This window comes from Microbacterium helvum, assembly GCF_014779795.1.
GTDB lineage: Bacteria > Actinomycetota > Actinomycetes > Actinomycetales > Microbacteriaceae > Microbacterium > Microbacterium helvum.
This window is the reverse complement of sequence record NZ_JACXZS010000011.1, coordinates 1-57671: the sequence shown is the minus strand read 5'-3', so window position 1 is coordinate 57671 and position 57671 is coordinate 1. Positions and strand designations below refer to the sequence as shown.

Below are 57671 nucleotides of genomic sequence, written 5' to 3'. Positions count from 1 at the left end.
ACGACACCTGCAGAGTGCCCGACTTCTGGAACACCTGCGCGATGTCGGTGAGCTCGACGCCGGTGGCCTCCAGCGTGCCCAGCACTTTCGGGACCCACGCGATGGCGAAGTCGACGTCGCCGTCGACGAGGGCGTCCTGCGGCACGATGTCGCCGCCCGAGGGGATGATCTCGACGTCGTCGAAGCCCTCCTCCTTGAAGAACCCCTTCTCCTGCGCGACGTAATAGCCCGCGAACTGCGCCTGCGGCAGCCATTGAAGCTGCAGCTTGATCGACGTGAGCGGCTCGAAGTCGTCGCCGTCACCGGTGTCGGAGGTGTCGGGCGATCCGGCGCACGCGGCGAGTGCGAGGGCCGCGACGGTGAACGTGGATGCTGCCGCCAGACCTCGACGGAGGCCTGGGCGGAGCGGATGCTGCTGTGACATGGCGTTCCTTTCGTTGGTGCTGCTTCCTGTGGTGGGGTTCGACGGGCCGACCGCGATCTGGCCGGTGGATCAGGCGGGCGACCTCCGCGTCGCCAGACGCTCCAGGAGCGAGGTCACGAGGTAGAAGACGAGGCCGATGAGGATGCCGCCCAGCACGTACGCCCAGGCGAGCGCGGCGCGGCCGGACTTGGCGTACGTGGCGATCGCGGTGCCGATGCCGTCGGCCGGGCCGCCGAAGTACTCGGCGACGAGTGCGGCGATGACCGCCAGCGAGCTCGCGATGCGCAGACCCGTCAGCAGGTACGGCAGCGCGGTCGGCAGCGTCAGCAGCCGGAAGGTCTGCCAGCCCGACGCCGCCGACGCGCGCAGCACATCGCGGTGGACGGGGCGTGTCTGCCGGAGCCCACGCAGGACATTGACGAACACGGGGATGAACGCGGCGATGGTGGCGACCGCCTGTCGTCCGAATTGGCTCGACGCCCCGAACATGGTGTTGAGGATCGGCGTGATCGCCACGATCGGGATCACGGCGAGGGCGGCCACGAGCGGTGCCAGCATCCCGTCGATCGGACGTGCGGCAGCCGCGAGCCCGGCGAGGAGCATGGCCAGCAGCGACCCGATCACGAGGCCGATGAGGGCGTTGGTGGCGGTGATCGCCATGTCCTGCGCGATGATCGGCCAGCGCTTGACGAACTCCTCGAGGATCGCGAAAGGACTCGGCAGCATCCGCGGCGCGGTGCCGAGCACGTCCACCCAGAACCACCACACGATCACGATGAGTGCGCCGACGACGACCGGTGCGACCCACCGCAGCCACCCGGGCAGGCGGCGCTCGCCGGAAGCCGCGTCGGCGGAACGCCCGGCGCTGCTCGGGCCGGGCAGTGCGGCGGTGACCGTGTCCGTCATGTCTCGCTCGCCCTCGTGACAGGCGCACCGTGCAGGGCTTCGCGCACCGCGGTGACGCGGTCGAAGAACTCGGGCGACTCGCGCAGTGCCTCGGAGCGGGCACCGCCCAGTTCGATGTCGATCACGTCGGTGATGCGACCGGGCCGCGGACTCATGACGACGACGCGGTCGGAGAGGAACACCGCCTCGGGGATCGAGTGCGTGACGAACACGACGGCCGCAGAGGTCTCAGCGGCGATGCGGGTGAGCTCGGTCTGCAGGCGCTCGCGCGTCATCTCGTCGAGCGCGCCGAACGGCTCGTCCATGAGCAGCAGCTTCGGCCGGGCCGCCAGCGCACGAGCGATCGCGACGCGCTGCTGCATGCCGCCCGACAGCTGGTCGGGGTAGCGGTCGACGAAGTCGGTGAGGCCGACCAGCTCGGCGAGCTCCGCCACCCTCGCGCCGCGCTCGGCCTTGCCGGTGCCGTGCAGCTCGAGCGGCAGCGCCATGTTGGCGCCCACCGTGCGCCAGGGGAGCAGCCCCGCCTGCTGGAAGGCGATGCCGTAGTCCTGATCGGCGCGTGCCCTCTTGGCGGGCTTGCCGAAGATCTCCAGCGTGCCCGCGCTCGCCTGGTCGAGGTCGGCGATGAGCCGCAGCAGCGTCGACTTGCCGCAGCCGGACGGCCCGATGAGCGCCACGAACTCGCCGGCCGCGACCTCCAGGTCGACCTCCGACAGTGCGGCCACGTCGCCGGTCTTCGTCGCGAAGACCTTGCTCACCGCGGTGGCGCGCACCGCCGGGGCGTCCGAGGCGGCAGGGAGGACGGCATCCACTCGCTCGACCTGATGCGGGGTATCGGAGGTCATGCCTCTCCTCTGCGGTAGTTGGCCAGCCCGAGCCCGATGAGGGCGACCGAGCCGGCGGCGATCAGTCCGAGCGCGATCGAGCCGAAGGTCGGGCCCCACGGCGCCGCGGGGTCGCTGGAGGCCTGTCCGGCGAGTTGGATGAGCATGCGGCCGATGCCGCCCCGCATGCCGATCGACACCTCGGCGACCACGGCGCCGAGCACGGCGTTCGCGGCGGCGAGCCGCAGCGCGGGCAGCAGGTGCGGCACCGCGGCGGGCAGCCGCAGCCGCACCAGGGTCGGCCAGTAGCCGGCCGCGTAGCTGCGCATGAGATCGAGATGGATGCGGTCGGGCGAAGCGAGTCCGCGCAGCATGCCGATCGCCACCGGGAAGAAGGCGAGGTACGACGCGATGACCGCCACAGACAGCCATTGCGGCCAGGTCCCGCCTCCGCGGTCGATCTGGTTGCCGATCGCGTTGACGACCGGGGCGAAGGCGATGAGGGGCACGATCTGGCTGACGACGATCCAGGGGAGCAGCCCCCACTCCAGCAGCTGCCACCGCTGCATGACGAGGCCGAGCGCCGCGCCGACGGCGACGCCGATGAGCCACCCGATCGCGGCGATCCCGAGCGTCACCAGCGCGGCGCCGGCCACCGATACCCACAGCGGCGGGGTGTCGCCGCCGCTCGTCGGGGCGAACAGGCGCGACACCATGTCCCAGACGTGCGGCATGGCCCGGTCGTGCGTGCGCGGCAGGATCATGACGCCCGACCCCGCCTGGCCCGGCACGGCGCCGACCACGACGCCCTCGGCCGGCCCGAGGAACTTGTACAGCTCCCACAGCGCGAGCACGGCCAGCACGCCTACCGCGCCCCAGGCCGCCGCGACCCAGCCGCGCAGCTCGCTCTGCCGCTTCGCCGACCAGCCGACCGCCCTCATGCGCGCGCCGCCGTCACCGGGTCAGGCCTTCGCCGTCAGGTGGGTCTGCAGGGCGGGGATCACGGTCTCGCCGTAGACGCGCAGGGTCTCTTCCTTGTTGTCGTGCTGCAGGTACCCGGCGAACTGGGTCACGCCCAGCTCCCGCAGCGCCTCGAGTTTGGCGATGTGATCGGATGCCGTTCCCAGGACGCAGAACCGGTCCACGATGTCGTCGGGCACGAAGTCGACGTGGTCGTTCTCGGCGCGCCCATGCGTGTTGTAGTCGTAGCCGCTGCGGCGCTCGATGTAGTCGGTGAGCGACTCGGGCACGCCCTCGCCGTGGTGCCCGTACTTGGCGACGATGTCGGCCACATGGTTGCCGACCATGCCGCCGAACCAGCGGCACTGGTCGCGCATGTGCTCCCAGTCGTCGCCGATGTACATCGGGGCGGCCACGCAGATCGCGAGCGACTCGGGGTCGCGGCCGGCGGCGGCTGCGGCATCCTTCACCGTCTTGATCATCCACGCGGCGATGTCGAGGTCGGCCAGCTGCAGGATGTAGCCGTCGGCCACCTCGCCGGTGAGCTTCAGCGCCATCGGACCGTAGGCGGCCACCCACACGTCGAGCTCCGACCCGCGGCTCCACGGGAACTGCAGCGTCGCGCCGTGGTAGTCGACCGGCCGCGAGTTGGCGAGCTCGCGGATCACGTGGATCGACTCGCGCAGCTCTGCCATCGTGGTCGGCTTGCCGTTGGTGACCCGCACGGCCGAGTCGCCGCGGCCGATGCCGCAGATCGTGCGGTTGCCGTACATCTCGTTGAGGGTCGCGAACACGGATGCCGTGACCGTCCAGTCGCGCGTCGCCGGGTTCGTCACGAACGGGCCGACGACGACCCGGTTCGTGGCGCCCAGGATCGCCGAGTGGATGACGTACGGCTCCTGCCACAGCAGATGGGAGTCGAAGGTCCACACGTGGCTGAACCCGTGCGCCTCGGCGAGCGTGGCGAGCTGCACGGTGCGCGCCGCGGGTGGGTTGGTCTGCAGGACGACGCCGAAGTCCATGCTCACACCTTCCGGTCGTTGAGCGAGCGAGGAACGAGCGAGACGAAACGCAGCATCGGGATCACACCAGGTACTGCGACAGGCCGCGCTTGAGGAAGCGGCCGTCGCCCTTCGCGCCGAGGTACTGGCCGCCGTCGACCACGACCTTGCCGCGCGAGATCACGGTGTCGACGTGGCCGTCGATCTCGTAGCCCTCCCACGCGGAGTGGTCCATGTTCATGTGATGCGTGCGGCCCTCGCCGATGCCGATCGAGGTGTGGCCGTTCGGGTCGTAGACCACGACGTCGCCGTCGGCGCCGGGCTGGATGACGCCCTTGCGGCCGTAGAGCCCGAACATCCGGGCCGGGGTGGTGCTGGTGAGCTCGACCCAGCGCTCCAGCGTGATCTTGCCCGTCACGACGCCCTGGTACATGAGGTCCATGCGGTGCTCGACCGAGCCGATGCCGTTCGGGATCGCGCGGAAGTCGTCGATGCCGAGGTCCTTCTGGCCCTTCATGCAGAACGGGCAGTGGTCGGTCGACACCATCTGGATGTCGTTGGTGCGCAGCGCCTGCCACATGTGGTGCTGATGGCCCTCCTGTCGCGACCGGAGCGGCGTCGAGCACACCCACTTCGCGCCCTCGAACTGGCCCCATTCCTCGCTGAACCCGCCGAGCTGCTCCTCCAGCGACAGATACAGGTACTGCGGGCAGGTCTCACCGAACACGTTCCAGCCCTGGTCGCGCGCCCACGCCAGCTGGTCCACGGCCTGCTTCGCCGACACGTGCACCACGTACAGCGGTGCCCCGGTGAGGTTGGCCAGCATGATGGCGCGATGCGTGGCCTCTTCCTCCATCTGCCATGACCGGGCGATGCCGTGGTAGTACGGCGCCTTCTTTCCCGCCTCGGCCAGCTGCGCCGCCAGCACGTCGATCGCGGGCCCGTTCTCGGCGTGCATCATCGTGAGCAGGCCGGTCTCGTGCGAGACCTGCATGGCCTTCAGCACCTGCGCGTCGTCGGAGTAGAACACGCCCGGGTAGGCCATGAAGAGCTTGAAGCTCGTGATGCCCTCGTCGACGAGCCCGCGCATCGCCGCGAGCGAGTCCTCGTCGACGCCGCCGATGATCTGGTGGAACCCGTAGTCGATGGCGCAGTTGCCCGCGGCCTTCTCGTGCCAGGCGGCCAGGCCGTCCTGCACGCGCTCGCCGTAGCGCTGCACCGCGAAGTCGATGATCGACGTCGTGCCGCCCCACGCCGCGGCGCGGGTGCCGGTCTCGAACGTGTCGGACGCCTCGGTGCCGCCGAACGGCAGCTGCATGTGGGTGTGCGCGTCGATGCCGCCCGGGATCACGTACTTGCCTGTGGCGTCGATCACGGTGTCGACGGATGCCGCGATGTCGGTCCCGAGCAGCTGCGAGCCGGGAGCCAGCACGGCCGCGATCGTCTCGCCGTCGATGAGCACGTCGGCCTCGCCGCGGCCGGTCGCCGAGACGACGGTGCCGCCGGTGATGAGTGTCGTCGTCATGTCAGCCCCCTCACGGCTTCGCGATCTTCGTGTACGAGTCGGGACGGCGGTCGCGGTAGAACTGCCAGTCGTCGCGCATCTCGCGCACCATGTCGAGGTCGAGGTCGCGCACCAGCAGCTCCTCGTGAGTGCCCGAGCCGCGCTCGCCGACGAAATTGCCGCGCGGGTCGATGACCTGGCTCGTGCCGTAGAAGTCGACGGCGAGGTCGCCGTACTCGTTGTCTTCGCGGCCGACGCGGTTGGGCTGCAGCACGAAGTAGCCGTTGGCGACCGCCGCGGCGGGGCCCTCGATCTCCCAGAGCCGGTTCGACAGCCCCGGCTTGGTGGCGTTCGGGTTGAAGACGATGTGCGCGTCGTTCAGCCCCAGCTCGCGCCATCCCTCGGGGAAGTGACGGTCGTAGCAGATGTACATGCCGACGCGCCCGACGGCGGTGTCGAAGACGGGGTAGCCGAGGTTGCCCGGGCGGAAGTAGAACTTCTCCCAGAACCGGTCGAGGTGCGGCAGGTGGTGCTTGCGATACTTCCCCAGGATCGTGCCGTCGGCGTCGACCAGCACCGCGGTGTTGTAGTACACACCGGTCTCGGCCTCCTCGTAGATCGGCAGCACCATGACAGTGCCGAGCTCTTTCGCGAGCGCGGCGAAGCGCTGCACGATGGGGCCGTCGGCCGGTTCCGCGAAGCGGTAGTACTTCTTGTCCTGAGTGATCCCGAAGTACGGGCCGTAGAAGAGCTCCTGGAAGCACACCACCTGGGCGCCCTTGCTTGCGGCATCCCTCGCGAAGCCTTCGTGCTTGTCGAGCATCGACTGCTTGTCGCCCGTCCAGGTGGTCTGCGAGATCGCAGCGCGTACCGTCGTCATTCGTCTCTCCGTTCCGGGCGAGTCGTGCTCACCCCCGGGTGAAGGACCGACGGTCCGACCGGGAAGCACCCCTGCGTCCCGATCCTGTCGATTCGACGTTTCCCGTCGGTTTCGGCCTGTGACGCGACAGTAAAGCCTCACCGGGTGCGGCGCAATGGTGGGCTCAGCAGACCTTTCCGCGGGGCGTGTCGCCGCGGCGCGTACATCGAGCGAGGGATGCCGCATCCCGGCGATTACAGCGCGCGACGGATGCCGGCCACCCGTTCCTCCCGTACCGTGAGACGGTGTTCCGCCGCCTGAAGACGTATCAGCTCGTCGTCGACGTCGGCATCGCGGTCGTGTTCTTCCTGATCGCGTGGCCGATCGAGTCGGTCCTCGTGGTCGGTGCGTTCGGGGTGGAGTACCACCTCGCCTCGGTCGGCCAGCTGCTCTTCGGCGGCATCATCGCCGCGCTGTTCTCGTTCGCGCTCGCGCTGCGTCGGCTGTCGCCGCCGTTCGCGCTCGGGCTGGCCTGGGTGGGTGCGCTCGTGCAGATGGGACTCGGGCGCCCGCCGAGCTTCAGCGATGTCGCGATCTTCGGCGTGCTGTACGCGACGGCCGCCTACGGCACGCGCGTCGTCTACTGGGCCGGCTTCGCATCAACGCTCATCGGCGCGCTCGTGATCACCGTCTACCTGTTCGCCGGCCCCGCGTTCGCGGGCGGCGGGCTGACGTGGCAGACGCTTCCCCTGGCGCTCATGACACTCATCGCCGCCGCGTTCGCGCTGGGGCTGTCGTGGACGACCGGCGCCCTGGTGCGCACCGCCGTGCGCGCCCGCGAGAACCGCGAGGCGCAGCAGCGCGCCGAGGCCGAGACTGCGGCGGAGCAGGAGCGCGTGCGGATCGCCCGTGACATGCACGACGTCGTGGCGCACTCTCTGGCGGTCGTGATCGCCCAGGCCGATGGCGCCCGCTATGCCGCGTCGTCGGACCCCGCCGTCGCCACCGAGGCGCTCGCGACGATCTCGACCACCGCGCGGTCGGCGCTGGCCGACGTGCGGCTGCTGCTCGGCCAGCTGCGTCACCGACAGGGCGACGGGCCCCAGCCGACCATCGCCGACCTCGAAGAGGTGTACGCCCAGGTGCGTGCGGCGGGCGTCCCGCTGCGCGTCGACGTCGACCCGGCGCCGCCCGGCTCGCCGCCGGCGGCCGTACAGCTCGCGGTCTACCGCATCCTGCAGGAGGCGCTCACCAACGCGCTGCGGCACGGCATACCGGGCGGGGCGGTCGACGTCCGGCTGTCATGGCTCCCCGACCGCGTGGAGCTGTGGGTGCGCAACCCCGCTGCGCCGCCCGCGCCCGGAGCACGACCGGGGCACGGCCTCATCGGCATGCGCGAACGCGCACAGCTCGCCGGCGGGCGCCTGGACACCGGAGCCGAGGACGGCGATTTCGTCGTCCGCGCCGCCATCCCCATCGGAGGACCCGCATGATCGCCCGACTCCACAGAATCGGATCCGCACGAGCGGAGGCGAGCCGCGACACGCCGGGCTGCGGCATCCATCCTCCGGAGTGTCGGCGCGATCGTCCGCATGCGCGGATCCGATTCTGCGACGGTGCCTCGATCGGAGTGCCCGCATGATCCGCGTCGCACTCGTCGACGACCAGGCGCTCTTCCGCGCCGGCATCCGCATGCTCGTCGACTCGCAGCCCGACCTCGAGGTCGTGGGCGAGGCCTCCGACGGGCGAGAGGGCGTCACGATGGTGCGCGCGACGAAGCCTGACGTCGTGCTCATGGACATCCGCATGCCCGTCATGGACGGCCTCGCGGCCACCGCGGAGCTGCTGACGGATCCGGGTCATGACGGGGCGCCGTCGCCGCGCATCGTGATGCTCACGACGTTCGACCTCGACGAGGCGGCGGCGCGCGCGATCCGGCAGGGTGCGAGCGGGTTCCTGCTGAAGGACGCCGACCCCGAGTTCCTGCTCGCGGCGATCCGGACGGTGCACTCCGGCTCTGCGGTGATCGCGGCATCCGCCACTCGCGAGCTGTTCGAGAGGTTCACGGATGCCGTCGCGCGGCCGGTCCCGCCCGCCTATCTCGAGCTGACCGAGCGGGAGCGCGAGATCTTCGCGCTGGCCGCGCGGGGGCTGTCCAATGCCGAGATCGCGGCGCGCGAATTCCTGTCGGAGGCGACCGTCAAGACGCACATCAGCCGCATCCTGACGAAGCTGGGCCTGCGCGACCGCGTGCAGCTGGTGGTCTTCGCGTTCGAGCACGACCTGGCCTAGCCGCGTGTCGGCGGCATGGGCCAGGATCGGCCCATGGAACTTCAGCTGAGCATGGTCGTCCTCGAAGTCGCCGACCTGGAGGCATCCGTCCGCTTCTACCGGCGGCTCGGCCTCGACCTTCCTGACGCGGTGCCCGGCGGGCGGCCCGTCGTCGCGCATCGCATGGGCAGCGGGGTGACTCTGCTGCTCATCACCGGGTTCGCGTCGACGTACGACCCGACATGGTCGCGTCCCGTAGGACGCGGGTACTCGCAGATGCTCGAGTTCTATGTGGGTGAGGATGCTGTCGTCGACAGCCGTTGGAACGAACTGGTCGACGCCGGCTATGTCGGGCGGATGCCGCCCACGCAGACTGTCGGACCATACGCGGCGATCGTCGAGGACCCCGACGGCAACGCCATCCTGCTGACCTCGGACGAGGCGGCCTCGCCGGAGTCATGATCATCCTTGCGATGTAGCGGGATGCCTCTCGGGGCCGACGCGCCGCCGGGTGCGGCATCCATACCGTCGTAGGCATGGAACTCTCATCGACCGACCTGGGCCTCGCCGCCCGGGTGCAGCAGCTCACCAAGACGTACGGCGCAGGCGAGAGCACCGTCCACGCGCTCGACGGGGTGAGCGTCGGCATCCGCCGGGGCGAGTTCACCGCGATCATGGGGCCGTCAGGCTCGGGCAAGTCGACGCTCATGCACATCATGGCGGGACTGGATGCGCCGACATCGGGGCGCGCGTGGATCGGCGACACCGACATCACGGGTCTGTCCGACCTGGAGCTCACGATCCTGCGTCGGCGCCGCGTCGGCTTCGTCTTCCAGGCGTTCAACCTGGTGCCGACGCTGGACGCGCTCGGCAACATCATGCTGCCCTTCGACCTCGACGGCCGTCGACCCACTGCGCTCGAGCGGGCGCGCATCGACGGGCTCGTCGAACGACTCGGCCTCACGACCCGCCTCGGCCACCGCCCGCACCAGCTCTCGGGCGGCCAGCAGCAGCGCGTCGCGATCGCCCGGGCGCTCGCGACGGCGCCCGACCTGGTGTTCGCCGACGAGCCGACCGGCAACCTCGACTCCCGTTCGGGCCGCGAGGTGCTCGCCCTGCTCGCCGCTGCGACGCGCGAGCACGGCCAGTCGATCGCCATGGTCACCCACGATCCGGTCGCCGCCTCGCACGCCGACCGCGTGCTCTTCCTGGGCGACGGCCGCATCGTGGCCGACAAGCCGCGGCAGAGCGCCGAAGAGATCTCGGCCTACATGCTCGCGTCCGAGCTCGGCACGGCCGCGCCCGCAGCGCCGACCACGGCCGTCCCTGTCGGGCAGGTGGCGTCGTGACCGCCGTCGTCGAGACTCGGGCGAACGGGATGCCGCCGGCCGCGGCTGGGCCCACGCGCCCGGAGGCTCCGGGCGACGCGCCAGCGGCGCCTGGAGGGGGCGTGGGGACCGCGCTTCACCAGCGCAGCGCGCGGCTGTCGTGGCTGCGCGAACGGGGCATGGGCGGCAGCATCCTGGTCGCGGGCATCTCGAGCGCGTTCGGCGCGATCCTGCTGAGCGCCACCGGATTCATCGCGGCGATGCTGAAGGCGAATCCGTACATCGGCGACAGCGAGACCCTCGCGGTCGTGCTGGTGATCATGAGCTTCCTGCTGATCGGCGTCGCCGTGTACGTCGCGGCGATCGTGACGGCGAACACGTTCGCGACCGTCATCGCCGGTCGCACCCGCCGCATCGCGCTGCTGCGGCTGATCGGCGCGTCGGCGAGGTCGCAGCGCGAGGAGGTCGCCCGGCAGGGGCTCGTCGTCGGTGTCATCGGTGCGGGGGTCGGGCTCGTGGGCGGCACGCTGCTCTCGTGGGCCGGTGTCGAGCTCGCCTCTGCGGCGCTGGGGCTCGAGGAGGTCGACTACGCCGTGCTGCAGCCGGTGCTGCTGATCCCCGCTGTCGTGGTGGCACTCACCACGTGGGCGGCGGCATGGGCGGGCTCGCGTCGCGTGCTGACCGTCACGCCGCTGCAGGCGCTCGGCGGCTCGGTCGAGGCGACGCACGACGCGTTCGTGCGTCGCGGGGCGCGCAACGGTGTCGCGATCACGCTGTTCGTGATCGGCGCGGCGCTGCTGGCGCTCGGCATCGCGTTCGGCCTGGTGTCGCCGCTCGGCGTGATCGTGGCGTTCTTCGGGGGAGTGTTCTCGTTCACCGGGCTCGCTCTCGGGGCGACGCTCGTGATGCCTCCCGTGCTGCGACTCGTCGGACGACTGTTCGGCGGCTCGGCGACTGCGCGCCTGGCGGCCGAGAACGCGCTGCGCTACCCCGAGCGGTCGAGCCGCATGGCCATCGGCGTGGTCATGGGCGTGACGCTCGTGACGATGTTCGCCGTCGCGCTCGAGACGGTGAAGGCCGTCATGATCGCCTCGGGCGGCGGTGAGGCGCCGGTCGAGATGACGACGCTCGTCGACACCTTCGCCGCCATCATGATGGGCCTCGTCGCGGTGTCGGCGGTGATCGCGGCCGTGGGCCTGGTCAACCTGCTCACGATCGGCGTCGTTCAGCGTCGCCGTGAGCTCGGGCTGCTGCGCGCGCTCGGGGTGTCGACCGGTCAGGTGCGTCGCATGGTGCTGCTGGAGGCCGCGCACATCACGATCGCCGCGACCGCAACGGGTCTGGTGCTCGGCATCGCGTACGGCTGGGCCGGCGCGCAGTCGCTCCTCGGCTCGGTGGCGGTGCCGCCGTCGTGGTCGGCGCCGACGTTCGTCGCCCCCGCCGTGCCGTGGCTGCCCGTCGCGATCATCGTGGTCGCGACCGCCGTGCTGACGCTCGTGGCTGCGGTGGTGCCCACTCGCCTGGCCACCCGTGTCGCTCCGGTCGAGGCGCTCGCCGACTGACGCCGGAGACGGATGCCGCGGCGCAGGCTTCGCGCCGCGGCATCCCTTCCCGTCATCGGTCGCGCGCCCACGCGGCTGCCCTCGCTGAACACGTTCACTTGCGCTGTTCGTACGTGAGAAGGCCGCTACTGCGTACGTTCAGCGCAAGTGAACCGATTCAGGGGGTGACGGGAGGCACGAGGCGGAACGGGCCGCCCGTCGCGACATCGGCCTCGACCTCGAGGTATTCCGCGTCGGCGTGGGCGTCGTCGTCGCTGGAGTACAGCTCTGACACCTGCTTCAGCGCGGTGACCAGGTTATCCTGCGGAACGGCGGTGTCGACGGCCTTTCCGTGCACGCCGCTCCGCGTCGACATCAGCGTCGTGAGCCGGGGCAGCGTCTCGGGGCGGTCCTTCCACAGCGCCCACAGCGTGCGGGGCGTCGCGTTGCGGCTGCCGTGGTGGCCGACCTTGTACAGGTCGACGGCCGCGAGCCTGGCACGCAGCTCGGGCTCCTTCGCGAACCGCTTCAGGGTGTGCTGCCAGTTCTCGATCTGCGCGTCGCCGGGGAAGAGCAGCGACAGTCCGCCGATCTCGAACAGCAGCAGCAGGCTCGTGTTGTTGAGCGCGTCGTCGAGGCCGCGCACCAGCCGCAGCAGCGAGTGCGTGCGCTGTGCCTTGAGGTTGTCGATCAGCCACCGCACCGGGCTCGGCCCCACCGGTATCGTGCCTGCGGATGGATCGCCGCCGGCCTCTGCGGCGGCGACCGTGGTCGACAGCGCCAGCGACGTGCCGAGCGCTGTGAGCCAGTACTCGTCGTCGTCGGCGGCCTGGCGGGTGACGTCCGGCTCCTGGTCGGGGGTCGGCGGGCCGAGCACCGTGGTCGCGAGCCCCGGCACGATGTCGGCGATCCCCGCGTCCGCCCCGGTGTACAGGTACCGCCCGCGATCGCCCGCCGACAGCTCGTCGAGCAGGGCGACGGCCTCGGCGTTCTTCAGCTGCTCTTCGGCGGCCGCCGCGACCTTCGCGTCGAGCGCGGCGAGGCCCGCGAGCGCCCCGGCGTGCTCCTGTGCCGCGCCGAGCAGGCGTGCGTAGCGGAGGGATGCCGGTCCCACGGCGCCGTCCGACGGCGCAGGCGCGGCGGGCGCCGGGCCCGCAGCCAGAGCCGCCGCACCGGCGGCCGGCGCATCGGCCGGGCGGGCGGCATCCGGTCCGAGGCGAGGGTCTTCGGTCCACGACCGCAGCACGATCTTCGGGGCGAGTCGGCGCAGGATCTCGGCGCCCGCATCGACCTCGAAGCCGCGCAGGTGGTCGCGGTGGCGGTGGGTGACGGCGAGCACGTCGAGCACGCCATGGGTGTGCTGGTCGATGAGCGCGGCGACGTCGGCCATGCGCCCCCGCGCGAATCCCTTGCGCGGCGAATGACTGGTGCCGTAGTCGATCAGGATGTGACGCTCGGCGCGCCCGTCGTCGAGCGGGCCGTCGTACTCGACCGAGACGAGCAGGCAGTCGCCGAAGCCGACCTGGTACATGCGCACACGGACGCGGATCGGAGTGCTCACCATGCCTCCCCGGAGCTGAGATCGGTGCTGTGGAGCGCGGCGAAAGCCTGCCCGCGCGAGCGACCCTCTGAGAAGCCGAGCCCGCCCTTGGTGTCACGGCGGCCCGTCTCGTCGAGATAGCTCAGCCGCCGCACCTGGCGACGCCAGTCGTCGATGCGCTTGTAGACGTGCAGCTTGAGGCGGCCGAACTGGTCGAAGACGAGCGTCCCGCCGCCGAAGACCTGCACGGGGGTGTCGTGGTCGATCCCGTCCGGCAGCGGCAGCTCGGACTCGCGGGCGAACTCGCCGGCCGTCATGTCGGCCATCTGCACGTAGGTGGCGACGGACTCGGGCACGATCAGCCCGTCGGGGCCGATGCGCTGCGTCGGCAGCACCGACTCCACGACGGTGTAGAACCGGGTGCTGATGCCCAGCCGCGGCGCGTTCTGCCAGAGGAACCGGAACACCTCGTCGCGGTCGCTGCGCAGGCTCGCGTAGTTGATGCCGAGGTAGCGGGGCATCAGTTCCGCCTCGAGGACGTCGGCGTCGCGTTCGGGACGATGGATGCCGGCGGCCTCGAATCTCGTCGCCAGCAGATCGCGGTACCCCAGGTCGTCGTCGGGCACGACCTCGGCGTCGGCCAGGAGGACGGCATCCAGCAGATCCTCGAACTCGAACTCGACGGGCGGCAGGTAGTCGAGCCCGCGGATGAGCATCGTGAGCAGCTGCGATGCCGCCTTGACCCCCTCTTCGGCGGCGCGGGTGCGGTCGACGGTGACGTCCTTCGCCTTCGACCCCGGCCGCGAGAACAGCGCCTGCAGGCGGGTCCACCAGATGTCGATGAGCACGTCGAGCACGACCGCCACGAGCACCTCGCCGCGGCGATGCGGCTCGTCGTACAGCCGCAGCTCGGTCCAGTCCGCGGGCGGCGGCTTCAGCGCGGATGCGCGCAGCGCGCCGCGGCCCTGAGTGAGCGTCCGGCCGATCTGCTCGGCGACGCCGGTGAGCACGCCGCGGCGCAGGCGGTCGGGCTGGACGCGGTCGCGGTGGATGCGGCCGTCCTTGTCGGCGCGGCCGAGAGCCTGTTCGACGACCGGGCGCATCGAGAACACCGACAGCAGTGCGACGATGTCGGCGAACCCCTCATGGAACGCGGCCTGGTCGGGCAGGCTCGGCTCGAGGAACCGGTGACGCAGCCCGTCGAGCACGGCGTGCGTGGTCTCATGCACGACGACGTCGTGGCTGAGGCAGGTGTACACCGGACGCCGGCCGGGCGTGCTCGCGGGCACGTAGCCGAACAGCAGCGCGTGGTCGTCGTCGGAGTAGAACGCGTTCGCCTCGGCGAAGGCGTGCGGCACCAGATAGAGATGGTGCCCCTCGAATCCCCACGACAGCCGGCGGCCGAGCGCCGACTCGAACGTCGCGAGCGTGCGCGCCGCGGTGGCGTACACGTGCTGGGCGTGGAAGGCCTTGTCGTCGAGCAGCTCGTCGTCGTCGGCATCCGCGAAGACGTCGTCGTCGGCGATCCCGGGGTGCTTCAGATACTCGCCCGTCGCGGTGTCGAAGTCGACCACGTGCAGCCGCGCGCCGCGCGGGCCGTCCTCCATGCGCGACCACGGCACCTTCACCCTCGCGGTCAGGATCCTCTTGTCGTCGCCCTTCACCGCCGGGTCCTGTGCGATGAGGCGCAGCGTGACGTGCGTGCGCGGCTGATCCTGCGGTTCGTACCCGGTGATCTCGGACATCAGCTCTCCCACGTGATGCGGTACGGCTTCGCGGTCGCCGCGGTGGCGTCGACGCGGTGCTGCACCGAAGGATGCAGGCGGTCGGTGCGGGCCGGATGGCGCCGGCGCCAGCCGAGCCCCGCGATCGCCCAGTACCACTGGTGGAAGTGGATGCGCCCCTCGCCGCGCTCGACCGGTACCGCTGCGCCGTCGGTGACGCCGAGCAGCCTGTCGTACACGCGGCCGTCGATCCGCAGGCCGGCGGCGACCGCCTCGGCGGTCATCCACTCCAGCGACAGGTCCGACAGCCCGTGGTCGTCCTCGAACGTGCCGCCGACATCGCTGTGGACGCCCGCGAACCACATCTCCTCGAGGTCGCGGCGCGGGTCGTCCACGACCTTGGCGCCGTCCTTGTCGGTGCCGAAGCGGTACTCCGTGAACGCGCGGCGGTTCTCGTCCAGCGCGAGCGCGAGACGACCTGTCTGCACGCCGTCGACGTTGCGGGTGAACGGCCAGCGCACCTGCTCGAACCGAGCCCGCAGGTTGAACCAGCCGACGGATTTGACGGTGTCCCACACACCGAGGAACGTCACCGGCTTCGCGAACCGCTCGAAGTCGGGATTGCCGAACCCGTTGTCGAACGACGACCGGGTGCTCCAGAAGGCGCGATCGGCGGCATCCCCTCCGCTCTTCTCGTCGGGCTTCTTCTTGCCTTGGGCGAGCGCCATCTTGAGCGCGTACGGGACGAGGTTCTCGGCGCCCGGCCGCAGCAGTCCGACGCTGCGCAGCACACCGGCGAGCGCGACGGCCGTGTAGGCGCCGCGACTGAAGCCGAACAGCATGATGCGATCGCCCGGCCGGTAGTGGTTCATCAGCCAGACGTAGGCGTCGGCGATGTTGTCGCGGATGCCGTACCCGACGATCAGCCCGGCCGTGCGGGTGAGCCACGCGCCGAACGGCGTGACCGCGCCTCGCGCACCCATCGTGCCGACCCCCGGGTCGTAGAACACGAGCTGCGCGTCGTCCTTGACGGCCAGCGCATACAGCCGTGCGACGTTGGTGACACCTGACTCGGGCTCGCTGCCCGTGCCGTCCAGGCACAGCACGAGCGTGCGTGCGGCCGGCTGCTGCGTGGCGGTCTCCATGCAGGGGAGAGGATGCCGGCGGCCCGAGTGATACCGAGCCGCGGCCAGTCGACGGACGGGGGGTGCGCTCGGCGCTCCGCGGGTGCAGGCTGGCCCAATGCAGATCGAGATCGTTGAGCACGAACCGCCCTATCGCGTCGGCGTCATCATCGGCAGCCTGTCGCGCGAGTCCATCAACCGCCGCCTCGCCCTCGCCCTGGAACGGCTGGCGCCGCCCGAGCTCGAGTTCTTCGAGATCTCGTACGCCGACCTTCCGCTGTACAACCGCGATCTCGACGCCGACTACCCGCAGGTCGCGCTCGACTTCAAGGCGGCCGTGCGCTCGGCGGACGCCCTGCTGTTCGTCACGCCCGAGTACAACCGGTCGCTGCCGGGCGCCCTCAAGAACGCGATCGACTGGGGCAGCCGGCCCTGGGGTCAGAACGCGTGGTCCGATAAGCCGGTCGGCGTGATCGGCGCCTCAGCGGGGCAGATCGGCACGGCCGTCGGGCAGCAGTCGCTGCGCAGCACGCTGAGCTTCCTCAACGCGCGTCAGATGACCACGCCCGAGGCGTACATCCACTTCACGCCCGGTCTCATCGAGGCAGATGGCGAGGTGACGGTGCCGGCGACCGAGGAGTTCCTCCGCATGTTCATGGAGAAGTTCCTGGAGTACATCGCCCGCGTGCTGACCGTGATTCCGCAGGCCTGACGGTCGGTGGATGCCGGGCCCCCGGCATCCCGCCCCTCCTCGCGCCGTCCCCCTCCACTGTTCATTCGTCACAGATGTACGCGATAGCGGCGGTTCCGCGTACATCTGTGACGGATGAACTTTGTGGGGTTGGGGTGGAGCGGGGCCGGGCGGTCAGGCGGCGGCGTCGGCGAGGTCGTGCGCCCAGCCGGGGGCGAGCGCCTTGACGCGCGCTTCGCGCCACTGCCAGGCGCTCCACAGCACCGGCCACAGGATCGCGGCGGTCGGGCCGGCGAACACCAGCCGGTCGCGCCACAGCGTCTTGCCGGGTTCGTCGGGCGCGGGCGAGACGGCCATCTGGTGGTCCCAGACGTCGAGGCTCGACAGCGGGCCGGTGAGCGGGATGCCGCTGTCGCGGAAGATGCGCACCTGCCCGCCCGGCTCGTCGACGAACCGCTCGCTCGCGTGGATCAGCTGCCGCCCCATCGGCACGACGCCGAACGCGGCGAGCTGCACCGGCACGTCGTCGCCAGGACTCCAGCTCGATGGCAGCCCGTCCGGCACGAGCGGCTCCAGGTCGAGCAGCGGGCCGTACAGCTCGGCGACGGCCCGCGGCGAGTGCAGCGCCCGCCACGCCGCGTCGGGGTCGCAGTCGATCACGAACTTCAGCAGGATCCGCATGCTCCAGTGTCGCACCGCCGCGCCTACGCTGGACGGATGCCCGAGAGCCCGTTCGACCAGCACCGCTACCAAGTCCGCCACGAATGGGGTGCGGCGGGCCTCGCCAGGCTTGCGCCCGCCGACGTGGTCGTGGTGGTCGATGTGCTGCGGTTCTCGACGACGGTGACGGATGCCGTCGCCCGAGGCGAGTCCGTGCCGTTGGACGCGTCGGCGCACGCGGTGTCGATCAACGGCGCGGCGATCGCGCAGGCCGCCGCGGCGCCGGGCGCGACGGTGCTGCTCGGCTGTCTGCGCAATGCACGGGCCGTCGCGGACGCCGTGCTCGACGTGCAGCACCGTCGAGGCGACCGGACGTCGATCGCGGTCATCGCTGCGGGTGAGCTCTCCGGCCGCGAACCCGGCGCGCCGCTGCGCTTCGCGGTCGAAGACCAGCTCGGCGCCGGTGCCATCGTCGACGCCCTGGGAACCCTCGGCATCGACCACACCTCGCCCGACGCCGCGGCCGCCGCGGAGGCGTTCCACGGGCTGCGCGGGGCGCTGCGCCACCTGCTGACCGCGAGCGGGTCCGGGCAGGAGCTGCTCGCCCGCGACGCCCGCGACGAGGTGCTGAACGCCGCGGCGGTGGATGCGGCATCCGTCGTCCCGGTGCTGCGCGACGGCGTCTTCGTCGCCTACCGGGGTCGGTGAGCGAGTGGGCTCAGGACCGTGGCGTCAGCGCTGCCAGGCGCGCGGCCGGGGTGATCTCGCGGCGGGTCCAGGTGAACAGGTACCGCTCGTCGAACGTGCGCGCGCATTTGGCGCACGACGTGGGCCGCGTCGCCTTGCGGTGGCGGTAGGCGGTGTGGCCGGCCGGGCAGACCCCGATCCACGGGGCGAGCTCGGTCGCGGTCTCGCCGTGGTGGGTGGTGCCGCCGACGTAGCCGAGGTCGCGGGCGATCGCCTTCCACCGCGGGCCGTGGCCCGCGCGCGGGCCCGCAAGCGCGTGCGCGACTTCGTGAAGCAGCGTCTGGTGGTTGGTGTCGTCGTCGTAGCGAGCCGACAGGTAGCGCGACACGCTGATGCGCTTGCGCGTGTAGTCGCACAGGCCGGCGCGGCGCTTGGCGTTGTCGAAGCCGAACGTCCACGACGGGTCGAGGTGGGCGGCGATCAGGGCCTCGGCCCACTGCCGCACGCGATGTGAATCCGACATGTGCGCGAGGCTAGAACATATCTCCGACACTCATAGCCGAGGCATCCCTCAGCTGGCGACCGATGCGGCAGCCCGGCGCCGGTCTGCGGCGTCGATGGCCATCAGCACGGACTCGAGCTGGTCTTCGGTCGCCCCCGACTCCTGGCGCAGGAACAGGGCGCGCTTGAAGTCCTTGCGCGCGGCCTCGAAGTCGGCGTCGTCGTAGTTCACCTTGCCGCGGTGCAGGTAGGCGAAGGCGCCGATGCCGGCCCACCCCTGCCCCTCGGCCTCTTCGGCGCACGTGGTGAGCTCTTGCCAGGCCGCCGGGTACTTGCCGAGCGCCTGCAGCACCGTAGCGTGCAGGATGCGGGCGCGCAGCAGGTCCTTGCGGGTTCCTGCCATGCGTGCGACGCGCACGGACTGCTCCGAGACGCTCAGCGCCTCGTCGGGGCGGTCGAGCACCTTCAGCAGCCACACGCGCTCCAGAAGGGCCGGCAGGCTGCGCTGCTCGCCGATCTCTTCGAGGCGGTCACGGCACTGCGTCGGGCTCACCTTCTCGCGGAGGGTGTCGGGGTCGTACCCGCTGATGTAGCTCACGTGTGACTCCCTTCGCTGCGCCCGATGCGGCTCGTTCCAGTGTGCCCGGTCTGTGCGGCTCGGGCGGACGTGCCACGCCGGATCGCGGCATCCACCATCCGGCAAGCAGGTTCATCCGTCACAGATGTACGCCGTTCGGGGGCTGACGCGTGCATCTGTGACGGATGAACCGGGGGGAGGGGAGAGGAGGGGGCGAACGGCCCCGAACGGCCGAGAGACCGATCAGCGCGTGAAGATCGACGCGGACGGTTTGGGCGACGGGGTCGCGTCGGCGTCGGTGGCGATGCGCGCGCCGCGCACGAAGTCGTCGACCTCGCGGCCCTCGGCGACCTTCGCGGGATGAGGGCCGGCGGCCATGAGGCGCGGCAGCCACTCGGTCGGAAGCGGCTGACGGGATGCCGCGATCACGAGGTTCCCGAAGCGCCGGCCCTTCAGCGTCTGCACCTCGGCGAGCACGATCACGTGCTCGAGCACGGCCTGCACGGTCGCGACCTCGCGGCGGGCGAAGGCCAGCCCGGCGCCGTCGGCGACGTTGACGAGCAGTACGCCGTCGGGCGCGAGGAACCGCGCGGCCTCGGTGAAGAACTCGACCGTCGTGAGGTGGGCGGGCGTCTGTGCGCCGGAGTACACGTCCGACACGACGAGGTCCGCCGCCCCGACGAGCCCGGCGGGCAGCCGCCCGAGCGCCTCGCGGGCATCGCCGATCCGCACCCGGATCTGCGCGCCGCGGGGGAGCGGCAGGTTCTCTCGCACGAGGTCCCACAGCGCCGGCTCCAGCTCGACGACCTGCTGCCGCGATCCCGGGCGCGTGGCCTCGACGTACCGTGGGATGGTCAGGGCCCCCGCACCCAGGTGGATGGCGGTCAGCGGCTGGCGTGGCATCCGCAATCTGTCGATCACCGCGCCCATCCGGGCGACGTACTCGAAGTGCAGGTGGGTGGGGTCGTCGAGGTCGACGTGCGACTGGGGCGTGCCGTCGACGTCGAGCTCCCACCCGCCGCCGAACGGCGAGGGGATGACGCGGGCGATGGTGCCGTCCGCCAGCCTCGCCGAGGGAGCCGGTGCCTCGTCGCGCGAACGTGCCATGGGTCAACGGTAGCCGGACGGGGTGCTGCCTCGTGCGGGATGCGAGAGTGGATGTCAGGATGCCGGCGGCCCGGCAACCTTGACGGTGAGAGCCGCCGCCGGCTCGGGAAGAGAGCCGACATGACCCGCATCCGCCCCCTCACGGTGGCCGCCGTGGCCGCACTGGCGCTGCCGCTCGCGGCCTGCGCCTCGCAGCCCGTCGCGACGCCCGAGCTGCCGGAGCAGGATGTCGCGCACTGGGTGATGCCGCTCGACGAGTTCTGGGCCCCGACGATCGACGCGCTGCCGAACTACACCGAGAACCTGCTCGTCGCCGAGTGCATGGGTGAGGAGGGCATCGACTGGCCGATCCCGTGGCAGCCCACGGACGATGCGAGCTATCTGCCGCCCACCGCGAACATGTCGGGGATGCAGGTGCTCACCCCCGAGGTCGCGCGCGAGTACGGGTATCGCGCTCCCGCCAACACCGGGCGGTCCGACCCCGAGGGCGCCGAGACCATGACAAAGCTCAACGCGATCGCGGCCTCGACGCCGGGCTTCGAGCCGCTGTTCGGGGCGTGCCTCGACGAGGCCCGCGAACAGGTGCCGTCGCTGCGGCTGAACGACTGGCGCAACCGGCTCGCTGGCTGGTACTACGAGTCGATGGAGGCCGCCATGCGGGCTCCCGAGGTCGAGCAGACCGGCGCCGCCTGGCAGCAGTGCCTGCAGGACCGGGGCTACCCCGTGGACCTGGCGGCCCCGCTCACCTTGGACGAGTGGATGCCGAGCGAAGAGCTGCTCGCGAAGACGGGGGTCCCCGCCCGCTGGCAGCCCGGGGACGGCGGGCCGGAGAACCCGCTCTCACAGGCCGAGGTCGACCTGGCCGTCGCCGATGCGGAGTGCCGCGCAAGCTCGGGGTGGATGGACGCTTTCTACCAGGCGATGTGGGACGCGCAGGTCGAGCTCGTCGCGCAGCACGCCGACGAGCTGGTGCGTGCGCGTGACGATTGGATCACGCAGCGCGACGCCATGCTCGCGCTGGTCGCCGAGCACGCACCGGCGCACTGACATGCGGCGCGTCATCTGGATCGCGGGTGCCGCGGTCACCGCGACCGTGCTGGTCGGCGGAGGTTGGCTCGCGGCCGGCGCCTTCACCTCGCCTGAGCAGTGGCAGGCGCAGGCGTCCGCTCCCGAGCCGCAGCCCGTGCTCGCCGAGGTGCTACGTGGCGATCTCGTCGACGAGCGGACGCTCGGCGCGTCGATCGTGCCGAGCTCGCAGCTCGTCGCCGCCGTGCTCCCCGCCGCAGAGGCGCCGCGCAGCATCGTGACCGAGGCTCCGGTCACCCCCGGCGCCCCGGTCGCGACGGGCACCGTGCTGCTGCGCGTCAACGGGCAGCCGGTGTTCGCCTTCGCCTCGGCGTTCCCCTTCTACCGCGACCTGGGCGTCGGGGATTCCGGGCCTGACGTGACCGCTCTGCAGCAGAACCTCGTCGGCCTCGGGCTGCTCGGTGCCGCCGACGGCAACTTCGGCGCGGCGACCGCCAGGGCCGTCGCCGAGCTGTACCGCGAGGCGCGCGCGACAGCGCCGACGCGCCCCGACCCCGTCCCGCCGTCGGCCGCGGAGCCCGCGGCCGGGCGGGACGCCGGACCTGACGCGAAGGGGATGGATGCCGCCACCGCAGCCGACGGGGAAGCAGAGGCGGAAGCATCCCATCCCTACCTTCCGTTGTCGGCGACCGTCGCCGTGCCGGCTCTTCCGGCCGTGCTCGCGGGGGCTCCCGCGGTCGGTGCCGACCTCGCGACGGGCGGTGAGATCGCGTTCGCGGCGCCGGACGCCGTGCTGCGGCTGATGGTGGAGCCGGATCTGGCGGGCACCCTGGTCGTCGGCGCGGATCTCGAATGCCGTGTGGCCGCTGACGAGCCGTTCCCCTGCCGCGTGACGCGGGTGTTCGACGCGACGCCGACGGCGGCGGGAGTGGGCGAGGGCGACGGCGTCATGGCGTGGGCCGATGTCGTGCCGGCGTCGGGGACGATCGAGGCGACCCGGCTCGGCGAACGCGCGACCGTGACCGTGGACGTCGCGACGCTGGCGACCGATGCACTGCTCGTGCCGGCATCCGCGCTCGCGCAGCAGACCGAGACGCGGGGAACGGTGCTGCGGCAGACGGAGGACGGCTCGTTCCGCACCGTCGAGGTCGGCGTCGTCGCGGCGCTGGACGGCACGATCGCGATCACGGGGGACGTGCGCCCGGGAGCGCTGCTGCGAGTCGATCGGTGAGTCTCATCGAACTGCGCGGCGTCTCGCGCTCGTTCGCGGGCGGCGCGGCCGAGGTGCATGCGCTTCGCGGGGTCGACCTGTCCATCGGGCGCGGCGAGTTCGTGGCGATCGTGGGACCGTCGGGCGGAGGCAAGACGACGCTGCTGTCGATCCTCGGCGGCCTCGATGCGCCGACGTCCGGGGCGTATCTGTTCGACGGTGAGCCGGTGCCGACGCGTGAGGGCCCCGAGCTGGCGGCGCTGCGGTCCCGGGTCTTCGGCTTCGTGTTCCAGGGCTTCCACCTGCTCGAACAGCGACCGGCGCTCGACAGCGTGGCGCTGGGCATGCTCTACCAGGGTGTCGCCGCTTCGGAACGGACGACTCGCGCCGGCGACGCCGCGCGGCGCGTCGGCCTCGGCGACCGGCTCGCGCAGCGCACCGCGACGCTGTCGGGCGGGCAGCGGCAGCGCCTGGCCATCGCGCGGGCGATCGCCACCCGCTCGCCGGTGCTGCTGGCCGACGAGCCCACCGGCAACCTGGACTCGGCCACGGGCGAGCAGGTGATGGCCGAGCTGCGCCGGTTGAACGCGGCCGGAGTCACCGTGGTCGTCGTCACCCACTCCCTCGAACTCGCCGCGACCGCCGACCGTGTGGTCCGCATCGTCGACGGACGCGTGGTCGACAGCGCGCCGGCAGGAGCGGGCGCCTCCGCGACGGCGCGAGAGTCCGGACCGGGGCGGGCCGAGCGGGGCGAGGGTGAGGGCGCTGCGACGGCGCGCGGGCGGGCACGGGTTCGCGTGACCGACGTGATACGGGATGCCGCGGCATCCCTTCTCTCACGCTCGAGGCAGACGCTGGCACTGGCCGCGACGGTCGGCGTGGCGATCGCGCTGCTCGTGTCGACGCTGGGGATCACGTTCGCGACGAGCGCTCAGGTGAGCTCCACGTTCGACGCGCACGCGAACCGCGAGGTGGCGGCGACGTGGGAGGCGGCGGGCGACCCCTCGGCGGCCGACGAGCTCCGCGCCGCCGGGGGCCTCGCCGGTGTGGATGCGGCGGCGGTGTTGACGGACTATCCCGATCAGCCCGTCGGGAACCTGCGAGACCAGCCCAGGGCGGTGACGGTGCACGAGGCGACGGGCGCGCTCGCCGACGCCGCGGACGCGGTGATCCGGGGCGCCGGCGACCGGGACCCCGCCGGCTCCGACCGCGCCGCCGGCTCCGACATCACAGGCAGCCTCCGCCCCGGCGCACTCGGCCACGGCGAAGCGATCGTCGGAAGAGCGCTGGCCGGACAGCTGCAGCTCGGACCGCTCGCGGCGGGCCCGGTGATCACCGTCGCGGGGGAGTCGTACCTCGTGCGCGGCATCCTGGAGTCATCCGGCCGCGCGCCGATGCTCTTGGGCGAGGTCGTCGTCGGCGCCGTCCCCGGCGGGCTGGAGCCGGGACGGCGCACGCTGCTCGTGCTGGCGCAGCCGGGCGCGGCGCAGCAGATCGCCGCACAGCTGCCGCCCGCGCTCGACCCGTTCGCCCCCGACCGGTTCTCGGTGCAGGCGCCGACCGACCCGCGAGGGCTGCGGGCCGAGATCGAAGCGGGCGTGCAGACGGCGCTGGTCGCGTTCACGGTCGTGTCAGCGCTGGTCGCGGTGCTGACGCTCATGAACGGTGTCGGGTCGGCCGTCACCGCCCGCCGTGCCGAGCTCGGCCTGCGTCGTGCGCTGGGGGCACGATCCGGCCAGCTCGCGAGCCTCGTCGTCGTCGAGTCCACGATCGTCGGCGCCGTGGGCGGCATCCTCGGACTGTTCGCGGGGATGATCGGCATTCTGGCGTTCACGATCGTCCAGCGCTGGGTGCCGGTGTTCGACGTCCGCCTCGCGCCGCTCGCGATCCTCGGCGGAGTGCTGGTCGGAGCGGCGGCCTCGGCGGTCGGCGCGGTCCGCGCGGCGCGGGTGAGTCCTGTCGACGCGCTGCGACAGTGAGGTCCTGAGAAGATGACGGCATCCCGCGGTCAGGATTCCGGTCGCCGTCCAACCTTGATCACGACGGCGCCGGTGCGGGCGCTGCGCGGAACGAAGGGAGGCGGGTGGACGATCGTCGTGCCGCCTTCGAGGCGCTCTTCACCGAACATCACGCCGCCGTGCTGCGGTATGTCGAGCGACGTGTCGACGATCGCGAACGCGCGCGTGAGCTGACCATGGACTGCTTCGAGATCGCGTGGCGCCGGTTCGATCCGACCGCGCCCTACCGGCGTCCGTGGCTGCTGCAGACGGCACGCAACCTCGTCGGCGACACCTACCGTCGCCGCGACACCGAGCGGACGGGGCTCGCGGCCCTCGCGGCGATCCCCCGCTCCGACGAGTCCTTCGCGCACGTCGAGCTTCGCGTCGCGATGACCGCACTGAAGGACGACGACCGCGAGGTGCTCGAGCTGTTCTACTGGGACGGACTGTCGGCCGACGAGATCGCCGAGGCGATCGGATGCCGCACCGCCGCTGCCTGGAAGCGTCTCAGCCGTGCGCGCGCGGCGCTGCGGGCCCTGCTGGAGGAGCCTGCCGAACCCACAGGCTCGCAGGATCGCGTCCCGCCGGAGGCACGTCCGGCCGGACACGGAGGGGTGGTGTCGTATGCCCTTGACTGACGATGAGTTCGACGCGCTGCTGCGGTCGGCCGACCCCGCGCGCACCCCGCTCGACACGACTCCCGGCCCCGCCGACAGGGCTCGGCTGCACGCCATCATGGCGGCCTCTCCGCAGAGGACGAGCGCCGGCCCCGTCGACCGGCTCCGAGCCGCGTTCGCTGCGGCCCGTCGCACGTCCGCCCGCCCGGCGCTGCGCTGGAGCGGCGCGCTGGCCGTCGTGGCGATCGTCGTCGCCGGCGCGCTGGGGATCGCGTCCCTCACCGCCGCGCCCGCGTATGCGCAGACGCCCCCGCTGCTGGTCGTCGAGCACCTCGATCAGAGCATCGACGACGTGCTGGCGGCATCCATCTCGGTCCTGCGCTCTGCCCCCGAGCGCGTCGCCGGTCGCGACGCCGAAGTGGTGCGGTGGGCGCTGCGCGAGGACGGCTCGGACGATCCGGTCATCGTGCCGGAGTGGCAGCGCTGGGTGTGGAACTCCGACGGCACGGGACAGCTCGAGGCGACCGCGGGCGCCCCGTACTCGGTGACGAGCGACGGGCGGATCGTCGCCCCCGCCGGCGACGCGCCGACCGAGGGGCAGCCGATCGTCGGCCCCCGCTCGGAGGCGGGACGCTACGGGTACTTCCCCGACGAGCCGCCCGCAGACCCCGCTGCACTGCGGGCGTACTTCGCGGAGCGCACCGGGCTCGCGCCGGACGCCGACGCGCTCGCCGTCTGGGGCGCGGTGAGCGCACTGCGCGACGAGTGGAGCCTGTCGCCGGCGCAGCAGGCGGCCGCGCTCGAGCTGCTGAGGGACGCCGGCGGACTCCGCGTCCTCGGTCACGTCACCGACCGCTTCGGGCGCGAGGGGATCGCGCTGCAGGTGGCGTCGACCGACCGGCCGGACTTCTCGGCGACCGTCGTACTCGATGCGGACTCGCGTGAGATCATCGCGGCCGACATCGTCTATCGAGGAGACTCGGGCCGCATCGACGTGCCGAAGGACTCCGTCATCGAATACTCGGTCTGGCTGCGGCGATAGGCGGCGCGGCGTCGGCCCGCCTGATCCGGGCGCCGACTGGGGCGGGCGCGGCCGCAGTACCGTGGAGGCATGGCGTCGATCGACCTCAACGCGGACCTGGGCGAGACCGTCGACGGGGTGCCGACCGCCGACGACGAGGCGATGTTCGCGGTGATCTCGAGTGCGAACGTCGCGTGCGGCGGACACGCGGGGGATGCCGCATCCATGCGCGACGCGGTGGCCCGGGCCGCGCGGTTCGGGGTGGCGGTCGGCGCCCACCCCTCGTACCCCGATCCCGCGAACTTCGGTCGCGTGGCGATGACGATGGACCCTGCCGACCTCGGCGCCGCCGTCGCCGCGCAGCTCGCCTCACTCCTCGCCGCCGGCGCCGACATCCGCTACGTCAAGCCACACGGTGCGCTCTACCACGCGGTGATCTCCGACCGCACCCAGGCGGACGCGGTGGTCTCCGCCGTCGCCGCGCTCGCCGACCGTCTCGGCCGGCCGCTTCCCGTGCTCGGCCTGCCGGGCGAGATCGAGCGGTCGGCGGCATCCACGGGTCTTCCGTTCGTGCGCGAGGCGTTCCTCGATCGCGGCTACCTGCCCGAGGGCGGTCTCGTACCCCGCACCCGGCCGGGGGCGCTGCTCGACGACCCGGAGCTCGTCGCGGCGCGGGCGGTGCGGCTGGCCCTGGACGGCGTGGTCGAGGCCGTCGACGGGGCGGTGGTCGCGGCCGAAGCCGCGTCGCTGTGCGTGCACGGCGACTCGCCGTCGGCGGTGGCCATGGCCCGCGCCGTGCGCACCGCGCTGGACGCCGCCGGCGTGGAGGTGCGGGCGCCGTGGTGACCGCGCGGGCACTGCCGATGGGCGAACGCGCGTTCCTCGTCGAGGTCGACGGGCTCGATGAGGTGCTGGCGGCGCATGCGGCGCTCGACGCCACCCGGCCCGACGGCGTCACCGACCTCGTGCCCGCGGCCCGGACCGTGCTGGTGCGCGTGGATCCTCGGGCGCTGCCGCTGGCCGCCGCGCGCTCGTGGGCGCTGCGCGCCGCCGCAGACGCGAAGCCCGGCACCGCCGCCGCGGGACCGCTCGTCGAGCTCGACATCGACTACGACGGCGCCGACCTGGATGACACCGCACGGCTTCTCGGCGTGACGGCCGATGAGCTCGCGCGTCGTCACGCCGAGGCCGAGTGGCGCGTCGCGTTCACCGGCTTCGCGCCGGGCTTCGGCTACCTGATCAGCGAGGACTGGCCGTACGACGTGCCGCGGCTGGAGTCGCCGCGCACGCGCGTGCCGGCCGGCTCCGTCGGCCTCGCGGGTGTCTTCTCGGGCGCGTACCCGCGTGACACCCCGGGCGGCTGGCGGCTGATCGGCACGACATCGGCCACCCTCTTCGATCCGGCCGCGGCGGGGCCCGCTCTCCTGGCGCCCGGCGCTCGCGTGAGGTTCCGCCCCTCTGCAGATGCTGGGCGCTCGGCACCTCTGCCGTCGCCGAGATCAGGAGATATCGCCGACGCAGGACGTTCTGCGCAGGATCGTCCTGCCTTCGCGAGATCAGGAGATCTCGGCGAGGGGGATGGCGATCACGTGCAGGATGCCGTCACGCCAACGAGCCGGGCGGCCCTGCGCGTCATCGAGCCCGGGCTGCTGTCCACGGTGCAGGACCTGGGGCGGCCGGGCGCCGCCTCGATCGGCGTGGCCGTGTCGGGGGCGCTCGACCGCACCGCGCTGCGCACGGCCAACCGGCTCGTGGGCAACCCCGAGGGCTGGGCCGCGATCGAGGTGACGATGGGCGGACTGCGTGCCGTCGCCGAGGCGGACCTGTGGTTCGCGGTTGCCGGGGCGTGGGGTCCGCTGCGCCTTGACGGGCACGCGGTCGACCCGTACGAGGCGCACGCGTGGCCGGCCGGTGCCGAACTGCACCTCGACTGGTTCGCGCATGGCGCGCGCGCGTACCTCGCGGTGCGCGGCGGCATCGACGCCCCGGACGCGCTGGGCTCGAAGGCGACCGACCTGCTCGCCGGCCTCGGCCCGGCGGCGCTGCGGGCGGGCGATCGCGTCCTCGTGGGCGACGCGCCGCCGACGCCCATCCCGGTCGCACCGCCGCAGTCGTGGGGCGCCCCGCACGACGACGAGCTCGAGCTCGCCCTCGCTCCGGGACCGCGCGCCGACTGGTTCGCCGCGAGCACCGCGCTGTTCGACGCGGTGTGGACGGTCTCGGGGGCCGCCGACCGCGTCGGTGCGCGCCTGGACGGTCCGGAGCTCGCCCGCACGCGCACCGACGAGCTGCCGAGCGAGGGCATGGTGCCCGGCGCCCTCCAGGTGCCGCCGTCCGGCCGCCCGACGATCCTGCTCGCCGACGGTCCGGTGACCGGCGGCTACCCGGTCATCGCGGTGCTGACCGACACCTCGCTCGACCTCGTCGCGCAGGCTCGCCCGGGCACCCGCATCCGCTTCCGCCACGCCTGACCTCGTCATCGTCGGCTCTGCCGCCGCGGATTCCGCCCACCCCGCCAACAGGTCAACCGCGCTTCCGCCGGAAATCCCACGCTGCAGGTCATGTGGAGGCGCGGTTGACCTGTTGAGCGTGCGCCAGGAGCGGCCGCCCGATCGTCCCGAGCCCGCTACCAGGCCTGCAGGATCGCGGCCACGGCATCGTGCTCGTGGTCCGGGAGAGCGAGCCGCACCGCCTCGGCGAGCGACAGTTCGGCACCGGCGGCCTCGCCCGCGGCGACGCTCGCCGGGTCGCGGCCGCGCAGGATCTCGAGGTACGGCGTGTGCACCGTGAAGGCCTCGACGTCGAAGATGCCGATGCGCCGGCGGATCTCGCCCGCCGCCACCGCGAGCGCCGCCGCCCGCCACGCCTCGCCGTGCGCGGCAGCGACCGCGCATACGCCCTCGAGTCCGTAGGCGATGCCCTCGTCGTAGTGCAGGCGCACCGACATCACGAGCGTGCGCACGAACTCGTCCTCGGCGGTCTCGAGGTGCCCGAGCTGAAAATTCAGGCGCGAGCGCAGATTGCCGGCGACCGACGTCGTGAAGAGGTCGCCGTGCTCCTGAGCGACCGCCGTCGCCCGGTCGAAGTGCGTGAGGGCGTCGTCGGTGGCGCCCCGCACCCACGCCAGGCGTCCGAGCGAGACCTCGGTGATCGCCTCGGCCCACGCATTGCCCTGCTCGCGCAGCCGCACCACCGCCTCGCGCAGCTCGGTCTCGGCCTTGTCGGAGTCGAGGTCCGAGAACTGCACGCGCGCCGTCGCGCGTGCCGCCAGCGCCATGGCCGCGGCATCCGGGTCGCCCGACTCCGTGAACAGTCGCACGCACTCGCCCAGGCCCGCCACCACCTGCTCCGATGGGCGCTGCCACATCTCGCCCCACAGTGCGAAGAACCACCCGATGGCCCGCGTGTGCGGCGTGATCGGCACATCGTGCTGCTTCTCCAGGAGCTCCAGCATCCACACCCGCACCTCGGCGAAGAAGCCCGAGATCCACCAGTAGATGAGGAGGCTCCACGCGAAGTCGCCGGCGTCGTCCAGCCGGTCGGTGTGCACCAGGTGCCGCACCGCGGCGCGCAGGTTCGGCAGCTCCAGTCCGAGCCGCGCGACGGCCTCGGCCTGCCCGGGACCGTCGAGATCGGGCGCGATGCGGCGCACCAGCGCGCAGTAGTAGTCGGCGTGGGCACGCCGCACGCGCACGGCCTCGCCGCGCTCCTTGAGGCGGCCGAGCGCGTACTCGCGCACGATCGCCAGCAGCGAGAACACGCGGCGGCCGCCGAGCTCGTACTGCTTGACGAGCGAGCCGTCCACCAGCGCGGCGAGGGCGTCGATCGCCTGACCGTCCCAGGAGCGCCCGTGCCCGAGCGCCTCGACCGCGTCGAGTGTGAACCGCGTCGCGAACACGCCGAGGTCTTCGAGCAGGTCGCGCTGCACCTCGGGCAGCAGGCTCACGCTCCAGTCGATGGTCGCCCGCATCGTCCGATGCCGCTCGGGAAGGTCGCGCACCGCCGCCGTCAGCAGCGGCAGGCTCTGCCCCAGCCGCTCGGCGATGCCGGCCGGACTGAGGATCCGCACCTTCGCGGCGGCGAGCTCGATCGCCAGCGGCAGTCCCTCCAGTGCACGGCAGATCTCGGCGAGGTCGGCGGCGTTGCCGGGGGTCACGTCGAAGCCGGGGTCGATCGCCTTGGCGCGATCCACGAACAGCGCCACCGCGGCGGTCCGCGTCGCGGGGTCGAGGCTCGCGGGCAGGTCGTCGCGCGGTGTCGGCAGCGGCGGCACCTCGTACACGCGCTCGCCGCGGATGCGCAGCACGATCCGGCTCGTCACCAGGAACGTCGCGGCCGGCGCCACCGTGTACAGCCGCACGAGGACGGGTGCGGCATCCACGATCTGCTCGAAGTTGTCGAGCACCAGCAGCACGCGACGATCCTGCAGCGCGTGCGCGATGCGCTCTTCGAGCGCCGCCTCGCCGTTGTCGCGAATGCCCAGGTGGTAGGCGATCGTCGGCAGCAGCAGCCCCGGCTCGAGCACCCCCTCCAGCAGCACGAAGTACACGCCGTCGGGAAAGAGCTCCTCGCATGCCCGCGCGGTCTCGATCGCGAGGCGGCTCTTGCCGATCCCGCCGGGTCCGACCAGGCTCACGACCCGGTCGGCGCCGCGCGCGAGCAGGGTGCGCACGGCGGCGATGTCATGATCGCGGCCGATGGTCGCGGTGTACGGCACCGGTACGCGGCCCGCCAGCGAGCCGGTCGGCTCGTCGGGACCGGCATCCATCCGCGACTCGTCGAACCGCTCCGCGAGCAGCATCGCGAGATCCGACGCCACCTGATCCTCGAGGTCGGCCGCCGAGCGGAAGTGCAGATACGCGGCGGTGTCGTCGGCCTGGATGCGCGCGATGAGCGCACCGAGCCGCTCGTCGCGCCCGTCGCCCTCCTTGACGTAGATGAGCTTCGGCATCCCCGGCGGAGCGAGGTTGTACTCGTCCTCGAGCCCCGACACGTCCTCGCCGGGAGCCACCCAGCCGTAGCTCGCACCGTAGATGCCGACGAACACGTCGCTCTGCGCGAGATACGACCGGTACAGCTCCCTCGGCGGATGGGGACGCGCCCCCAGCTCGAACATCACCGGCGCGAGTCTCAGCCGCTCCACGGCGGCCTTCACCGCCTCACGCTCCTCCGCGAGCTCGCGCAGGGTCGAGCTCACGAACACCCGGATCCGCTGGTCGGGCGTGCGGATCACGGGGGATCGTCCCCCAGTCATGTGCACATCATGGCCCTGCCGGGCCTGTCACGCCACGGGTTTCGGTACACCGATGTATCCCGCCCGGGGCGATGGAGCGGGTGGATGCCGCCGCCCGCGCGGTCGCCGGCACGTGAGGGGTCTTCCGGCCGGGGCCGCACAGGCGTAGCTTGTGCGCCGGGGAGGGGCGCGTGGGGCGCCCCCGTTTCTGGGAAGCAGGGGAAGCATGAAGCGATTGGTCGCGGGCTGTGCACTCGCAGTGGGGCTGGTGTTCGCGGGGGCCGGCGTGGCGAACGCGGGAGAGGTGAACGGCAACGGGGGCGAGGTCCACGCGCCGGACCACGCGTCGTCGGAGTGCGTGTTCTCGGGGCTCGACACGGCGGACAGCATCGAGGGGACCGGCCCGGAGGGCCTGGGCGACGACGTCTTCGCGCAGCGCGGCAACCAGAGCCCCGGAGGCAAGGACCGCTACCACGGCGTGCAGAACTTCGGCATGTTCAAGAGCGACCCCATCGCCAAGCAGTTCGTCGAGGGGTTCAACCCCGGCATGGCGTGCCGCGGCAACATGGGGGAGTAGACCGCACGACTCGTCGGGGCCGTCGCGCGCACCGCGCGGCGGCCCTTTCGCTGTGAGGAGCCTGCGAGAATCGGGCTTATACCGCAGCATCCGAAAGTCGTCAACATTTCGACTGGACACGGCGCGTCGGCCGACGTATAGTAGGTCTTTGCGCTCTTGGATTCCCCCTGCCCTCATATGGTGGTCGGCTGTGCCTGCGCCCCCTCGTTCGTCGCGAGGCGTGGTGCGCGGGCTTTCGGGGAGGAAGAGCACTCCACCTGACGACAAGGAAACGAGCCCCACGGGCCCACGGAGGTAATCCCCTTGGCTGCTGCGAGCAACGCATCCAACCCCACCACCCCCAAGAACGGACGCGGAGCTTCCCGCCTCTCGTTCGCCAAGATCTCCGACACGCTGACGGTCCCCGACCTTCTCGCGCTGCAGACCGAGTCGTTCGACTGGCTCGTCGGCAACGAGGCCTGGAAGGCCCGCGTCGCCGAGGCGAAGGCCGCCGGTCGCACCGACGTGCCCGAGGTCTCCGGCCTCGAGGAGATCTTCGAAGAGATCTCGCCCATCGAGGACCTGAGCGAGACCATGCAGCTCTCGTTCACGAACCCGTACCTCGAGCCCGAGAAGTACTCCATCGAGGAGTGCAAGGAGCGCGGCAAGACCTACGCGGCCCCGCTGTACGTCGAGGCCGAGTTCATGAACCACCAGACCGGTGAGATCAAGACCCAGACGGTCTTCATGGGCGACTTCCCGCTCCAGACCGACAAGGGCACGTTCATCATCAACGGCACCGAGCGCGTCGTCGTGTCGCAGCTCGTCCGTTCGCCCGGCGTCTACTTCGACAAGACCCCCGACAAGACCTCCGACAAGGACATCGTGTCGGCGCGCGTCATCCCCTCGCGCGGTGCGTGGCTCGAGTTCGAGATCGACAAGCGCGACCAGGTCGGCGTGCGCATCGACCGCAAGCGCAAGCAGTCCGTCACCGTCTTCCTGAAGGCGCTCGGCCTCACGTCGGAAGACATCCTCAACGAGTTCGCCGGCTTCGAGTCGATCGAAGAGACGCTGTCGAAGGACACGATCCTCACCAAGGAGGACGCGCTCCGCGACATCTACCGCAAGCTCCGTCCGGGCGAGCAGGTCGCCGCCGAGGCCGCCCGCGCGCTCCTCGACAACTTCTACTTCAACCCGAAGCGCTACGACCTCGCCAAGGTCGGCCGCTACAAGATCAACCACAAGCTCGGTCTCGACAAGCCGCTCACCGACTCGGTGCTGACGGTCGACGACATCGTCGCCACGATCAAGTACCTGGTGCGCCTGCACCGCGGCGACGTCGTCTTCGACGGCGTGCGCGGCGGCAAGCCGGCCGAGATCCGCCTGGACGTCGACGACATCGACAACTTCGGCAACCGCCGCATCCGCGCGGTCGGCGAGCTCATCCAGAACCAGGTCCGCACCGGCCTTTCGCGCATGGAGCGCGTCGTCCGCGAGCGCATGACCACGCAGGACATCGAGGCGATCACGCCGCAGACCCTGATCAACGTCCGTCCCGTCGTGGCGGCGATCAAGGAGTTCTTCGGCACGTCGCAGCTGTCGCAGTTCATGGACCAGAACAACCCGCTCGCGGGTCTGACCCACAAGCGCCGCCTGTCGGCCCTGGGCCCCGGCGGTCTGTCGCGTGAGCGCGCCGGCGTCGAGGTCCGCGACGTCCACCCGTCGCACTACGGCCGCATGTGCCCGATCGAGACGCCGGAAGGCCCGAACATCGGTCTGATCGGCTCGCTCGCCTCGTTCGCCCGCATCAACGCGTTCGGCTTCATCGAGACGCCGTACCGTCGCGTGGTCGAGGGCAAGGTCACCGACCAGATCGACTACCTGACCGCCTCGGAAGAGAGCGACTACATCGTCGCGCAGGCCGGTGTCGAGCTGAAGTCGGACGGCAGCTTCGCCCAGGACCGCGTCCTGGCCCGCCGCGGAAACGGCGGTGAGGTCGACCTCTTCCACTCGGACGAGATCGGCTACATGGACGTCTCGCCGCGCCAGATGGTGTCGGTCGCGACCTCGCTCATCCCGTTCCTCGAGCACGACGACGCCAACCGCGCCCTCATGGGTGCGAACATGCAGCGCCAGGCCGTCCCGCTCCTCCGCTCGGAGTCGCCGGTGGTCGGCACGGGCATGGAGGGCTTCGCGGCCATCGACGCCGGTGACGTGGTCACCGCCCAGAAGCCCGGTGTCGTGGTCGAGGTCTCGGCCGACGTCGTCACCGTGCAGCTGGACGAGGGCGGCACGCAGGACTACTTCCTGCGCAAGTTCGACCGCTCGAACCAGGGCACCTCGTACAACCAGCGCGTGGTCGTCTCGGCCGGCGAGCGTGTCGAGGCCGGCGAGGTCATCGCCGACGGCCCCGCCACCGAGAACGGCGAGCTCGCGCTCGGCAAGAACCTCCTCGTCGCGTTCATGACGTGGGAGGGCCACAACTTCGAGGACGCCATCATCCTGAGCCAGAACCTGGTGAAGGACGACACCCTCTCGTCGATCCACATCGAGGAGTACGAGGTCGACGCGCGCGACACGAAGCTCGGCAAGGAGGAGATCACCCGTGACCTCCCCAACGTCAGCCCCGACCTGCTGAAGGACCTCGACGAGCGCGGCATCATCCGCATCGGCGCCGAGGTGCGTCCCGGCGACATCCTGGTCGGCAAGGTCACGCCCAAGGGCGAGACCGAGCTGTCGGCCGAGGAGCGTCTGCTCCGTGCGATCTTCAACGAGAAGAGCCGCGAGGTCCGCGACACGTCGCTGAAGGTGCCCCACGGTGAGCAGGGCACGATCATCGCCGTCAAGGAGTTCAACGCCGAGGACGGCGACGACGAGCTGGGCTCGGGCGTCAACCGCCGCGTGGTGGTCTACATCGCCCAGAAGCGCAAGATCACCGAGGGCGACAAGCTCGCCGGCCGTCACGGCAACAAGGGCGTCATCGCGAAGATCCTTCCGGTCGAAGACATGCCCTTCCTCGCCGACGGCACGCCGGTCGACGTGATCCTCAACCCGCTCGGCATCCCCGGTCGAATGAACTTCGGCCAGGTGCTCGAGCTGCACCTGGGCTGGATCGCCAAGCAGGGCTGGAAGGTCGAGGGCACCCCGGAGTGGGCCGCGCACCTGCCCGAGCAGGCGTTCGAGGCTCCGGCCGGCACCAAGGTCGCCACGCCGGTGTTCGACGGCGCCTTCGAGGACGAGATCGCGGGTCTGCTCGACTCGACGACCCCGAACCGCGACGGCGTGCGCCTGATCGACTCGACGGGCAAGACGCAGCTGTTCGACGGCCGCTCCGGCGAGCCGTTCCCGGCTCCGATCTCGGTCGGCTACATGTACATCCTGAAGCTGCACCACCTCGTCGACGACAAGATCCACGCGCGCTCGACGGGCCCGTACTCGATGATCACCCAGCAGCCGCTCGGTGGTAAGGCGCAGTTCGGCGGTCAGCGTTTCGGTGAGATGGAGGTGTGGGCCCTCGAGGCCTACGGCGCCGCGTATGCGCTCCAGGAGCTCCTCACGATCAAGTCCGACGACATCCTCGGCCGCGTCAAGGTCTACGAGGCGATCGTCAAGGGCGAGAACATCCAGGAGCCCGGCATCCCCGAGTCGTTCAAGGTGCTCATGAAAGAGATGCAGTCGCTCTGCCTGAACGTCGAGGTGCTCTCGGCCGACGGCACGGCTGTCAACCTGCGTGACACCGACGACGACGCCTTCCGCGCTGCGGAGGAGCTCGGCATCAACATCTCCAGCCGCTTCGAGTCCTCGTCGATCGACGAGATCTAAGCGCGCCAGGTAACGAACGAATTTCCGACACAGGAGAACCAGTGCTCGAATCAACCACTTTCGATCAGCTTCGCATCGGCCTGGCCACCGCTGACGACATCCGTCGTTGGTCCTACGGCGAGGTCAAGAAGCCCGAGACCATCAACTACCGCACCCTGAAGCCCGAGAAGGACGGTCTGTTCGGCGAGCAGATCTTCGGACCCTCGCGCGACTGGGAGTGCGCCTGCGGCAAGTACAAGCGCGTCCGCTTCAAGGGCATCGTCTGCGAGCGCTGCGGCGTCGAGGTCACCAAGTCCTCGGTCCGCCGTGAGCGCATGGGCCACATCGAGCTCGCCGCGCCCGTCACGCACATCTGGTACTTCAAGGGCGTGCCCTCGCGCCTCGGGTACCTGCTCGACATGGCGCCGAAGGACCTCGAGAAGGTCATCTACTTCGCCGCCTACATGGTGATCTCGGTCGACGAGGAGGCGCGTCACCGCGACCTCTCGACGCAGGAGAACAACATCCGTCTCGAGCTGAAGACGCTCGCCGACCGCCGCGACGCGCGTGTCGCCGCCCGCCTCCAGAAGCTGGAGGAGGAGCTCGCCGCGCTCGAGGAGGAGGGTGCCAAGGCCGACCAGAAGAAGAAGGTCAAGGACGCCGCCGAGAAGGAGATGGCCTCGATCCGCAAGAACGCGGACGACCAGGTCACCCGCCTCGAGAAGGTGTGGGAGGACTTCCGCAACCTCGAGGTCGGCCAGCTCAAGGGCGAGGACGAGATCTTCCACGAGCTGCAGGACCGCTTCGGTCAGTACTTCGAGGCCCACATGGGCGCCGAGTCGATCAAGCGTCGCCTGGAGAGCTTCGACCTGGCCGCCGAGGCCGACAGCCTGCACCTGCAGATCTCTGAGGGCAAGGGCCAGCGCAAGATCCGTGCGATCAAGCGTCTGAAGGTCGTCAACTCGTTCCTGTCGACCGGCATGAGCCCGGCCTCGATGGTGCTCGACGTCGTCCCGGTGATCCCGCCGGAGCTGCGCCCGATGGTGCAGCTGGACGGTGGCCGCTTCGCGACCTCGGACCTCAACGACCTGTACCGTCGCGTGATCAACCGCAACAACCGCCTCCGTCGCCTGATCGACCTCGGTGCCCCCGAGATCATCGTCAACAACGAGAAGCGCATGCTGCAGGAGGCCGTCGACGCGCTGTTCGACAACGGCCGCCGCGGTCGCCCCGTCACGGGTACCGGCAACCGCGCCCTGAAGTCCCTGAGCGACATGCTCAAGGGAAAGCAGGGTCGCTTCCGCCAGAACCTGCTCGGCAAGCGCGTGGACTACTCGGGCCGTTCGGTCATCATCGTCGGTCCGCAGCTGAAGCTGCACCAGTGCGGTCTGCCCAAGCAGATGGCGCTCGAGCTCTTCAAGCCGTTCGTCATCAAGCGCCTGATCGACCTCGGTCACTCGCAGAACATCAAGGCCGCCAAGCGCGCCGTCGAGCGCACGCGCCCCGAGGTCTGGGACGTGCTCGAAGAGATCATCCGCGAGCGTCCGGTGCTGCTGAACCGTGCGCCCACGCTGCACCGTCTCGGCATCCAGGCGTTCGAGCCGCAGCTCGTCGAGGGCAAGGCCATCCAGCTCCACCCGCTCGTCTGCGCGGCGTTCAACGCCGACTTCGACGGTGACCAGATGGCCGTGCACCTGCCGCTGTCGGTCGAGGCCCAGGCCGAGGCCCGCATCCTGATGCTGGCGTCGAACAACATCCTGAAGCCGTCGGACGGCCGCCCGGTGACCCTGCCCTCGCAGGACATGATCATCGGCCTGCACCACCTGACCACGGTCAAGGAGGGCGCCGCCGGTGAGGGTCGTGTGTTCGGCTCGGTGGGCGAGGCGATCCTGGCCAAGGACGAGGGCACCCTCGACCTGCAGGCCAAGGTCCGCATCCGCATCCCCGGTCTCGCCTTCCTCGAGGGCGAGGCTCCCGAGGGCTACGAGCGCCACGGTCTCGTGGACGCGTCGCTCGGCCAGGCGATCTTCAACGACACGCTCCCCAAGGGCTACCCGTTCGTGCGCGAGCAGGCCGACAAGGGCAAGCTGTCGCAGATCGTGAACAAGCTCGCCGAGGAGTACCCGAAGGTGGAGGTCGCGGCATCCCTCGACCGCATCAAGGACGCCGGCTTCTACTGGGCCACCCGTTCGGGTGTCACGGTGGCGCTCAGCGACATCCTCACGCCCCCGAACAAGGGCGAGATCGTCGCGGGCTACGAGAAGCAGGCCGCGAAGGTCCAGGCGCAGTTCGAGAAGGGTCTCACCACCGACGCCGAGCGTCGTCAGGAGCTCATCAAGATCTGGACCGAGGCGACCGACGAGGTCCAGAAGGCGATGCGCGACCACTTCCCGGCCGACAACACCATCAACCGCATGGTCTCGTCGGGCGCCCGTGGTAACTGGCTGCAGATCCGCAACATCGCGGGTATGCGAGGCCTGGTGAACAACCCGAAGGGTGAGATCATCCCCCGTCCGATCATCTCCTCGTACCGCGAGGGTCTGTCGGTGGCGGAGTACTTCATCGCGACGCACGGTGCCCGCAAGGGTCTGGCCGACACGGCCCTGCGTACCGCCGACTCGGGCTACCTGACGCGTCGCCTCGTCGACGTCTCGCAGGATGTCATCATCCGCGAAGAGGACTGCGGCACCACCAAGGGCCTGGAGTTCGTCATCGCAGCGCCGAACAGCGAAGGCGTGCTGGTGCGCGACGCGAACGTCGAGAACTCGGTGTTCGCCCGCACGCTCGCGGCCGACGCGGTCTCGCCCTCGGGCGAGGTCGTCGCCTCGGCCGGTGAGGACGTCGGCGACGTGCTCATCGACAAGCTGGTCGAGGCGGGTGTCGAGTCCATCAAGGTGCGCTCGGTGCTCACCTGCGACTCGGCGGTCGGCGTCTGCGCGAAGTGCTACGGCCGTTCGCTCGCGACCGGCAAGATCGTCGACATCGGCGAGGCCGTCGGCATCATCGCGGCCCAGTCGATCGGTGAGCCCGGCACGCAGCTGACGATGCGCACCTTCCACACCGGTGGTTCGGCCTCGGCCGACGACATCACGCAGGGTCTTCCCCGCGTGCAGGAGCTCTTCGAGGCCCGCACCCCCAAGGGCGCGTCGCCGATCGCGGAGGCCGACGGTCGCATCACGATCGACGAGACCGAGAAGTCGAAGAAGGTCATCCTCACGCCCGACAACGGCGACGAGCCGCACGTCTACCCGGTCCTGAAGCGCGCGACGCTCCTGGTCGAGGACGGCCAGCGCGTCACGGTCGGTCAGCCCCTGCAGGTCGGCACGCTCGACCCCAAGGAGGTCATGCGCGTGCAGGGTGCCCGCGAGGTGCAGAAGTACCTCGTCAACGGCGTCCAGGGCGTGTACCGCTCGCAGGGTGTGCCGATCCACGACAAGCACATCGAGGTCATCGTCCGTCAGATGCTGCGCAAGGTCACCGTGGTCGACCACGGCGACACCACGCTGCTGCCGGGTGAGCTGGTCGACTTCAAGCGCTACCAGCAGATCAACCGCGAGGCGGTCGGCGAGGGCAAGCGTCCCGCGTCGGGTCGTCCCGAGCTGATGGGTATCACGAAGGCGTCGCTCGCGACCGAGTCGTGGCTGTCGGCCGCGTCGTTCCAGGAGACCACCCGCGTCCTCACGCAGGCGGCCATGGAGGGCAAGAGCGACCCGCTCGTCGGCCTCAAGGAGAACGTCATCATCGGAAAGCTCATCCCCGCCGGAACCGGACTTGCGAAGTACCGCAACGTCACGGTCGAGGCGACGGAAGAGGCCAAGAGCGAGCGGTACCCCAACCGCATCTTCGCCTCGGACGGCGCGTACACCGACGCCGACCTGAGCTACGTCGACTTCGACAGCTTCTCGACGGACGGCTTCTCGACCGACTACAACTGAGTCCCGCCTCCGGTCCGACCGACCGGAACCTGACGTGACGAGCGAAGGGCCCCGGCAGTTCACACTGCCGGGGCCCTTCGGCGTTCCCGCCCGCCGTTCCCGGCGCCGTCGCCGCCCGCGGGGCCTCGTCCCGCCGGGCCTCGACCGGCCCCTGCCGCCAACCTCCTGCCGTTCATCCGTCACAGATGTACGTGCGAGCCCGCGTTTCGCGTACATCTGTGACGGATGAACAACCAGGGGACGAGGGATGCCGGCGGCCGCGAGCACGGGAACGACCGGGGCCGCCGCGCGCCGTGGTGCGGCATCCACCTCTCCGATCTACCGTGGGGGTGACGGTCGGGGGGACCATGGCACGGATCGGCGGGCGCAACTCGTGGATCGCGGTGCCCGCCGGGATGCTGTGCGCGGGCGTCGTGGCGGCGCTGGTGTGGCTGGCGCTGCCGATGGTCCCGGTGTCGATCGCCTGGATCGGCGACACCCTGCGCAGCGCCACGGCACCGGCTCCGACCCGGACGGCGGCGCCGACTCCCGCTCAGGATGTCGCGGCGGGGGAGCAGGTCGACTGCCGGTCGCTCTATTCGGACGATCTGTGGAACGAGCTGACCTGGCACCCCGGCTCGCTTCTGAACCAGACCCACGCAGAGCCGGCGACGCAGGCGCGGGCCTTCGCCGACGCGGTGAGCGCCGACGTCGTGGTGACGTGCGCGTGGCGGTTCGACACGGGCGGCATCGTGACGACGCTGGCCAGGATCGACGCGGACGCCTCGGCGATCGCCGAGGCGTCCCTCGAAGCGGACGGATTCGCGTGCGCACCCGCCGGTGAGACGCTGGACTGCTCCCGCACGCAGGGCGACGTCGTCGAGGACCACACGCTGCGCGACGGACTGTGGCTCGTCAGCGTCGAGACAGGGTGGCACCCGAAGGCGTTCGGCGCGCGGCTGCAGCGCGAGGTGTTCGGATAGCGGGCCTCAGGGTTCGAGGGCCTCAGGGTTCGAGAGTCTCAGCCGAAGATCGCGTCGACCACGGCCGACGTGTACCCCGTGGGTGCGAGGTTCGAGTACTTGGTGTCGATGAGCACGCCGTCGCGCCAGTACAGGGTCCGACCTGATGTGACGGGGTAGTTCGGGTCCTGCCAGGCCTTCTCGCAGCGGGTGCCGATGTCGGGCGTGTAGCAGGTGAAGCCTTCTTCGTCGGCGAGCTCGTTGAGCTGATCCAGCGCCGGGCCCCGCGACACGTACGTGATCGTGGTGACGAGGCTGGTGGCGTCGGCCGCGGGATCGCCCCACACGCAGATCAGGCTTCCGTCCGGCTGCGTGCCGGAGGCGCCGAACGCGGGGTCGTTGAGCGGGACGCCTTCGAGCTGACCCAGCACGTCGGCGTTCAGGATGGCGCGGCAGTCGGTCGGGATCTCGGCACGTGCGGTCGCCGTCGGGGTGGGCGTCGGCGTCGCCGAGGTGCCCGTCGACGGCGTCGGGGTGAAGGTGAAGCCCCCGTCGGGCTCGCCGTCCGGCGCGCACGCGGTGAGCGCCGTGAGCGCCAGCACCATGGTCCCCACGATCAGTGCAGATCGCGCCGCCGCGGGTCTCGGCGTGCGGGAGTGCGTGGGGCCGGCCGTCGCGGGGCCCAGTCGCGTCGCTGGGGATGCCATCGCCCCAGGCTAGGCGCTCGCCCCGCCGGAGCGCACTGCGCCGCGCGGCGTGAGGCGTCCACGCCGCGCACGGCACGCCTGCGTGGCATGCGCGAGCCCACGGGCTACTGTCGCACTGCGGGGCACCGGCCCCGACGTGAGGAGTGCTGACGATGAGTGACCCCAAGTCGTCCTACGGCGAGCCCGTCGAAGAGCCCGGTGGAGTCGACGACGTCGTCGGCCGCGCGAACGAAGGCCTCGCCGAGGCGGAGGCCGCGGGGCGCGGTGTCGACGCGCCGGCCGCGTCCGGTCCGGACGCCGCGGCCGGTGACGCGACGGCGGACGCCGCCGGCGCGAGCGACGCCGGCGCGGGCGACGCCGACGCCGTCGCGAATGCCGACACCAGCGTCGAGCCCGACTCCGCGGCCGGATCGTCCGCGGAACCCGTCGACGCGTCGGCAGAGGCCCCGGCCGATGCGACGCCCGCAGAGTCCGTCCCGTCCGAGACCGCGGTCGGGACGACGGCGGCGCCTGACGCCGCAGAGCCCGACCCCTGGGATTCGGCGGAGGCGGCATCCCTCGACATCCCCGCAGCGACTCCGGCCGACACCGCCGTGTACGCGTCGCCGGCAGATGATGCGCCGACGGTCGTCGACGCACCCGTCGTCGCGGCACCGGTCGCCGACGCCCCTGTCATCACCCCGAGCGAGCCGGTCGTGGGTGAGGCCGCGGTCGTCGCGGCGGCTCAGCCGATCTTCGTCCAGGCGCCCGAGGCGCCGCGTCCCCGTGGCAACCGCGCCGCGGCCGGAGCGATCGGCCTGCTCGCGGCGCTCGCCTTCGCTGTGCTGTACCTCGCGCTCGGCCTGGGCGTGCGCGCCATCGAGGGTGATGTGACCGGCGACAACATCGGCACCTCGGTCGTCGACGCGCTTCGCACATGGTCGCTGTGGGTGCCGGTCGTGGTGTTCTTCCTCGCGTTCTGGCTGCTCGGGGCGATCATCAACCGCGGCCGCTGGGGAGCCTGGGTGATCTTCGGTCTGCTGGTGGGCGTCGCAGCCTACGGCGGTCACATCCTCGGCGCACTGTTCCAGGCGCCGTTCTGGGAGCTCACCGCCAGCGAAGGCTCCGACCTCGCCGAGAGCGAACTGCTGACCCCGCTCGCGTTCGGCGCCTTCGTGATCGGCCGTGAGCTGACGATCTGGTTCGGCGCCTGGGCTGCGGCGCGCGCGAAGCGCGTGACCGAGCTCAACATCGAGGCGCAGCGCGAGTACGAGCGCACCCTCGAAGCGGGTCCGCAGCTCGTGCGTCCGTAGTCGCTCGGGTCTTGCGCCCGACGAATCCCCGGTCTCGTCGAGACCGGGGATTCGTGTCGAGACGGGGTGCGTCGCCCTCGGGCTCGGCGAGGATCCCCTGTCTCGCGCGCAGACGCCGACGAGTCATGGATGCCGGCGGCCGGCCCCGACCGGCCGGCCCCCGCGCGGGGCGGCCGACGTACCCTGGAAGCATGGCCGCGCAGGGTTCGGCAGGTGCAACAGGAGGGCCGGTGCGCCCGGCGGTCGCCCTCACGTTCGCGACGATCGGCTTCGCTGCGCTCTCGATCTTCGGCCTCGGCATGGTGAGCCTCGCGACCGGTGAGGACGTCATCGCCACCCCGGGTCTCGGCCAGATCCCGGGCGTCGTCGGCATGATCCTCGCGGTGCTCGCGTTCGCAGGCGGCCTGTGGGCCGCGATCGCGAAAGCAGGGGAGAGAGTGGATGCCGCCGGCACGACAGGAGCCGGCGCACGGCAGACCGCCGCGGACTCCGAAGCCGTCGGCGCTTCCACGGGCATCGTGCGTACGTGGCAGCCCTCGTTCTGGGGGGTGGTGTGGACGACGGCCGCCGCCTTCCTCGCCTACATCGGCGGGGTGTTGATCGCCGCGGTCGCCACCGGCACCGACCTGGCGCTCGCGACCGGAGTCGCCGGGCGCCTCGCGACCTCGTGGTTCGGGGCGGTCGTCGCCGGCGCGGCATTCGTGAGCGCGTGGGCCGGGATCGCCCTGGTGCGCACGCGCGCACGTCGGCCGCGGTGGCCGTGGGAGAACCCCGACGAGCCCTGATCCCGGTCGCCCGACCGCTGCTTCCGGCCCCAGCCGCCGGCATCCCTCCCTCCCCCCCCCGCGACCATGCCCCGTCGCACGCGACCATGCCCTCTTGTACGCGACCATGCCCTGTCGCACGCGACCATGCCCTCCTGTGCGCGACCGTGCCCGGCACGGGGCCGGGCATGGTCGGCGGCGGATGGGCATAGTCGGCGACGGAGGGGCATGGTCGGTGGGGATGGGGCGGGGGATTCCGGGGCGGGAAATGGGGGCGGGGGAGGATGCCGCGTACTACCGTTGACCCCGTGGAGCGGTCGCTCGAGACCCAGGTCAGCCAGGCGGTGGACGCCTGGCTCGTGTGGCTGCCGCGCTGGGAGCCGGCCACGCACCGCGGCCGCACGGCCCCCTGCCGACGGTGCTTCGGCTCGCCCGTGCTGTCGGCCGCCGGGCTGGGGGCCGACGTTCCGCACGGCGTGCAGCACGGCCTGTCGACGCGCATGAAGACGATCGTCGACCGCGCCGTCGCCGAGTACACGGCGCTGAACCTTCCCATGCTGCAGGCGGAGCTCGATCAGCAGGCGACCCGCAATCGTGCCCGCAGCTATCGCCCGACCGAGGGGCTCGACCCGGAGTTCGAGGGGCTGCCGCTGGACCCGGACCCGGTACCCGGTGCGCCGTTCCTGTTCACGATCGCCGGCCTCGCCGAAGAGGCCGACGCCGGTGTGCCCGCGCTGCCGCCGCTGAGCGAAGAGGCCAAGGCCGCGCTGCGCCAGGAGGTCGGGCTGGCCGACGACTATGCCAACATGGTCGGCCGCGAGGTCTGCACCATCCTGCTGCACCATCGGCTGCGGATCCAGGCGGCCGTCGCCGAGTACGTCGAGCCGCAGATCGAGGCGATGCTCGCCGATCTGACGCGGTCGCTGGACGCTCCCTTCGACCCGCATGAGCCCGAAGAGTTGGACTGAGTCCAGCAATCTGCGGGTGAGCGTGCGCGCCCACGAGGTACCCGGGTACCCCGTGGCGAGTTCTCAGAGTCGATTTTGTTAGGCTAGCCAGGTTTGTTGCCGCGCCTGGGGCGCGCACGAAGACACAGTCGTTCGGAACGGGAGGTGCGGTGGCCACACGGCTTCCTTCGGCGCCCCCGATCCTTCCCGGTCTCGCCTACATCCGCCCGCTCGGATCCGGGGGTTTCGCCGATGTCTACCTCTACGAGCAGGACATGCCCCGCCGCAACGTCGCGGTCAAGGTCATGCCGAGCGACGTGCGCGATCCCGAGCTGCGGCGCATGTTCAACGCCGAGGCCGATGTGCTCGCGCACCTATCGGCGCACCCCTCGATCGTCACGGTGTACCAGGCCAGCATCTCGGCCGACGGACGGCCCTACATCGTCATGGAGTTCTGCCCCGGCTCGCTGTCGCAGCGGTACCGCGTGGAGCGGATGCCGGTCGACGAGGTGCTGGCGATCGGCGTGCGCATGGCCAGCGCGCTGGAGTCCGCGCACCGTGCCGGTCTGATCCACCGCGACGTCAAGCCGAGCAACATCCTGGTCACGACCTTCGGCACCCCGGTGCTCGCCGACTTCGGCATCTCTGCATCGCTGCAGCGCCGCAGCGGCGGCGAGGTGCTGGCGATGTCGATCCCGTGGAGCGCGCCCGAGGTCGTCGCCGAGCAGACCAGCGGCACCGTGGCGAGCGAGGTCTGGAGCCTCGGGGCCACCGTGTACTCGCTGCTGGCGGGACACAGCCCGTTCGAGCGGCGCGAGCGCGGCCAGAACACCAAAGACCTGCTGCGGCGCCGCATCGCACGCGCCGCGTACGTCGAGATCCCGCGGCACGACGTGCCTGTCTCGCTGCAGTCGGTGCTCGCGACCGCGATGAACCGCGATCCCGCCCAGCGCTACGACTCCGCCCGCGCATTCGGCGAGGCGCTGCGATCGGTGCAGGCCGAGCTCGGGCTGTCGCCCACGCCGCTGGAGATCCCCGACGCGGAGTGGTCGCCGGCATCCGCTCCCGTCGACTTCGCCGACTCGGGTCTGCGCGGCCCCGCCCGCTCGCGGGTCGAACGCGACCTCACGCGCAAGTCGCGCGCCGGCACCGGTGTCGCCGGTCTCGCCCGTGACGAAGACACCGAGATCTCGGCCCCCGCACGTCGTCGCGCCGCCGGCCGCAGCGTGCTGCCGTGGGTGATCGGCATCGGCGCGGGCCTCGTCGTCGGCGCCGGAGCGGTCGTCGTCACGCTCGTGGCCGCAGGGGTGCTGTGATGGCCGCTTCGCGAGGTCCCATGCGCCGGGGCACCCTGTTCGGACTCGTGGCTGCCGGCGCCGTGGTGGCCGCCGTCATCGGCGTGAGCGTCGTCTGGCCCGGGCTCGATGCGCAGGAGACGCCTGACGTCGACACCGCGGTGTGGGCGCTGCAGACCGGCGAAGGCCGCCGCTACGCGCGCGTGAACACCTCGGTGGGCGAACTCGACACCGTCCGCAGCATCAGCAACCCCGACCAGGTGGTGCAGACCGGCGACGGCGCCTACCTGTTCAGCGACAGCTACAGCACCGTGACGCGCATCGACGAATCGATGCCCGCCGATCTCGACGAAGAGGCGCTGGAGACCTCGCAGAAGACCCCGGCCGGCACGACGGAGGTCGTCACGGCGGGGGACTACGCGGCCTACCTCACGGACTCCGGCGCCGTGTACGCGGGTCGGCTCTCCGGCGGTCCCGCCGGCAAGCTCGATCCGTTCCCGTCGGACGACGAGAACGCACCGCAGTACACCGCGGATGCGATCGCGGTCGACGCGCGCGGCATGCTCTTCGCGTACTCGCGGGACGACGGCTCGGTGCTGCGCTACAGCGTCCGCGACGGCGAGGTGCGCGGTCGCGACGCGCTCGACCCCGAGGGCCTCGCGACGCCGGCGATCACGGCGGCCGGCGACACCTGGGCGGTCGTCGACACCGAGGACGGCGACGTGTGGCTGCGCGGGCAGGATGCCGCATCCCGGGCGCCGATGACGAGCACCGTCGTGGTGGGCACCCCTGACGCGCGCGGCACGAGCGTCTACCTGGCGGACGACACGACCCTCGTGCGCGTGCCCGTGGACGGATCGGACATGCAGGTCGAGGTCGGCGGCGGCACCGGCGCCGTGGTCGGCACGCCCGCCCAGCCCGTCAGCCACGACGGCGTGACCTACGCCGCATGGCTCGGCGAGGGCGACGCCGACGGACTGCTGTGGCGTTCCGACGACGGCACCGTGCCGCTCGACTACAACGGCCAGAGCATCGGCGACACCCGACGGCCGGTGTTCGTCGCCAGTAACACCGCCGTCATCCTGAACGAGACCCGTTCGGGGTGGGCCTGGTCGGTCCCCGACGGCGCGCTGATCCCCTCCAGCCAGGACTGGACCCTCGATGACCGCACCGACCCCGACGCGGTGCGCAGCGACGAAGAGCTGCAGGTCGTGCTCGACCCGAAGCCTCCGATCGCCGAGCCGGACGCGTTCGGCGTGCGCGCCGGCGCGCTGGCGACGCTGCCGGTGCTGCTCAACGACCACGATCCGAACGAGGACGTGCTGACGATCGACCCGGCATCCGTGAACGGGCTCGACCCGGCCTTCGGCACGGTGTCGGTCACCGACGACGGTCAGCGCTTCGCCGTGCAGGTCGCGCCCGACGCGAGCGGGTCGGCGACCTTCTCGTACGGGGTGACCGACGGGACCGCGGAGGGCGGATTGAACTCCGAGCCCACCACGGTGACGCTGAACGTGGCCGGCCCCGGTGCCGAGTCCGCGCCGGAGTGGTGCGGCGTCGAGCGCTGCCTCGTGGAGTGGCCGCAGCCCGAGGTCGCCCTCGGCGGAACGGTCACGGTGCCGGTGCTGAACGGGTGGGTCGACCCCGAGGGCGACCCGCTGCTGCTGCTGTCGGTCGACAACCCCTCCGGTGTCGGCAGCGTCGCATCGACACCGGGCGGCGATGTCGTGTACCAGCACAGCGATGACGGCCAGACCGGCGATCAGACGATCGAGCTGGCGGTGACGGTCGCCGACACGCAGGGTCAGACGACTGTCAAGGCGCTCGTGGTGAAGGTCTCGTCGCAGCCGAAGCTCGCCGTGCAGTCGTTCGCCGTGACCGACACGGTCGCGTCGAGCCTGACCGTCGATGTCGCAGAGCACGTGACCGGCACGGCGGGCACGCTGTCGCTGGACTCGGTCCGCGTGCTCGACGACGCGGCGGCGACCGCGACCGTGGTCGGCGGCTCGACCTCGTTCGACTTCACCGCGAAGGATCCCGGCACCTACCGGGTCGACTTCACCGTCACCGACGGCACCAGCGAGGCCAACGGCACCGCGCGGATCACGCTGCTGCCCGCCGACGCCCCCGCTCAGCTGGCCACGTCGCCCGTGGTCGCGTTCGTCCACCCGCGCGAGGACGTGACGCTCGAGGTGTTCGACGCGGTCTCGAACCCGACCCGCCGCGTGCTGCTGCTGAGCGACGTGATCGCCCGCGCCGACGAGGGCGCGACGCTGTCGGTCGACGCCGTGGGCCAGAACCACCTGCGCGTGTCGGGCACCACGGCCGACGGCAGTCCCGGCCGCCTCGGCACGGTCACCTACCTCGTCAGCGACGGCACCGAGGATGCCGGTTCCCGTGTCCAGGGGCAGGCCACGGTGTACCTGCTGCCGCCCGCACCCGAGCTGGCGCCGATCGCGGTCGACGACACCATCGTGGTGCGTGCCGGAGCCCAGATCGACATCCCCGTCCTCGACAACGACATCTCGCCGGCCGGCGGGCGTCCGACGCTCAACCCCGCGTCGGTGGTCTCGTCGACGCCCGACGCGCTGGCCTTCGCCTCCGGCGAGGTGCTGCGCTACCTCGCCCCCAGCGAGCCGGGCGAGTACGGCGTCGAGTACTCCGTGTTCACCACGGGCTCCCCGTCGCTCGCCGACACCGCGACGGTCCGCGTGCAGGTCATCGACGACGACGCGAACCGCGCCCCGACCGCCGACACGATGGAGGGCCGCGTGCTCAGCGGCCAGTCCGCGCAGATCGACTTCGACGGCTTCGGCATGGACCCGGACGGCGATGTCGTGACGCTGGACAGCATCGTCGAGCAGCCGCAGCGTGGTGCCGCCACGATCGCCGCGGACGGGGCATCCATCCTGTACTCGAGCGTTCCGGGCGACAAGGGGCAGGTCTCGTTCCGCTACCGCGTCGTGGACTCGTTCGGCGAGAGCGCCGAGGGCACGGTCCGCGTCGGCGTGCTCGACAGCGAGGCCAACCCGAGCCCGATCACGTACACGGACTACGTGCAGGTGCAGGCCGGTGAAGACAGCACGATCCGCGTGAGCCCGCTGTCGAACGACGTCGATCCGACGATGGGTGCGCTGAAGATCACCGACATCCGTCCGGACGTCCCGACGTCGCTGATGGACGGCAGCGAGAACCCCGACTACGCCCGGCTGAACGAGCAGGTGCTCGACATCGACGACGCCACCGTCGTCATCGCGGCGGGTTCGGAGCCGACCACCATGTCGTTCCTGTACGACGTCGAATCGACGTCGGGCAACACCGGCCGCGGGCTCATCGTGGTGAGGGTCGTGCGCGAGAACGTGCCGGACTTCCCGGTGGTCGCCGACACGAATCTCACGGTCGAGACGCGAGACGACTTCCCGCGCGGCGTCGACGTCCTCGAAGATAAGGTGACGTGGTCGGGCGGTGACGTCGCCGATCTGACGCTGTCGCTGTGGGGTGAGCCCGACGGCGTGACGGTGGAGGGCTCGAAGCTGCGTGGCGAACTGCCGCCGAAGACCAGGCTGATCCCGTTCGCGGTGACGGGAACCAACGCCTCCGGCGACGAGGTGACGTCTTACGGCTTCCTGCGCGTGCCCGGAGACGACGACCTGGCACTGACGCTGCGCGCGGAGGCCACGACCCCGACGGTGACCGAGCAGGAATCGGTCTCGTTCGACATGACGGACCTCGTGGCGCGCCCGAAGGGCACGAGCATCGAGCTCGGCGCGGATCTGAAGGCGTCCGGTGCGCGTGCCGAAGCGACGTGCTCGCTGGAGTCGGGCACGACGGTGCGCTACGACGCGGGCACGGGCGCGCCGTGGGTGGACGCCTGTCAGGTGCCGGTGCGCCTGGAGGGCAAGACGGACTGGACATATCTGTCGGTCCCCGTCACCGTCACCCCGCGCGACCCGCAGCCGGAACTGCACCCCGCGTCGATCACGGTCGGCCCGGGCGAGACGACGACGTACGACCTGAAGACGATGACCACGTGGCAGCTGCGCGCCGACTGGGAGGGCATCGTCTACACGACGGAGTATGCCGGCGGCGCCTTCGAGGTCTCGCAGGACGGCTCCACGCTGACGGTGACGGGCACCGATCGTGCCGTCCCGGGCTCGGAAGAGGTCGTCATCGTCTCGGTCACGAGCCACACCGCCGTGGCGCCCGCCCGTCTGATCCTGCGCGTGGGGGCGGCGCCGTCGACCCTGCCGCAGGGCGGTTCGGTGACGCAGCAGTGCACGCAGTCGTCGGGTTCGTCGTGCACCTTCACCGTGATCGGCCTGGCCGACGAGGTCAACCCGCTGCCGAAGACGCCGCTCGAGCTCGTCGAGGTGCGCCCGACCGGATCGTGCGCGGGCGTCGGCTTCCAGGTGGCATCGGCGACGGCCGTCACGGCGACGTGGACGGGCGACGCCCCGGGCGCGACCTGCACGGCGGCGTTCTCGGTGCGCGATGCGCAGGGACGCGTGACGAGCTCGGAGCGCGACGGCCGGGTGCTGCTCGACCTGCTGGGCTACCCGAAGACGCCGGCGAGCGTCGTGCAGTCCTCGTACGCGAACGGCACCGTCACGCTGCGCGTCGACCCGGGAGAGTCGCGGCTGGCCTACCCGGCGCTGACCGGCTTCGTGATCCGCGTCGACGGCAAGGACGTCGCCGAGTGCAAGGCCGATGGGTCGTGCCCGCCGATCGAGGCCCCCAACGGCGAGCAGCGCACCTACGAGGCGTGGGCGGTGAACTCGGTCGGCGAGTCCAAAGGCAGCGTGCGCACGGTGGCCTGGGCATACGACACGCCGCCGGCGCCCACGGACGTGACGGCGGCACCCGTCGTCACCGGCGACGGCCGCGGCGAGGTCGTCTCCCTCTCGATCAAGGGCATCGACACGGCGTCGACCGGCAGCCTCGAGATCCGCAGCGAGACCGGCGAGACGGTCCGGGTGCCGGTCAACGGCAACCGCAACACCGTCGACGTGCCCTCCTACCGCATCGGCACGAACCGGGCGACGATCGTCACGATCACGCCGTACTCGCGCTTCGAGATCCCGGCGGGGCTGGCCGGTGTCGCGTCGGGCGGCACGGTCACGGTCACGACGAATGGCGTCGGCGAGCCGCAGTCGCCGAGCCTGACGCTGACCTCGAAATCGAGCGGTGACGGCAAGTCCACCATCACCGCGACCGGGACGGCGGTCGCCAACGGCGACGGCTCGAAGCTGCGCTACGGCTTCGTGCCGGAGGGTCAGCGGTGCGTCGCCGACAGCGGGCCGTCGAAGACCTTCACCGTCGACGACGGCACCGAGTACTCGTACCGCATGTGCGTCGAGTCGGTGTGGGGCGAACGGTCGTACGGCCGTGCCGAAGACAGCGAGACCGTGCAGGCGCGTCAGTCCGGCGATGCGCCGACCGGCTGGACTTTCGTGGTGGACGGCACGCCGAACGTGAGCGAGGGTCACGCCGAGTGGATCATCCGCAGCGCCCCCACGTCGAAAGAGAAGGTGCCGAACAACAACCACGTCGAGTTCTCGGGGTGGAACGGCAGCACGACCGTGATCGGCAGCGATCCCGGCATCCAGGTGCGCTACGTGCACGACCGGTGGCCCATCGCGACGGACTGGTCGGCCGTGACGCCGAAGTCGGGCAGCGCGCCGTACCAGGTGCAGGCGACGTGGGGCATCACATCGTGCGTGGGCGGAGGCACGCTCACCGCGGCGGGACAGTCCACCGACTCGAAGGCGGACATCACGTTCGACTACTCCGCGGCGCGCTACTTCAGCAAGCGCGGCAAGGACATCACCGACACGGCGAACCGCACGACGGTTCCGGCCGGCGCGGCCTCCGTCACCGGCGTGCGGGTGACCGTGGACTGGAGTGGCCAGGACTGGGGGCTCTCCCGGGTCCGGAGCGCCGAACTCGCGCAGGCGTCGTGCTCGTCCGTCGAGCCGTTGCCGACCGGCGTCGTCGCCGGCGACCCGGGGCACTTCGTCTCGGACTTCGACCGGATTCCCTACGACCTCAACGAACTGCGCAGCATGGGTTCGCTCGGCCAGACCGCTGCCTGGACACCGGGACAGTATGTGAACCTCGGCAACTACAGCAAGGCGTACTGGGACGGTGGCGAGTGGCAGCGCGGCGAAGCGCCCGAGCCGCTGCCGACGGGTGTCGTGGCCGGAAAACCGGGACACTTCATCTCGGATTACGACCGGATCCCGGACAACCTCGACCAGTTACGAGGTATGGGCGCGCTCGGGCAGACCACGATCTGGGACAAGGGTGAGTACGTGGTGCTGGGCAACTGGGACACCGCGTACTGGGACGGCGCTGCCTGGGTGCGAGGCCGCTCACCCGGCGCCCCCGACCCCGAGCCGACGCCGGACCCCACCCCCTGACCCGGCCCACCGCACCCCGGCCGCCGGCATCCACCCTCCCCACACGAACACCGCACAACCCCCACACCAGAGGAACCACACGACATGACCATCACGCAGGAGCAGGCCGACTGGTTCGCGCAGACGTTCCGGCAGATCGCCGACAACGTCGAGCGCGCGGTGCTCGGCAAGCGTCACGTCGTCGAGCTCGTGCTGACCGCGATGCTGAGCGACGGGCACGTGCTGCTGGAGGACGTCCCCGGAACGGGCAAGACGTCGCTCGCCCGCGCCATGGGCCAGTCGGTGCAGGGGACGAACACGCGCATCCAGTTCACGCCCGACCTGCTGCCGTCCGACATCACGGGCCTCAGCGTCTACGACCAGAAGGAGGGCGTGTTCGAGTTCCACGCGGGCCCGATCTTCGCCAACATCGTGTTGGCCGACGAGATCAACCGTGCGAGCCCGAAGACGCAGTCCGCGCTCCTGGAGGTCATGGAAGAGGGGCGCGTCACGATCGACGGCGTCTCGCGGCCGGTCGGCGTGCCGTTCCTCGTGCTGGCGACGCAGAACCCCGTCGAGCAGGCCGGCACCTACCGGCTGCCCGAGGCGCAGCTGGACCGCTTCATGATGCGCACCTCGCTCGGCTACCCCGACCACGCCGCGACCGTCCGGATCCTCGACGGCGCCGCGGTCGCGACCGCCGAGCTCACGCCGATCATCACGCCGCAGGCCCTCGTCGGCATGGCGGATCTCGGCGCGCAGGTGTACGTCGACGCGCTCGTTCTGGACTACATCGCGCGCCTGGTCGACAGCACCCGCACCGCCGACGAGGTGCGCCTGGGCGTCAGCATCCGCGGCGCCCTCGCGCTCACCCGCGCCGCCCGCACGCGCGCCGCGTCGCAGGGCCGCACCTACGCGACACCCGACGACGTCAAGGCGCTCGCGGTGCCGGTGCTCTCGCACCGCCTGATCCTGCACCCCGAGGCCGAGTTCGACGGCGTCACGCAAGAGACCGTCGTCGGCCAGGTGCTGCTCGACGTCGCCCCGCCCTCACGCCGCGAGACCGCATGACCCTCGAAGAGTCGCGGCTCACCCGCACCGTCCACTCCACCGGCACCGCCGGTCGCACCGGCGCGTCCGGGCGCACGCACGTCACCTCGACGAGCACCGCGTTCGGCAGCACCGGCCGGTCGCGGCGGTCGCGCGCGTTCGTGCGCGCCGCCGTGTGGTGGACGGGTGTGTGGCGTGCCGCCGGCTCGGGCGTGCGCACGGCGGCCGAATGGGCGAGCGAGACGATCCGCCCCGCCGGCGTGCTGGTGGCGTTCGCGGCGACCGTGGGCCTCGTGCTGGGGATGCTGTTCGGCTGGGTGGAGTGGATGGTCGCGGGGGCGGCATCCCTCGTCCTCCTCGTGGCGGCGATCCCGTTCCTGTTCGGGGCGCGCTCGTACGACGTGGACCTGACGCTCACGCACGAGCGGGTCGTCGCCGGTGATGACGTCGCCGGCGAGATCGTGGTGCGCAACGACGGTCACCGGCTGTCGCTGCCGGGGCGCATCGACATCCCCGTGGGTGACGGACTGGTGGAGTTCGGCGTGCCGCTGCTGCGGCCGGGGCACCACATCGCGCAGCCGCTGGAGATCCCGGGCCTGCGCCGCGGGATCGTGACCGTGGGTCCGGCGACGACGGTGCGCAGCGATCCGATCGGGCTGCTGCACCGCGAGCGTGCGTTCGAAGACATCCACGAGCTGTACGTGCATCCGCGCACCACGTCGCTGCCCTCGACGAGCGCGGGCCTCATCCGCGACCTCGAAGGCAGCCCGACGCGACGTCTCGTCGACGCCGACATGTCTTTCCACGCGATCCGCGAGTACGCGCCGGGCGATTCGCGCCGGCAGATCCACTGGAAGTCGACCGCCAAGACCGGCCGGCTGATGGTGCGCCAGTACGAGGAGTCCCGCCGCTCGCGCATGGCCGTGGTGCTGGGCGTGGCCACGGCCGAGTACGCCGACGCGGACGAGTTCGAACTGGCCGTCTCGTGCGCCGCGTCGCTCGGCCTGCGCGCCGTGCACGACGCCCGTGACGTGCAGATCGTGGTGGGCTCCGAGATCCCGCGGGTGGTGCGCGGCCGCCTGCGCGCCATCCGTCACATCCCGTCGGCGGCGCCGCGTCCCATGCTCGACGGGTTCAGCGGCGTCGACATGCTCGAGAGCACGATGCCCGTCGGCGACGTGTGCCGCCTCACGGCCGAGTCGGGCGAGCGTCTGTCGATCGCGTTCGTCGTGGTGGGGTCGCGCGTGCCGCTCACGCGCCTGCAGCAGGCGGCGCTCGCGTTCCCGGCCGGCACCGAGGTCGTCGGGCTCATCTGCGACGAGCGCGCGCACCCGCGCATGCAGCCGGTGTCGGGCATGACCGTCCTGACCGTCGGCACGCTCGAAGACCTGGCCGGTCTGCTGCTGAGAGGGGCGACCTCGTGAGCGGCGCGATCCCGGTGGTCGGATCGGTGGATGCCGGGCGTCCGACGACAGGTCCGGTCAAGGCCGAGCGCCCCGGGCCCTTCGTTCCGCGCATCGCCGCCGGGGTCGCCTTCGCGGTGCTGATCGTCGTGGTGGCAGCGGTGGCGGCCTGGCCGATCTACCGATCCATGAGCTTCCTGGTGCTCGTCGTGGCGGGCTCGCTCCTCGGCGGCGGCATCGCCGCGGTCGCGTGGTGGCGGCGGTGGAACGCCGCGATCGTCGCCGGCACGATCGCCGTGACCCTGCTGCTGGTCGGCGTACCGCTCGCGGTGCCGTCGCGGCTGGGGGCGGTGCCCGAGCTGCTGCGCGGACTGGTCGAGCTCGGCAACGGCCTCGTGTTCGGCTGGAAGGACCTCATCACCGTCGAGCTGCCCGTCGGCTCGTACCGCAACCTGCTCGTGCCCGCCCTCGTGGTGTTCCTTCTCGGCACGTGCCTCGTGCTGCTGCTCGCGTGGCGCGACGACTCCGGGGCGCTCCTGTCGGTGCCGGTGGCGTTGGTCATGGTGTCGTTCGGCCTCTTCTTCGGACGCACGTCGGTGAGCGCGCCGTGGCACATCGGCCCGGTCACGCTGTACGCGCCGGTCGAGACCGCGATCGGCATCGCGGGGCTCCTCGCGTGCCTGCTGTGGCTGGCATGGCGTACCCACGACCAGCGCATCCGCGCACTGCAGCGGGCGGCGGCATCCAGCGGGGTCCGCATCTCGCGCAAGCCGACCGGCGCCGACCGGCGCCGCACCGTGCTCGGCACCGGAATGGTCGCGGGCGCCCTCGTGATCGCCGTCGCCGTCGTGCCGTACGCCGCCCGTGGGGCGGACCGCGACGTGCTGCGCTCGGCCGTCGGGCCCGACATCGACCTGTCGGCCGAGGTGAGCCCGCTCGCCCAGTATCGTTCGCTGTTCGCCGACGACCGCGCCGCCGATGTGCTCTTCACCGTCGAGGCGGCGTCGGGCACGCTGCCCGAGCGCGTGCGCATCGCAACGCTCGACGCGTACGACGGCGAGGTGTTCCGCTCGGGCGGCGAGGGCGCCGTCGACGCCGGCCGCTTCGTCCGTGTGCCGTCGACGCTCGACGCGGGTGCGGGCGACGAGATCGCGCTGCGGGTCGAGATCGGCACGTGGGACGAGATCTGGATGCCGACGGCCGGCCGCCTGCAGTCGGTCGACTTCTCGGGCGACCGGTCGGCCTCGCTCGCCGATCGCTTCTACTACAACGCCGCCGCGGCCGCCGGTGTGCAGACCGCGGGAGGCGGCCTCGCGGCCGGCGACTCGTATGTCGTGCACGCGGTCGCGCCCGCGTCCGGAGACCTCGAGGACCTCAAGGCGCCCGGGGGCACGGGCGGCGTGGCGGCACCCGACAGCCTGCGTGCGTGGATGGACGCGCACGCGTCCGGGTCCGGCGGTGCGGAGCTTGCCGGCCTGGTGAAGCTGCTGCGCGAGCGCGGCTACCTCAGCCATGGGCTCACCGAGGGCGAGTCGACGCCGGCGTGGGCGGAGTCCCTCGGCGACTACGCCTTCCAGCCCAGCGCGTCCGGCCACTCGCTGGCCCGCATCGACACGATGTTCACGCGGCTGCTGGAGCGCGAGAGCGATCCGCGTGCGGAAGCATCCGGCAACTATGTGGCGGCCGTCGGCGACGATGAGCAGTTCGCCGTCGCGGTGGCGCTGATGGCGCGCGAGATCGGCTTCCCGTCGCGCGTCGTGCTCGGCGCGCGGCTGGCGACCGCCGACCCCGGCCTGTCGACGTGCGACGACGGCGCCTGCCGCGCCGAGGATCTCACCGCGTGGACCGAGGTGCAGTCCGCCGGCGGCGACTGGGTCGCGATCGACGCCACGCCCCAGTACACGCAGAGCCCCAGCCTCGACGTGACCGAGCAGCGCGACCCCGAGAACGTGACCGAGGTGCGACCGGACTCGGTGCACGAGGTCGTGCCGCCCGACCCGACGCAGGAGGATTCCGGCTCGGACGCGGTCGATGACCCGCAGGCGGCCGTCGACCTCGCCTGGCTCTGGCCGATCCTGCGCGTCGGCGGCATCGCGCTGCTCCTGCTCGCGCTCGCGTTCGGGCCGTTCCTCGCCATCATCTGGACGAAGGCGGGGCGGCGACGCCGGCGCCGGCGTGCGGGTGCACCGGCCGACCGGGTCGCCGGCGGCTGGGACGAGTACGTCGACGCGGCGGTGGATGCCGGCCGCACGGCGGTGCCGGCAGCCACGCGCAGCGAGCTCGCCGCGGCCTTCGCGACGCCCGCCGGTGCGGACCTCGCACGCGACGCGGACCGGGCCGTGTTCTCGCCGGCGGCGATGTCGGGCGAGGACGCCGAGGCCTACTGGCGCGCGATCGACGCCGAGCGCCGAGAACTGCGCCGTGAGAACGGGTTCTGGCGCGGAGCCCGTGCGACCGTATCGTTGAGATCGTTGCTCCGCCCGCTGAGGTCCGAATCCGGTTCGCGCACCCGATTCGCCGAGAAGGCCCGACTTGCCGAAAGGGGGAGACGACGGGCTGAGCCCGTGCGTCCCACGCCATGAACGCCACCGATCCCACCGCCGCCCTCGTCGGGTCGCTGATCAGTCTGCTGCTGTCCGCGGCCGTCTACGTCTGGATCGCGCTCGCGCTGTCCGCGGTGTTCCGCAAGTCCGGCGTCGAGTCGTGGAAGGCCTGGGTGCCGATCCTGAACGCCGTCGTCGTGCTGCAGCTCGCGGGCATGTCGGGCTGGTGGCTGCTGCTCGCGTTCTTCCCCGTGCTCGGCGCGATCGCGCTGGTCGTGGTGTTCGTGTTCGCCGTCTACCGCGTCAGCGTCGCCTTCGGCTACGGCACCGGCATGACCGTGCTGGGTGTGCTGGCGTTCCCGGTCTGGGCCTCGGTGATCGGCTGGGGGAGTGCGCGCTGGGTCGGACGAGAAGTGGATGCCGCATCCCGGCGTGCCGCCGAGGCCGCGGCCGGTCTGCCGCCGCTGCCCCCGTTCCCGACCCCTGTCGCGCGTTCGGGTGCGCCTGCGGCGTTCCCCGCCCCGGTCGCGACGGACCCCAGCGTGAGCGGCTTCGCGCCGCCGCCGGCGTACACGCCTCCCGCGGCGGCTCCGGCCGCCGCGCCGGCCGAGCCGGCAGCTCCTGCCGTTCCGTCGACGACCCCGGCCGCCGCCCCCGTGACCCCGGCCGCCGCCCCCGTGGCCCCGGCGCCGGCACCCGCCTC

43 protein-coding genes (1 of these 43 running past the window's edge) are annotated in these 57671 nt (G+C 71.5%); 27 read left to right on the top strand and 16 right to left on the bottom strand.

The features are described 5' to 3' along the window. From IF188_RS15740 to IF188_RS15710, 7 genes are all read right to left on the bottom strand, one after another. A protein-coding gene (locus IF188_RS15740; protein WP_191172758.1) for an ABC transporter substrate-binding protein crosses the window boundary here: on the bottom strand, window positions 1-424 show its start. It extends 767 nt beyond the left edge of the window; 424 of the gene's 1191 nt are visible here — the first part of the coding sequence; the start codon lies at window positions 422-424; its stop codon lies beyond the left edge, outside the window. Window positions 425-493: 69 nt separating this feature from the next. Then, complete coding sequence (locus tag IF188_RS15735; protein ID WP_191172757.1) at window positions 494-1330, bottom strand: ABC transporter permease; 837 nt, start codon at window positions 1328-1330, stop codon at window positions 494-496. Next, the gene (locus tag IF188_RS15730; protein WP_191172756.1) at window positions 1327-2175 is read right to left on the bottom strand and encodes an ABC transporter ATP-binding protein; all 849 of its coding nucleotides are present in this window, start codon (window positions 2173-2175) and stop codon (window positions 1327-1329) included. Before IF188_RS15730 ends, IF188_RS15735 begins: the two co-directional genes overlap by 4 nt. Beyond that, a complete protein-coding gene (locus IF188_RS15725; RefSeq protein ID WP_191172755.1) occupies window positions 2172-3095 on the bottom strand; it encodes an ABC transporter permease in 924 nt (307 codons plus the stop codon). Before IF188_RS15725 ends, IF188_RS15730 begins: the two co-directional genes overlap by 4 nt. A gap of 21 nt (window positions 3096-3116) precedes the next feature. After that, window positions 3117-4136 carry a TIGR03842 family LLM class F420-dependent oxidoreductase gene (locus IF188_RS15720; RefSeq protein WP_191172754.1) on the bottom strand — a complete coding sequence of 340 codons (1020 nt, stop codon included), beginning with the start codon at window positions 4134-4136 and terminating at the stop codon, window positions 3117-3119. Between the two features lie 61 nt (window positions 4137-4197). After that, on the bottom strand, window positions 4198-5640 hold the full coding sequence (hydA, locus tag IF188_RS15715; RefSeq protein ID WP_191172753.1) for a dihydropyrimidinase: 1443 nt from the start codon (window positions 5638-5640) through the stop codon (window positions 4198-4200). 10 nt (window positions 5641-5650) lie between these two features. Beyond that, a complete protein-coding gene (locus tag IF188_RS15710) occupies window positions 5651-6499 on the bottom strand; it encodes a nitrilase-related carbon-nitrogen hydrolase (RefSeq protein WP_191172752.1) in 849 nt (282 codons plus the stop codon). Window positions 6500-6783: 284 nt separating this feature from the next. Here IF188_RS15710 and IF188_RS15705 point away from each other — a divergent pair, with 284 nt between their 5' ends. The 5 genes from IF188_RS15705 (at window position 6784) to IF188_RS15685 (ending at window position 11639) form a co-directional block, all read left to right on the top strand. Further along, window positions 6784-7971, top strand: coding sequence for a sensor histidine kinase (locus IF188_RS15705; RefSeq protein WP_191172751.1), 1188 nt, complete (start codon window positions 6784-6786; stop codon window positions 7969-7971). Between the two features lie 145 nt (window positions 7972-8116). Continuing rightward, window positions 8117-8770, top strand: a complete 654-nt coding sequence (locus IF188_RS15700; RefSeq protein WP_191172750.1) for a response regulator — start codon at window positions 8117-8119, stop codon at window positions 8768-8770. A 33-nt stretch (window positions 8771-8803) separates the two neighbouring features. Then, window positions 8804-9211: a VOC family protein gene (locus IF188_RS15695; protein WP_191172749.1), complete on the top strand. Its 408-nt coding sequence runs from the start codon at window positions 8804-8806 to the stop codon at window positions 9209-9211. A gap of 74 nt (window positions 9212-9285) precedes the next feature. Next, window positions 9286-10098, top strand: coding sequence for an ABC transporter ATP-binding protein (locus tag IF188_RS15690; protein WP_191172748.1), 813 nt, complete (start codon window positions 9286-9288; stop codon window positions 10096-10098). A gap of 158 nt (window positions 10099-10256) precedes the next feature. Then, complete coding sequence (locus IF188_RS15685; protein WP_224752003.1) at window positions 10257-11639, top strand: ABC transporter permease; 1383 nt, start codon at window positions 10257-10259, stop codon at window positions 11637-11639. Between the two features lie 157 nt (window positions 11640-11796). On the opposite strand, the gene IF188_RS15680 is transcribed toward IF188_RS15685, so the two are convergent. From IF188_RS15680 to IF188_RS15670, 3 genes are read right to left on the bottom strand one after another with little or no spacing between them, the layout of a single operon-like run. Next, window positions 11797-13179, bottom strand: a complete 1383-nt coding sequence (locus IF188_RS15680) for a ComEC/Rec2 family competence protein (protein WP_191172746.1) — start codon at window positions 13177-13179, stop codon at window positions 11797-11799. Then, window positions 13176-14903 (bottom strand): gluzincin family metallopeptidase, encoded by a 1728-nt coding sequence (locus tag IF188_RS15675; RefSeq protein ID WP_191172745.1) that lies wholly within the window; start codon window positions 14901-14903, stop codon window positions 13176-13178. Before IF188_RS15675 ends, IF188_RS15680 begins: the two co-directional genes overlap by 4 nt. After that, window positions 14903-16027, bottom strand: a complete 1125-nt coding sequence (locus IF188_RS15670) for a DUF2235 domain-containing protein (RefSeq protein ID WP_191172744.1) — start codon at window positions 16025-16027, stop codon at window positions 14903-14905. The genes IF188_RS15675 and IF188_RS15670 overlap by 1 nt, the downstream gene beginning before the upstream one ends. A gap of 97 nt (window positions 16028-16124) precedes the next feature. Here IF188_RS15670 and IF188_RS15665 point away from each other — a divergent pair, with 97 nt between their 5' ends. Continuing rightward, window positions 16125-16718 carry an NADPH-dependent FMN reductase gene (locus tag IF188_RS15665; RefSeq protein ID WP_191172743.1) on the top strand — a complete coding sequence of 198 codons (594 nt, stop codon included), beginning with the start codon at window positions 16125-16127 and terminating at the stop codon, window positions 16716-16718. Window positions 16719-16871: 153 nt separating this feature from the next. Here IF188_RS15665 and IF188_RS15660 read toward each other — a convergent pair whose 3' ends face one another. Then, complete coding sequence (locus tag IF188_RS15660) at window positions 16872-17378, bottom strand: hypothetical protein (RefSeq protein WP_191172868.1); 507 nt, start codon at window positions 17376-17378, stop codon at window positions 16872-16874. A gap of 36 nt (window positions 17379-17414) precedes the next feature. Between IF188_RS15660 and IF188_RS15655 the strand changes: the two genes are divergently transcribed. After that, window positions 17415-18065, top strand: a complete 651-nt coding sequence (locus IF188_RS15655) for a 2-phosphosulfolactate phosphatase (protein WP_191172742.1) — start codon at window positions 17415-17417, stop codon at window positions 18063-18065. Window positions 18066-18075: 10 nt separating this feature from the next. Here IF188_RS15655 and IF188_RS15650 read toward each other — a convergent pair whose 3' ends face one another. From IF188_RS15650 to IF188_RS15640, 3 genes are all read right to left on the bottom strand, one after another. Continuing rightward, entirely contained in the window at window positions 18076-18567 is a 492-nt protein-coding gene (locus tag IF188_RS15650) for a SprT-like domain-containing protein (RefSeq protein WP_191172741.1), read from the bottom strand. 48 nt (window positions 18568-18615) lie between these two features. Continuing rightward, entirely contained in the window at window positions 18616-19143 is a 528-nt protein-coding gene (locus tag IF188_RS15645) for a tetratricopeptide repeat protein (protein ID WP_191172740.1), read from the bottom strand. Between the two features lie 222 nt (window positions 19144-19365). Beyond that, on the bottom strand, window positions 19366-20229 hold the full coding sequence (locus IF188_RS15640) for a spermidine synthase (protein WP_191172739.1): 864 nt from the start codon (window positions 20227-20229) through the stop codon (window positions 19366-19368). A gap of 120 nt (window positions 20230-20349) precedes the next feature. On the opposite strand from IF188_RS15640, the gene IF188_RS15635 reads away from it, so the two are divergent. The 7 genes from IF188_RS15635 (at window position 20350) to IF188_RS15605 (ending at window position 28574) form a co-directional block, all read left to right on the top strand. Then, window positions 20350-21276 (top strand): hypothetical protein, encoded by a 927-nt coding sequence (locus IF188_RS15635; protein WP_191172738.1) that lies wholly within the window; start codon window positions 20350-20352, stop codon window positions 21274-21276. Between the two features lies 1 nt (window position 21277). Beyond that, the gene (locus tag IF188_RS15630) at window positions 21278-22486 is read left to right on the top strand and encodes a peptidoglycan-binding domain-containing protein (RefSeq protein WP_191172737.1); all 1209 of its coding nucleotides are present in this window, start codon (window positions 21278-21280) and stop codon (window positions 22484-22486) included. Continuing rightward, the gene (locus IF188_RS15625) at window positions 22483-24444 is read left to right on the top strand and encodes an ABC transporter ATP-binding protein/permease (protein ID WP_191172736.1); all 1962 of its coding nucleotides are present in this window, start codon (window positions 22483-22485) and stop codon (window positions 24442-24444) included. Before IF188_RS15630 ends, IF188_RS15625 begins: the two co-directional genes overlap by 4 nt. Window positions 24445-24548: 104 nt before the next feature. Beyond that, the gene (locus IF188_RS15620; RefSeq protein WP_191172735.1) at window positions 24549-25103 is read left to right on the top strand and encodes an RNA polymerase sigma factor; all 555 of its coding nucleotides are present in this window, start codon (window positions 24549-24551) and stop codon (window positions 25101-25103) included. Then, window positions 25096-26124 carry a hypothetical protein gene (locus IF188_RS15615; RefSeq protein ID WP_224751982.1) on the top strand — a complete coding sequence of 343 codons (1029 nt, stop codon included), beginning with the start codon at window positions 25096-25098 and terminating at the stop codon, window positions 26122-26124. Before IF188_RS15620 ends, IF188_RS15615 begins: the two co-directional genes overlap by 8 nt. Before the next feature lie 69 nt (window positions 26125-26193). Further along, window positions 26194-26949 carry a 5-oxoprolinase subunit PxpA gene (pxpA, locus tag IF188_RS15610; protein ID WP_191172733.1) on the top strand — a complete coding sequence of 252 codons (756 nt, stop codon included), beginning with the start codon at window positions 26194-26196 and terminating at the stop codon, window positions 26947-26949. After that, a complete protein-coding gene (locus IF188_RS15605; RefSeq protein WP_191172732.1) occupies window positions 26943-28574 on the top strand; it encodes a 5-oxoprolinase subunit B/C family protein in 1632 nt (543 codons plus the stop codon). Before pxpA ends, IF188_RS15605 begins: the two co-directional genes overlap by 7 nt. Before the next feature lie 155 nt (window positions 28575-28729). Here IF188_RS15605 and IF188_RS15600 read toward each other — a convergent pair whose 3' ends face one another. Then, entirely contained in the window at window positions 28730-31357 is a 2628-nt protein-coding gene (locus tag IF188_RS15600; RefSeq protein ID WP_191172731.1) for an ATP-binding protein, read from the bottom strand. Window positions 31358-31562: 205 nt separating this feature from the next. On the opposite strand from IF188_RS15600, the gene IF188_RS15595 reads away from it, so the two are divergent. The 4 genes from IF188_RS15595 to IF188_RS15580 all read left to right on the top strand — a co-directional run bounded on the left by IF188_RS15595 (window position 31563) and on the right by IF188_RS15580 (window position 40590). Continuing rightward, window positions 31563-31913 carry a hypothetical protein gene (locus tag IF188_RS15595; protein ID WP_191172730.1) on the top strand — a complete coding sequence of 117 codons (351 nt, stop codon included), beginning with the start codon at window positions 31563-31565 and terminating at the stop codon, window positions 31911-31913. 303 nt (window positions 31914-32216) lie between these two features. Continuing rightward, window positions 32217-35714 (top strand): DNA-directed RNA polymerase subunit beta, encoded by a 3498-nt coding sequence (rpoB, locus tag IF188_RS15590; RefSeq protein WP_191172729.1) that lies wholly within the window; start codon window positions 32217-32219, stop codon window positions 35712-35714. Between the two features lie 41 nt (window positions 35715-35755). Beyond that, on the top strand, window positions 35756-39628 hold the full coding sequence (rpoC, locus tag IF188_RS15585; RefSeq protein WP_191172728.1) for a DNA-directed RNA polymerase subunit beta': 3873 nt from the start codon (window positions 35756-35758) through the stop codon (window positions 39626-39628). A gap of 347 nt (window positions 39629-39975) precedes the next feature. Continuing rightward, window positions 39976-40590 carry a hypothetical protein gene (locus IF188_RS15580; protein WP_191172727.1) on the top strand — a complete coding sequence of 205 codons (615 nt, stop codon included), beginning with the start codon at window positions 39976-39978 and terminating at the stop codon, window positions 40588-40590. A gap of 38 nt (window positions 40591-40628) precedes the next feature. On the opposite strand, the gene IF188_RS15575 is transcribed toward IF188_RS15580, so the two are convergent. Continuing rightward, window positions 40629-41276, bottom strand: coding sequence for a hypothetical protein (locus IF188_RS15575; RefSeq protein WP_224751981.1), 648 nt, complete (start codon window positions 41274-41276; stop codon window positions 40629-40631). Window positions 41277-41428: 152 nt separating this feature from the next. Here IF188_RS15575 and IF188_RS15570 point away from each other — a divergent pair, with 152 nt between their 5' ends. The 9 genes from IF188_RS15570 to IF188_RS15530 all read left to right on the top strand — a co-directional run. Beyond that, window positions 41429-42568, top strand: a complete 1140-nt coding sequence (locus IF188_RS15570) for an ABC transporter (RefSeq protein WP_191172726.1) — start codon at window positions 41429-41431, stop codon at window positions 42566-42568. A gap of 191 nt (window positions 42569-42759) precedes the next feature. Then, complete coding sequence (locus IF188_RS15565; protein ID WP_191172725.1) at window positions 42760-43353, top strand: hypothetical protein; 594 nt, start codon at window positions 42760-42762, stop codon at window positions 43351-43353. Between the two features lie 287 nt (window positions 43354-43640). Then, entirely contained in the window at window positions 43641-44300 is a 660-nt protein-coding gene (locus IF188_RS15560) for a spermidine/putrescine ABC transporter substrate-binding protein (RefSeq protein ID WP_191172724.1), read from the top strand. A 149-nt stretch (window positions 44301-44449) separates the two neighbouring features. Continuing rightward, complete coding sequence (locus tag IF188_RS15555; protein WP_191172723.1) at window positions 44450-45595, top strand: serine/threonine-protein kinase; 1146 nt, start codon at window positions 44450-44452, stop codon at window positions 45593-45595. 20 nt (window positions 45596-45615) lie between these two features. Further along, entirely contained in the window at window positions 45616-51993 is a 6378-nt protein-coding gene (locus tag IF188_RS15550; protein WP_224751980.1) for an Ig-like domain-containing protein, read from the top strand. Window positions 51994-52077: 84 nt separating this feature from the next. Beyond that, window positions 52078-53043, top strand: a complete 966-nt coding sequence (locus IF188_RS15545; protein WP_191172722.1) for an AAA family ATPase — start codon at window positions 52078-52080, stop codon at window positions 53041-53043. Further along, complete coding sequence (locus IF188_RS15540) at window positions 53040-54446, top strand: DUF58 domain-containing protein (RefSeq protein WP_191172721.1); 1407 nt, start codon at window positions 53040-53042, stop codon at window positions 54444-54446. Before IF188_RS15545 ends, IF188_RS15540 begins: the two co-directional genes overlap by 4 nt. After that, complete coding sequence (locus IF188_RS20610) at window positions 54443-57007, top strand: transglutaminase domain-containing protein (RefSeq protein ID WP_191172720.1); 2565 nt, start codon at window positions 54443-54445, stop codon at window positions 57005-57007. Before IF188_RS15540 ends, IF188_RS20610 begins: the two co-directional genes overlap by 4 nt. Then, window positions 57004-57671, top strand: a 668-nt coding sequence (locus IF188_RS15530; RefSeq protein ID WP_224751979.1) for a DUF5684 domain-containing protein, incomplete at its 3' end; no start/stop codon positions are given. The genes IF188_RS20610 and IF188_RS15530, both read left to right, overlap by 4 nt.

Excerpts from the sequence above, each read along its gene's own strand:
- IF188_RS15670 (WP_191172744.1), bottom strand. The coding sequence starts at position 16,027 with ATGGAGACCGCCACGCAGCAGCCGGCCGCACGCACGCTCGTGCTGTGC.
- IF188_RS15580 (WP_191172727.1), top strand. The coding sequence starts at position 39,976 with ATGGCACGGATCGGCGGGCGCAACTCGTGGATCGCGGTGCCCGCCGGG.
- IF188_RS15725 (WP_191172755.1), bottom strand. The coding sequence starts at position 3,095 with ATGAGGGCGGTCGGCTGGTCGGCGAAGCGGCAGAGCGAGCTGCGCGGC.
- IF188_RS15565 (WP_191172725.1), top strand. The coding sequence starts at position 42,760 with ATGGCCGCGCAGGGTTCGGCAGGTGCAACAGGAGGGCCGGTGCGCCCG.
- IF188_RS15540 (WP_191172721.1), top strand. The coding sequence starts at position 53,040 with ATGACCCTCGAAGAGTCGCGGCTCACCCGCACCGTCCACTCCACCGGC.
- IF188_RS15570 (WP_191172726.1), top strand. The coding sequence starts at position 41,429 with ATGAGTGACCCCAAGTCGTCCTACGGCGAGCCCGTCGAAGAGCCCGGT.
- IF188_RS15675 (WP_191172745.1), bottom strand. The coding sequence starts at position 14,903 with ATGTCCGAGATCACCGGGTACGAACCGCAGGATCAGCCGCGCACGCAC.
- IF188_RS15665 (WP_191172743.1), top strand. The coding sequence starts at position 16,125 with ATGCAGATCGAGATCGTTGAGCACGAACCGCCCTATCGCGTCGGCGTC.
- IF188_RS15695 (WP_191172749.1), top strand. The coding sequence starts at position 8,804 with ATGGAACTTCAGCTGAGCATGGTCGTCCTCGAAGTCGCCGACCTGGAG.
- pxpA (WP_191172733.1), top strand. The coding sequence starts at position 26,194 with ATGGCGTCGATCGACCTCAACGCGGACCTGGGCGAGACCGTCGACGGG.
- IF188_RS15720 (WP_191172754.1), bottom strand. The coding sequence starts at position 4,136 with ATGGACTTCGGCGTCGTCCTGCAGACCAACCCACCCGCGGCGCGCACC.
- IF188_RS15655 (WP_191172742.1), top strand. The coding sequence starts at position 17,415 with ATGCCCGAGAGCCCGTTCGACCAGCACCGCTACCAAGTCCGCCACGAA.
- IF188_RS15660 (WP_191172868.1), bottom strand. The coding sequence starts at position 17,378 with ATGCGGATCCTGCTGAAGTTCGTGATCGACTGCGACCCCGACGCGGCG.
- IF188_RS15635 (WP_191172738.1), top strand. The coding sequence starts at position 20,350 with ATGACCCGCATCCGCCCCCTCACGGTGGCCGCCGTGGCCGCACTGGCG.
- IF188_RS15735 (WP_191172757.1), bottom strand. The coding sequence starts at position 1,330 with ATGACGGACACGGTCACCGCCGCACTGCCCGGCCCGAGCAGCGCCGGG.
- IF188_RS15685 (WP_224752003.1), top strand. The coding sequence starts at position 10,257 with ATGGGCGGCAGCATCCTGGTCGCGGGCATCTCGAGCGCGTTCGGCGCG.
- IF188_RS15575 (WP_224751981.1), bottom strand. The coding sequence starts at position 41,276 with ATGGCATCCCCAGCGACGCGACTGGGCCCCGCGACGGCCGGCCCCACG.
- IF188_RS15730 (WP_191172756.1), bottom strand. The coding sequence starts at position 2,175 with ATGACCTCCGATACCCCGCATCAGGTCGAGCGAGTGGATGCCGTCCTC.
- IF188_RS15710 (WP_191172752.1), bottom strand. The coding sequence starts at position 6,499 with ATGACGACGGTACGCGCTGCGATCTCGCAGACCACCTGGACGGGCGAC.
- IF188_RS15595 (WP_191172730.1), top strand. The coding sequence starts at position 31,563 with ATGAAGCGATTGGTCGCGGGCTGTGCACTCGCAGTGGGGCTGGTGTTC.
- IF188_RS15650 (WP_191172741.1), bottom strand. The coding sequence starts at position 18,567 with ATGTCGGATTCACATCGCGTGCGGCAGTGGGCCGAGGCCCTGATCGCC.
- hydA (WP_191172753.1), bottom strand. The coding sequence starts at position 5,640 with ATGACGACGACACTCATCACCGGCGGCACCGTCGTCTCGGCGACCGGC.
- IF188_RS15545 (WP_191172722.1), top strand. The coding sequence starts at position 52,078 with ATGACCATCACGCAGGAGCAGGCCGACTGGTTCGCGCAGACGTTCCGG.
- IF188_RS15640 (WP_191172739.1), bottom strand. The coding sequence starts at position 20,229 with ATGGCACGTTCGCGCGACGAGGCACCGGCTCCCTCGGCGAGGCTGGCG.
- IF188_RS15690 (WP_191172748.1), top strand. The coding sequence starts at position 9,286 with ATGGAACTCTCATCGACCGACCTGGGCCTCGCCGCCCGGGTGCAGCAG.
- IF188_RS15700 (WP_191172750.1), top strand. The coding sequence starts at position 8,117 with ATGATCCGCGTCGCACTCGTCGACGACCAGGCGCTCTTCCGCGCCGGC.
- IF188_RS15550 (WP_224751980.1), top strand. The coding sequence starts at position 45,616 with ATGCGCCGGGGCACCCTGTTCGGACTCGTGGCTGCCGGCGCCGTGGTG.
- IF188_RS15630 (WP_191172737.1), top strand. The coding sequence starts at position 21,278 with ATGCGGCGCGTCATCTGGATCGCGGGTGCCGCGGTCACCGCGACCGTG.
- IF188_RS15600 (WP_191172731.1), bottom strand. The coding sequence starts at position 31,357 with ATGACTGGGGGACGATCCCCCGTGATCCGCACGCCCGACCAGCGGATC.